The organism is Streptomyces uncialis (genome assembly GCF_001905345.1).
GTDB lineage: Bacteria > Actinomycetota > Actinomycetes > Streptomycetales > Streptomycetaceae > Streptomyces > Streptomyces uncialis.
The window spans coordinates 572209-629879 of record NZ_LFBV01000004.1 but is presented as its reverse complement, the minus strand read 5'-3'; the positions used below and the strand labels follow the sequence as shown (position 1 = coordinate 629879).

At 73.0% G+C, this 57671-nt stretch carries 46 protein-coding genes (2 of these 46 only partly in view); 16 read left to right on the top strand and 30 right to left on the bottom strand.

Going from position 1 to position 57671, the window contains the following annotated elements:
• The 6 genes from AB852_RS19890 to AB852_RS19865 all read right to left on the bottom strand — a co-directional run.
• Positions 1–851, bottom strand: the 5' portion of a protein-coding gene (locus AB852_RS19890) for a TIGR03842 family LLM class F420-dependent oxidoreductase (RefSeq protein ID WP_073790209.1). The gene continues 148 nt to the left of window position 1, outside the view; 851 of the gene's 999 nt are visible here — the first part of the coding sequence; the start codon lies at positions 849–851; its stop codon lies off the left edge, out of view.
• 127 nt (positions 852–978) lie between these two features.
• The gene (hydA, locus tag AB852_RS19885; RefSeq protein WP_073790207.1) at positions 979–2382 is read right to left on the bottom strand and encodes a dihydropyrimidinase; all 1404 of its coding nucleotides are present in this window, start codon (positions 2380–2382) and stop codon (positions 979–981) included.
• Between the two features lie 171 nt (positions 2383–2553).
• Entirely contained in the window at positions 2554–3837 is a 1284-nt protein-coding gene (locus tag AB852_RS19880; RefSeq protein WP_073790205.1) for an aspartate aminotransferase family protein, read from the bottom strand.
• A complete protein-coding gene (locus tag AB852_RS19875; RefSeq protein ID WP_073790203.1) occupies positions 3834–4676 on the bottom strand; it encodes a nitrilase-related carbon-nitrogen hydrolase in 843 nt (280 codons plus the stop codon). Before AB852_RS19875 ends, AB852_RS19880 begins: the two co-directional genes overlap by 4 nt.
• Positions 4677–5096: 420 nt before the next feature.
• Entirely contained in the window at positions 5097–7313 is a 2217-nt protein-coding gene (locus tag AB852_RS19870) for a hypothetical protein (protein ID WP_073790201.1), read from the bottom strand.
• A 343-nt stretch (positions 7314–7656) separates the two neighbouring features.
• Positions 7657–7908 carry a helix-turn-helix domain-containing protein gene (locus AB852_RS19865; RefSeq protein WP_073790198.1) on the bottom strand — a complete coding sequence of 84 codons (252 nt, stop codon included), beginning with the start codon at positions 7906–7908 and terminating at the stop codon, positions 7657–7659.
• 51 nt (positions 7909–7959) lie between these two features.
• Between AB852_RS19865 and map the strand changes: the two genes are divergently transcribed.
• Complete coding sequence (gene map, locus AB852_RS19860; RefSeq protein ID WP_073790196.1) at positions 7960–8727, top strand: type I methionyl aminopeptidase; 768 nt, start codon at positions 7960–7962, stop codon at positions 8725–8727.
• Between the two features lie 728 nt (positions 8728–9455).
• Here map and ggt read toward each other — a convergent pair.
• Entirely contained in the window at positions 9456–11282 is a 1827-nt protein-coding gene (ggt, locus tag AB852_RS19855; RefSeq protein WP_073790194.1) for a gamma-glutamyltransferase, read from the bottom strand.
• Positions 11283–11449: 167 nt separating this feature from the next.
• Here ggt and AB852_RS19850 point away from each other — a divergent pair, with 167 nt between their 5' ends.
• The 3 genes from AB852_RS19850 (at position 11450) to AB852_RS19840 (ending at position 16445) form a co-directional block, all read left to right on the top strand.
• Positions 11450–12205: a hypothetical protein gene (locus AB852_RS19850; RefSeq protein ID WP_073790192.1), complete on the top strand. Its 756-nt coding sequence runs from the start codon at positions 11450–11452 to the stop codon at positions 12203–12205.
• A gap of 149 nt (positions 12206–12354) precedes the next feature.
• Entirely contained in the window at positions 12355–13593 is a 1239-nt protein-coding gene (locus tag AB852_RS19845) for a L,D-transpeptidase (protein ID WP_079184800.1), read from the top strand.
• Between the two features lie 224 nt (positions 13594–13817).
• Entirely contained in the window at positions 13818–16445 is a 2628-nt protein-coding gene (locus AB852_RS19840) for an ATP-dependent Clp protease ATP-binding subunit (RefSeq protein WP_073790190.1), read from the top strand.
• Positions 16446–16739: 294 nt separating this feature from the next.
• Here AB852_RS19840 and AB852_RS19835 read toward each other — a convergent pair whose 3' ends face one another.
• The 5 genes from AB852_RS19835 to AB852_RS19815 all read right to left on the bottom strand — a co-directional run bounded on the left by AB852_RS19835 (position 16740) and on the right by AB852_RS19815 (position 20664).
• Complete coding sequence (locus tag AB852_RS19835) at positions 16740–17666, bottom strand: amino acid ABC transporter permease (RefSeq protein ID WP_385917845.1); 927 nt, start codon at positions 17664–17666, stop codon at positions 16740–16742.
• Positions 17663–18307: an amino acid ABC transporter permease gene (locus AB852_RS19830; protein WP_073790188.1), complete on the bottom strand. Its 645-nt coding sequence runs from the start codon at positions 18305–18307 to the stop codon at positions 17663–17665. The genes AB852_RS19835 and AB852_RS19830 overlap by 4 nt, the downstream gene beginning before the upstream one ends.
• Positions 18308–18320: 13 nt before the next feature.
• Positions 18321–19265 carry a glutamate ABC transporter substrate-binding protein gene (locus tag AB852_RS19825; protein WP_073790186.1) on the bottom strand — a complete coding sequence of 315 codons (945 nt, stop codon included), beginning with the start codon at positions 19263–19265 and terminating at the stop codon, positions 18321–18323.
• 12 nt (positions 19266–19277) lie between these two features.
• Positions 19278–20021 (bottom strand): amino acid ABC transporter ATP-binding protein, encoded by a 744-nt coding sequence (locus AB852_RS19820; RefSeq protein ID WP_073790184.1) that lies wholly within the window; start codon positions 20019–20021, stop codon positions 19278–19280.
• A gap of 202 nt (positions 20022–20223) precedes the next feature.
• Positions 20224–20664, bottom strand: a complete 441-nt coding sequence (locus AB852_RS19815) for a DUF6278 family protein (protein WP_073790182.1) — start codon at positions 20662–20664, stop codon at positions 20224–20226.
• A 281-nt stretch (positions 20665–20945) separates the two neighbouring features.
• On the opposite strand from AB852_RS19815, the gene AB852_RS19810 reads away from it, so the two are divergent.
• Positions 20946–22790 (top strand): GDSL-type esterase/lipase family protein, encoded by a 1845-nt coding sequence (locus AB852_RS19810; protein ID WP_073790180.1) that lies wholly within the window; start codon positions 20946–20948, stop codon positions 22788–22790.
• A 64-nt stretch (positions 22791–22854) separates the two neighbouring features.
• On the opposite strand, the gene AB852_RS19805 is transcribed toward AB852_RS19810, so the two are convergent.
• The 4 genes from AB852_RS19805 to AB852_RS19790 all read right to left on the bottom strand — a co-directional run bounded on the left by AB852_RS19805 (position 22855) and on the right by AB852_RS19790 (position 26897).
• Complete coding sequence (locus AB852_RS19805; protein ID WP_073790178.1) at positions 22855–23634, bottom strand: exodeoxyribonuclease III; 780 nt, start codon at positions 23632–23634, stop codon at positions 22855–22857.
• Between the two features lie 58 nt (positions 23635–23692).
• Positions 23693–24325, bottom strand: a complete 633-nt coding sequence (locus AB852_RS19800) for an MBL fold metallo-hydrolase (RefSeq protein WP_073790176.1) — start codon at positions 24323–24325, stop codon at positions 23693–23695.
• A 151-nt stretch (positions 24326–24476) separates the two neighbouring features.
• Positions 24477–25769 carry a bifunctional 3-oxoadipate enol-lactonase/4-carboxymuconolactone decarboxylase PcaDC gene (gene pcaDC, locus AB852_RS19795; RefSeq protein WP_073790174.1) on the bottom strand — a complete coding sequence of 431 codons (1293 nt, stop codon included), beginning with the start codon at positions 25767–25769 and terminating at the stop codon, positions 24477–24479.
• 336 nt (positions 25770–26105) lie between these two features.
• Positions 26106–26897, bottom strand: a complete 792-nt coding sequence (locus AB852_RS19790; RefSeq protein WP_079184774.1) for a TetR/AcrR family transcriptional regulator — start codon at positions 26895–26897, stop codon at positions 26106–26108.
• A 98-nt stretch (positions 26898–26995) separates the two neighbouring features.
• On the opposite strand from AB852_RS19790, the gene AB852_RS19785 reads away from it, so the two are divergent.
• From AB852_RS19785 to AB852_RS19765, 5 genes are all read left to right on the top strand, one after another.
• Positions 26996–27952 (top strand): ATP-binding cassette domain-containing protein, encoded by a 957-nt coding sequence (locus tag AB852_RS19785; protein WP_073790172.1) that lies wholly within the window; start codon positions 26996–26998, stop codon positions 27950–27952.
• Entirely contained in the window at positions 27945–28688 is a 744-nt protein-coding gene (locus AB852_RS19780) for an ABC transporter permease (protein ID WP_073790170.1), read from the top strand. Before AB852_RS19785 ends, AB852_RS19780 begins: the two co-directional genes overlap by 8 nt.
• A gap of 244 nt (positions 28689–28932) precedes the next feature.
• The gene (locus AB852_RS19775) at positions 28933–30117 is read left to right on the top strand and encodes a zinc-dependent alcohol dehydrogenase (protein WP_073790168.1); all 1185 of its coding nucleotides are present in this window, start codon (positions 28933–28935) and stop codon (positions 30115–30117) included.
• Positions 30118–30158: 41 nt separating this feature from the next.
• Positions 30159–30761 (top strand): flavodoxin family protein, encoded by a 603-nt coding sequence (locus AB852_RS19770; protein ID WP_073790166.1) that lies wholly within the window; start codon positions 30159–30161, stop codon positions 30759–30761.
• Between the two features lie 72 nt (positions 30762–30833).
• Entirely contained in the window at positions 30834–31721 is an 888-nt protein-coding gene (locus AB852_RS19765) for an SDR family oxidoreductase (protein WP_073790164.1), read from the top strand.
• A gap of 205 nt (positions 31722–31926) precedes the next feature.
• Here the strand turns inward: AB852_RS19765 and AB852_RS19760 are convergent, their stop codons facing one another.
• Positions 31927–32253, bottom strand: a complete 327-nt coding sequence (locus AB852_RS19760; protein ID WP_073790162.1) for a plasmid stabilization protein — start codon at positions 32251–32253, stop codon at positions 31927–31929.
• 270 nt (positions 32254–32523) lie between these two features.
• Between AB852_RS19760 and AB852_RS19755 the strand changes: the two genes are divergently transcribed.
• Positions 32524–33540: an ATP-binding cassette domain-containing protein gene (locus AB852_RS19755; RefSeq protein WP_073790160.1), complete on the top strand. Its 1017-nt coding sequence runs from the start codon at positions 32524–32526 to the stop codon at positions 33538–33540.
• Positions 33537–34328 carry an ABC transporter permease gene (locus AB852_RS19750; RefSeq protein WP_073790158.1) on the top strand — a complete coding sequence of 264 codons (792 nt, stop codon included), beginning with the start codon at positions 33537–33539 and terminating at the stop codon, positions 34326–34328. The genes AB852_RS19755 and AB852_RS19750 overlap by 4 nt, the downstream gene beginning before the upstream one ends.
• Here the strand turns inward: AB852_RS19750 and AB852_RS19745 are convergent.
• Positions 34246–37455: an ATP-binding protein gene (locus AB852_RS19745; RefSeq protein WP_073790156.1), complete on the bottom strand. Its 3210-nt coding sequence runs from the start codon at positions 37453–37455 to the stop codon at positions 34246–34248. The two genes, AB852_RS19750 and AB852_RS19745, sit on opposite strands and share 83 nt — an antisense overlap.
• Positions 37456–37672: 217 nt before the next feature.
• Here AB852_RS19745 and AB852_RS19740 point away from each other — a divergent pair, with 217 nt between their 5' ends.
• The 3 genes from AB852_RS19740 to AB852_RS19730 all read left to right on the top strand — a co-directional run bounded on the left by AB852_RS19740 (position 37673) and on the right by AB852_RS19730 (position 39790).
• Positions 37673–38128, top strand: a complete 456-nt coding sequence (locus AB852_RS19740; protein WP_073790154.1) for a nuclear transport factor 2 family protein — start codon at positions 37673–37675, stop codon at positions 38126–38128.
• Between the two features lie 127 nt (positions 38129–38255).
• The gene (locus tag AB852_RS19735; RefSeq protein ID WP_143201259.1) at positions 38256–38624 is read left to right on the top strand and encodes a hypothetical protein; all 369 of its coding nucleotides are present in this window, start codon (positions 38256–38258) and stop codon (positions 38622–38624) included.
• Positions 38625–38629: 5 nt separating this feature from the next.
• A complete protein-coding gene (locus AB852_RS19730; RefSeq protein WP_073790530.1) occupies positions 38630–39790 on the top strand; it encodes a type III polyketide synthase in 1161 nt (386 codons plus the stop codon).
• 114 nt (positions 39791–39904) lie between these two features.
• On the opposite strand, the gene AB852_RS19725 is transcribed toward AB852_RS19730, so the two are convergent.
• The 9 genes from AB852_RS19725 to AB852_RS19680 all read right to left on the bottom strand — a co-directional run bounded on the left by AB852_RS19725 (position 39905) and on the right by AB852_RS19680 (position 53825).
• Complete coding sequence (locus tag AB852_RS19725) at positions 39905–41179, bottom strand: sulfite oxidase (protein ID WP_079184773.1); 1275 nt, start codon at positions 41177–41179, stop codon at positions 39905–39907.
• Between the two features lie 665 nt (positions 41180–41844).
• Positions 41845–44169, bottom strand: a complete 2325-nt coding sequence (locus AB852_RS19720; protein WP_245876840.1) for an SWIM zinc finger family protein — start codon at positions 44167–44169, stop codon at positions 41845–41847.
• A complete protein-coding gene (locus AB852_RS19715) occupies positions 44166–47105 on the bottom strand; it encodes a DEAD/DEAH box helicase (RefSeq protein ID WP_073790147.1) in 2940 nt (979 codons plus the stop codon). The genes AB852_RS19720 and AB852_RS19715 overlap by 4 nt, the downstream gene beginning before the upstream one ends.
• Before the next feature lie 94 nt (positions 47106–47199).
• Positions 47200–47775: a sugar kinase gene (locus tag AB852_RS19710; RefSeq protein ID WP_073790145.1), complete on the bottom strand. Its 576-nt coding sequence runs from the start codon at positions 47773–47775 to the stop codon at positions 47200–47202.
• Positions 47776–47780: 5 nt separating this feature from the next.
• On the bottom strand, positions 47781–48923 hold the full coding sequence (locus AB852_RS19705) for an ROK family glucokinase (protein ID WP_073790143.1): 1143 nt from the start codon (positions 48921–48923) through the stop codon (positions 47781–47783).
• Between the two features lie 874 nt (positions 48924–49797).
• Positions 49798–50607: an ATP-binding cassette domain-containing protein gene (locus AB852_RS19695; protein WP_073790139.1), complete on the bottom strand. Its 810-nt coding sequence runs from the start codon at positions 50605–50607 to the stop codon at positions 49798–49800.
• Positions 50604–51665, bottom strand: coding sequence for an ABC transporter permease (locus AB852_RS19690; RefSeq protein WP_073790137.1), 1062 nt, complete (start codon positions 51663–51665; stop codon positions 50604–50606). Before AB852_RS19690 ends, AB852_RS19695 begins: the two co-directional genes overlap by 4 nt.
• Positions 51662–52615: a sugar ABC transporter substrate-binding protein gene (locus tag AB852_RS19685; protein WP_107499295.1), complete on the bottom strand. Its 954-nt coding sequence runs from the start codon at positions 52613–52615 to the stop codon at positions 51662–51664. The genes AB852_RS19690 and AB852_RS19685 overlap by 4 nt, the downstream gene beginning before the upstream one ends.
• A 445-nt stretch (positions 52616–53060) precedes the next feature.
• Complete coding sequence (locus tag AB852_RS19680) at positions 53061–53825, bottom strand: GntR family transcriptional regulator (RefSeq protein ID WP_073790133.1); 765 nt, start codon at positions 53823–53825, stop codon at positions 53061–53063.
• Between the two features lie 101 nt (positions 53826–53926).
• Between AB852_RS19680 and AB852_RS19675 the strand changes: the two genes are divergently transcribed.
• The gene (locus AB852_RS19675) at positions 53927–54931 is read left to right on the top strand and encodes a Gfo/Idh/MocA family protein (protein WP_073790131.1); all 1005 of its coding nucleotides are present in this window, start codon (positions 53927–53929) and stop codon (positions 54929–54931) included.
• A gap of 530 nt (positions 54932–55461) precedes the next feature.
• On the opposite strand, the gene AB852_RS19670 is transcribed toward AB852_RS19675, so the two are convergent.
• From AB852_RS19670 to AB852_RS19660, 3 genes are all read right to left on the bottom strand, one after another.
• On the bottom strand, positions 55462–56649 hold the full coding sequence (locus AB852_RS19670) for a cytochrome P450 family protein (RefSeq protein ID WP_073790129.1): 1188 nt from the start codon (positions 56647–56649) through the stop codon (positions 55462–55464).
• Positions 56650–56747: 98 nt separating this feature from the next.
• Positions 56748–57419 carry a response regulator transcription factor gene (locus AB852_RS19665; RefSeq protein ID WP_073790526.1) on the bottom strand — a complete coding sequence of 224 codons (672 nt, stop codon included), beginning with the start codon at positions 57417–57419 and terminating at the stop codon, positions 56748–56750.
• Positions 57416–57671, bottom strand: partial view of a sensor histidine kinase gene (locus AB852_RS19660; protein WP_073790126.1) — the end only. The gene runs 1001 nt beyond the window's last position; only the last 256 of its 1257 coding nucleotides appear in the window; its start codon lies beyond the right edge, outside the window; its stop codon occupies positions 57416–57418. Before AB852_RS19660 ends, AB852_RS19665 begins: the two co-directional genes overlap by 4 nt.

Here is a 57671-nt window from a genome sequence, read left to right as displayed (position 1 = left end):
CAGAAGCGGTCGACGATCTCGTCGGGCACGAACGCGGTGTCGGGGTTCCCGGCCCGGCCGTGGTGGCTGTAGTCGTAGCCCGCGCGGGACTTGATGTACGCGGTGAGGGCCTCGGGGACGAGACCGGAGTGCTCGCCGTAGCGGGACACCAGGTCCGCGACATGGTTGCCGACCATGCCGCCGAACCAGCGGCACTGGTCGCGCGCGTGGGCGAGGTCGTCGCCCACATAGGCGGGCGCGGCGACACAGATGGTGATGTCGGCGGGGTCGCGGCCCGCCTCGGCGGCGGCGTCCCGGACCGAGCGGACCATCCACTCGGTGAGGTACGGGTCCGCGAGCTGGAGGATGAAGCCGTCGGCCTTGCGGCCCGCGAGGGCGAGCGCCTTGGGCCCGTAGGCGGCCATCCAGACCGGCAGCCGCCCGTCCCTGACCCAGGGCAGCCGCACGGGCGAGCCGTCGACCAGTGCCTCCCGGCCCTCCGCGAGGTCGCGGATGACGTCGATGGCCTCACCGAGCCGCGCCAGGGTGCTGGGTCCCCGTCCGGCGACCCGCATCGCGGAGTCGCCCCGGCCGATACCGCACACCGTGCGGTTGCCGTACATGTCGTTGAGGGTGGCGAAGGTGGAGGCCGTGACCTCCCAGGTGCGGGTGCCGGGGTTGGTGACCATCGGTCCGACGATCAGCTGCTCAGTGTGCTCCAGCACCCGGCTGTGGATGACGTACGGCTCCTGCCACAGGACCGCCGAGTCGAAGGTCCAGCCGTAGCGGAAGCCGTTGCGTTCGGCGCGGCGCATCAGCCCGACGACGGCCGAGGCGGGCGGATCGGTCTGGAGGACGAGTCCGAAGTCCATGGGTGGGCCTCCTGCTTCGTACGGGGTCTTCGTGCGGGGTCTGCGTACCGGGTGCGGGGTCGTGGTCGGGGTCTACGTACCGGTCTGCGTACGCAGACCGTGTACGGGGTCGCGGCCGGGGCCGGGCTCAGCCGAGGTACTGGCAGGTCCCCCGGGGGGTGTAGCGCCCGTGTCCGGCGCGGCCGGTGTACGCGCGCCCGTCGATGACGACCGTCCCGCGCGAGAGCACGGTCTCGACCTGTCCGGTGATCCGCTTGCCCTCGTACGCGGAGTAGTCGACGTTCATGTGGTGGGTGTCCGCGGACAGCACCTGTTCGGCGTGCGGGTCGTACACCACGATGTCGGCGTCCGCGCCGGGCGCGAGGGTGCCCTTCTTCGGGTAGAGCCCGAACATCCGGGCCGGGGCGGCGCAGGCGATGTCGATCCAGCGGCGGCGGCTGATGCGCCCTTCCACGACGGCCTGGTGGAGCAGGTCCATTCGGTTCTCCACCCCGGGCAGTCCGTTGGGGATCTTGGAGAAGTCGCCGCGGCCGAGTTCCTTCTGGCCGCTGAAGCAGAACGGACAGTGGTCCGTGGACACGACCTGGAGGTCGTCGGTGCGCAGTCCGCGCCACAGCGCCCGCTGGTGCTCCTTGGGGCGCAGCGGGGTGGAGCACACGTACTTGGCGCCCTCGAAGCCGGGCGCGGCGAGGTCGTCCGTGGACAGGAACAGGTACTGGGGGCAGGTCTCGCCGAAGACGGGCAGTCCCTTGTCACGGGCGGCGACGAGTTCGGCGACGGCCTCCTCGGCGGACACATGGACGATGTACAGGGGCGCGTCCGCGACCCGGGCGAGCTGGATGGCCCGGTGGGTCGCCTCGGCCTCCAGCAGGGCCCTGCGGACCTCTCCGTGGTGGCGCGGGGAGGTCTCCCCGCGCGCGAGGGCCTGTTCCACGAGGACGTCGATGGCGATGCCGTTCTCGGCGTGCATCATGATCAGCCCGCCGTTGCCGGAGGCGCGTTGCATCGCGCGCAGGATGCGTCCGTCGTCGCTGTAGAAGACCCCGGGGTAGGCCATGAAGAGCTTGAAGGAGGTGACGCCCTCCGAGACGAGCAGGTCCATCTCCTTCAGGGAGTGCTCGTTCACGTCGGAGAGGATCATATGGAAGCCGTAGTCGACGGCGCAGCGGCCGTCGGCCTTGGCGTGCCAGGCGTCCAGTCCGTCGCGCAGGGAGGTGCCGACGCTCTGGACGGCGAAGTCCACGATGGTGGTGGTGCCGCCCCAGGCGGCGGCCCGGGTGCCCGTCTCGAAGGTGTCGGACGCGGCGGTGCCGCCGAACGGCAGTTCCATATGGGTGTGGGCGTCGACGCCGCCCGGGATGACGTACTTGCCGGTCGCGTCGATGATCCGGTCGGCGGTCCACGCGCGCGCGGCGTCCGTCCCGTGCGCGGCGAGCGCGGCGATCCGGCCGTCCTCGACGAGCACGTCGGCGTGGGTCTCCTCGGCGGCGGTGACGACGAGTCCGCCGCGGATCAGGGTGCGGGTGCTCATGGGGGCGCTCCCTCTCGTACGGGTGCGGCACCGCCCCGCGCCGGGGCGGTGTCGGGATGCTCGGGTTACCGGGACCGGTCGTCCCGGAAGGGCGTGCGGGCCGCCCGGACGGCCGGACGGCCCGGGGTGACACCGGAGGCCACCCGGCCACGGGGTGCGGCGACAGGGGCCCTACAGGGCCCGCAGGGCGTCTTCCAGGATCACGGCGCCCTGTTCCGCCTCGGCGACGGTCAGGGACAGCGGGGGCGCGATCCGCAGCACGCTGGTGTTGTACGCGCCGCCCTTGCCGATCAGCAGTCCGCCCGCGCGGGCCGCTTCGAGGACGGCGGTCGCGGCGTCGGGGTCGGCCTCGTCGGTGCCGGGCCTCACGAGTTCGATCCCGATCATCAGGCCCCGCCCGCGTACCTCCCGGACGGCCGGGACGCGCGCGGCGGCGGCGCGCAGCCGTTCGATCAGCAGTCCGCCGACCCGGCGGGCGTTGCCCTGGAGGTCGCGTTCGAGGAGGTAGGTGAGGTTGGCGAGTCCGGCGGCCATGGTGACCGGGGAACCGCCGAACGTGGAGATGGAGTTGGCGTCCAGGCAGTTCATGATCTCGGCGCGGGCGACGACCCCGCCGATGGACATGCCGTTGCCGATGCCCTTGGCGAAGGTGATCAGGTCCGGCGGGCCGTTGCGGTCATGGGCCTGCCAGCCCCAGAAGTGGTCGCCGGTGCGGCCCCAGCCGGTCTGCACCTCGTCGCTGATCCACAGGATGCCGTGCCGCTTCAGCACCTCGCGGAACGCCGCGAACAGCCCGTCCGGCGGGGAGGTGAACCCGCCGACGCCCTGCACGGGTTCGGCGATGAGGGCCGCCGCTCCCCCGCGCGTCTGGCCCAGCAGATCCTCCAGATCGGCGGTGCAGGCGTCGATGAACGCGGCGTCGGACAGCTCCGCGTACGGGCCCCGGGTGCGCACGCCCCCGTGCACGTAGAGGGTCTGGAGCGGTGACAGGCTCGTCGGGGACCAGCCCCGGTTGCCGGTGATGCCGACGGCGCTGAAGGAGCGGCCGTGGTAGCTGTTGCGCAGCGCGAGGATCTGGTTGGAGCGGCGGTACGCGGTCGCCAGCAGGAGGGCCGCGTCGTTCGCCTCGGTGCCGGAGGTCGTGAAGAAGACCCGGGCGTCAGGGATTCCGGAGAGCGCGGCGATCCGTTCCGCGAGTTCGACCATCGGCCGGTCGAGGTACAGCGTCGAGGAGTGGATGATCCGTCCGGCCTGCTCGGCGACGGCCTTGGTGACCTCGGGCAGGGCGTGCGCGGTCATCGTGGTGAGGATGCCGCCGAAGAAGTCGAGGTACTTGGTGCCGTCGGCGGCCCAGACATGACGTCCCTCGCCGTGCGTGAGTTCGAGGGGTTCGCGGTAGTACAGGGCCAGCCACTGCGGCAGCACGGCCCGGTGCCGCTCGTACAGCTCGCTCACGGCTGGACCAGCCCTTCGTAGGCGTCGGGGCGGCGGTCGCGGTAGAACGCCCACTGGGTGCGGACCTCGTCGATCAGTCCGAGGTCGAGGTCCCGGACCAGGAGTTCCTCCGCCTGGTCCCCGGCCGGTTCACCGACGAACTGCCCGCGCGGGTCCACGAAGTAGCTGGTGCCGTAGAAGTCGTTGTCGCCGTACTCCTCCCGTCCGACGCGGTTGATCGCGGCGATGAAGTACTCGTTGGCGACGGCCGCCGCGGGCTGTTCGAGCTGCCACAGATGCGCGGAGAGTCCGCGTGACGTGGCGGACGGGTTGTAGACCAGCTGGGCGCCGTTCAGGCCGAGTTGCCGCCAGCCTTCGGGGAAGTGCCGGTCGTAGCAGATGTACACGCCGACGCGTCCCACTGCCGTGTCGAAGACGGGCCAGCCCAGGTTGCCGGGTTTGAAGTAGTACTTCTCCCAGAACCCCTTGACCTGGGGGATGTGGTGCTTGCGGTACTTGCCGAGGTAGCTGCCGTCGGCGTCGATCACGGCCGCGGTGTTGTAGTAGAAGCCCGCCTGTTCGACCTCGAAGACGGGGACGACCATGACCAGGCGCAGCTCGGCGGCGAGCGCCTTCATCCGGGTGACCGTGGGCCCGTCCGGCACCGGTTCCGCCCACCGGTAGTGCTCGGGCTCCTGCACCTGGCAGAAGTACGGGGCGTTGAACACCTCCTGGAACCCGATGACCTCCGCCCCCTGCCGGGCGGCCTCCCGGGCGTGCTCCTCGTGTTTGGCGATCATGGATTCGCTGTCGCCGGTCCAGGTTGCCTGGACCAGTGCGGCGCGGACGACGGGTGCCAAGAGCTGCTCCTTCGACGGGACGCCAGAGAGCTTCTACGCCCGTAGAAGCGGGCCGTAGGGGGACGAACGTAAGCCTGTCCGACGAGTGGGGCAAGACCATCGTCATGAACCGGGTGAGTCGATCTCGATTCCTACCCGGCTGGACGACGACGGCGCACCGCCCGGGCCGGCAGCCCCCGGCCCGGGAGGGCCCGGGGCACCGCGAGGGGTTCGGGCAGGGGTACACGGGCGGGTACGGGCTGAGGGGTACGTAGCCGGCGGGGCTTCGGCCGGGCGCCGAGCGGGTACGGGCCCGGGTTCGGGTCGTCCCTGTCCGGCGGGCCGGACAGGGACGGAGCGCGCCGCCGACCCCGCCGCGGTCGGCGGATCGCATGCGGCCGGTGGGCGAACCACGGCCGGACCGCGAGCGGATCGGCCCGCTCAGGTGTCGATCCCCGCCACCCGCAGGGCGTGGACGAGGTCCCAGCGCCGCTGGTCGGAGACCTTCTCCGCGGCCGCCAGGAGCAGCGGGACCAGCCGTGCCGGATCGGTACCGGCGCAGCGCGCGATCTCCTCCGGGGTCCGCACCCTGACATACGCCTCGACCAGTGCGCGGACCTCGCGGCGGCGGCCCTCGGCGGTGAGTTCGGTGATCACCTCACCGATCTCGGACGGCGGGCGGCCCACCCCCTGGCGCAGCAGCAGCGCGGCGTCCTGGACGCGCCCTGCGGAGGCGAGCACGTCGGCGATCGCGACGAGCCGTTCCACGGGCAGGGACGCCGCCTCCCACAGCAGGGTGGCCCAGTCGGCGGCGAGCCCGGCGCGGTGGAGTCCGGCGGCGAGCAGCGGGAACCGGTCGGCGGGGCCGTACGCGGCCTCCACCAGCACCCCGTGCGCCTCCCCGCCACGGCCCTCGGACCGCAGCCGCACCAACCGGTCGACGGCCTCGGCGGTGGCCCGCAGGGCGGCGCCGTCCGGCGCCGGTTCGGGCGGGGGCGTGCGCTCGCGGCGGCCGAGGGCCCCCGCGAACCGGGCACCGCGCGGTGCCTTGGTCCCGCTCGGTGGCGTGGGCGCAGCGGCCGGACCCGGGTCGGCGCTGTCGTCCGCCCCGGCGAACCGGGCACCGCGCAGCCGACGCCCCGGGCGCTGGCGCGGGGCGGGACGGGAGCCGCCGGGCGGGGCGGGGTCACCGGGGCCGGGCGCGGGGGCCGGGCCGGTCCACGGGGCGGGGTCGGCCGTCGGACCGGGGGCGCCCGGGAAGGCGGGATCCGGGTACGGGGAGCGGGTACCGCGCCCCGGCCCGGGACCGGACACGGGACCGGCACCGGGGGCCGGGGTCCACGCGGCAGGCCCACCCGCCCCCTGCTGGGCCTGCTGGGGGAAGCGTGGTGGACGGGGGTCCGGGGTGCGGGTACCGGGGGCCGGTGCGCCGGGGACCCGGGGCGGGCGTATCACCGGGGTGCCGGGGCCGGGGGGCGTATGGCGGGGATGCCCGCCGGGAGTGCCCCGGTCCGGTGCCGGTCGGCCGCCTCCGGTCCCGTCAGGGGCGGGAAGACCGTCGTACCCGGGCGCGGCACCCGGTGCCCCCGGGGCGCCGGAGCCCTGGGGGGTGTACGGCCCGCCCGTGGCGTACCCCGGGGAGGACGGCTCCCGGCCGGGCACGGGCTCGGCGGAGGTGCGCTCGCCGTCGGGGCCCGAACGGTACGCGCGGGCCGGGCCCGGCCCGTACGGGTGTTCCGGGGCACCTGCGGCGGGGCCGGACGGGACGGGAGCCGGGTCGGCGGTGCCGGACGCGGGGGTCGGGGTGTGCGGGAAGCGGCGCGGGGAACCGGGGCGGTCCGGTCGGCCGTCCGGTGCGGTGCGGTCGGCGGGCCCAGGCGATCCGGGCGCCCGGGGTGCGGTTCGTTCGGCGGTCCGTTCGGCCGGTCTTCCGGCGGGGTGGTCGTCGTCCGGGCGACCCACCGGGCCTTGGGCGCCGGTCGGGTACGCGGCACGTTCCGCGGGGCGCGGAAGGGGGCCGGTCAACGGGTCGTCGTCCCCGGCGGACCGGCGCTGAACGGGTACGACATGCTCGGACCCGGTGCCGTCCGCACCCGCACCCGTACCCGTACCCGCTCCGGCACCGGCGGACGGCGTGCCCATGGCGCCCGCGCGCCGTTCCAGCTCCGCCAGCCGGGCCCGCAGTTCACCGCAGCGCGCGGTGGCGCGTTCATGGTCGTCCTGGGCCCAGGCCAGATCGCGGCGGTACTCGTCGGCCTCCTCGGGGGAGGCGGCGGTGCCGATCAGCCGTCCGAGCTCCAGTCGGCGCTCCGCCGCGTACCGCTGCTCCCCGAGCATCACGCCGAGCCGTTCGCCGAGCACGTCACGGCCGCCGGGGCGGGTGTCGAAGACACTCAGTGACGCGGCGTGCAACGCACGGGCGCGGGCCGTCTCGATCCGGGCCACACGGGCGCCCTGATCCGCCGCGAGATCCTGGAGCAGGGCCTCGACGACATCCCAGGGCGGCACTTCGCGCCCGTCGAGACAGGCCCGCATGCCGTCGGGGTCCCGTTGCCAGAACACACCGCACCAGCCGGCCGCCTGATCCACGCGCGCCAGCAGGTTGTTGAAATAGACCGCGAACTCCCCGATTTGTTCAGGGAGTTGATGCACACTCATCGAAGCTCGCCCCCGTGCGACTGGAGCCCGGCAGTCCGGTAGCCAACACCCACGGTGTTACAGGATGGCTACGCGCCGTTTCCAAAGCACGTCCACGATTCCCGGGCGAAACCGGCCACTCGCGACAGTTCAGGCAGACCAATGTTGCGTCGACCTCGCCCGCGTACCGTCGGCGGCGCAGCCCGAACACGGCGGCGGCAGGAGAACTCCCGGCCCATCATGCGCAGCACGTCTACGACTTGATCACTAGACGCGACTACGGAAAGAGAGCGGGACACCACGGAAGGTGGCCAGGATCACGGCCACCGCTCCCCGGTTCACCCGACCCGCCACCCGCGCCCGCTCACGCCACGACGAGCGCGCAGCGCACGACCAGCTCGTCCAGCGAGAGCCCCAGTACACGGGCCAGCGCGGCGACCGTGAAGAGCGCCGGGGTCGGCGCCCGGCCCGTCTCGATCTTGCGGAGCGTCTCCGGCGAGAGATCCGCCTCGGCGGCGACCTCCGCCATGCTGCGCGCGCCGCGCGCCTCGCGCAGCAGCCGGCCGAGCCGTTCGCCGCGCTCGCGCTCTTCCTGGGTCAGGGGTGTTCGCACCATGGAAGGCATTCTAGCGCCGAACCCCATTCTTATACCGGTATAGTAATTGGCATGGTGGAACTCAAGACGGATGTATCGATCGACGCGATGCGTGTGCCCGGCCGCGTCGTCGCCCAAGCGCTCACGGCCGTACGGCAGGCGGCCCGGGTGGGGGTCTCCCCCCGGCAGCTCGACGTGGTGGCCCGCGAGGTGCTGCACGAGGCGGGGGCGACCTCGCCGTTCCTCGGCTATCACCCGGCGTTCGCGCCGATGCCCTTCCCCGCGGTGCTCTGTGTCTCCGTGAACGACGCGATCGTGCACGGCATCCCCACGGACGAGCCGCTGCGGGACGGTGACCTGGTCTCCGCGGACTTCGGGGCGGCGCTGGGGGGCTGGGTGGGCGACTCGGCCGTCAGCTTCACGGTGGGTACGCCCCGGGCCGCCGACCTCCGGCTGATCGCGACGGCCGAGCGGGCGCTGGCGGCGGGGATCGAGGCGGCCGTGGTCGGCAATCGCATCGGGGACATCGCGCACGCCGTCGGCACGGTGTGCCGGGACGCCGGATACGGCATCCCGGAGGGGTTCGGGGGGCACGGGATCGGGCGCCGGATGCATGAGGACCCGGCGGTGCCCAACGAAGGCCGTCCGGGGCGGGGGATGCGGCTGCGGCACGGGATGGTGCTCGCGATCGAGCCCATGCTGATCGGTGGTGGGCGGGACGGGTATCGCGAGGCGGCGGACGGGTGGACGCTGGTCACCGGGGACGGGAGCAGGGCGGCGCACGTCGAGCACACTGTCGCGATCACCGACACGGGACCTCGCGTCCTGACCTCCCTCTGACGGTCCGCCTTCGCTTGCGCCTCCAGGTGTGTGCCCCTGAACGCACTTGTCCCTGTGCAGGCCGCCCGTGGGTGCGCAGTTCCCCGCGGGCCGCCTTCGCTTGCGCTTCCAGGTGTGTGCCCCTGAACGCACTTGTCCCTGGTGCAGGCCGCCCGTGGTTGCGCAGTTCCTCGCGCCCCTGGGTTTCCTGCGCTGGGCGTACTTGTCCCTGTGCGGGTCGGACGGGGGTGCGCAGTTCCCCGCGCCCCTTAGGTCGCGCCCCTTGCGGTCCCGTTCGGCTGCGGATGGTTCTTGGTTGCTCGCGCAGTTCCCCGCGCCCCTGAGGGGCGCCCGCCTGAGGCCGTCCCTCGGCTGCGGGCACTTCGCTCGCGGAACCCCCCTCCTCGCGCAGTCGCGCTGCTGCGGGAGGGGGTGGGCGGGAATCTCTGCCCGCAGACTCCGACGCCACCAGTACGGCCACTGAACGTCCGTACCGAGCGCGTTGGAGCGAGGACGGAGAATCCCGACCGGCACCGACCCGAAGAACAAACAGGGTGCGCCCCAAAGGGGCGCGGGGAACTGCGCAAAAGACGAGAACCGGCCCGCACCCGAAGAGCGACGAACAGGGGCAGCATCCAGGGGCGCGGGGAACTGCGCGAAGACGAGGGCCAACCCGCAGCCGCAAGACAACAGCCAGAGGCAGCACCCTGAGGCGCACCCGACGAGCGACCCGGGCGAACGGGGACCGCTCAGCCGAGGGGCCCCGGAGAGGCGGGGGAAGGCGACACGACCATCGCCGACCCGCCGCCCCTGCGGCTCCGCTCCGCCGCGGCGACCCACCGCCCGTCCGCCAACCGCTGGACCCCCGTCGCCGCCCCGATCTCCGGATTCTGCCGGAACCCGTGCCCGATGGCCTCAAGCTCGGCCCGCAGCGCGCTGTCCCACAGCGCGGGTTCGAGCTCCGTGGTCGCCTGGTTGCGCTGACTGGCCCGCGGCGCCGCGATCGCGTCGACCAGCGGCAGCCCCCGGTCGACCACCCCGGTCAGCGTCTGGAGCACGGTGGTGACGATCGTCGCACCGCCGGGCGAACCGAGCGCGAGGACGGGCCGCGCGTTCCGGTCGAGGACGATGGTCGGGGCGATCGAGGAGCGCGGACGCTTGCCGGGCCCCGGCAGGTTGGGGTCGTGGACCGCCGGATCGGCGGGCGCGAAGGAGAAGTCGGTCAGCTCGTTGTTGAGCAGGAAGCCCCGGTCCGGGACGGTGATCCCGCTGCCGCCGGTCTGCTCGATGGTGAGGGTGTACGCGACGACGTTGCCCCACTTGTCGGCGGTCGTCAGATGCGTCGTGCTGTCACCCTCGTACGTCGTGGGCGCGGCCTTGCCGCCCGCCGCGCACGGTACCGGCCGGCGGGGGTCGCCGGGGGCGAGGGGGCTGCTCAGGACCGCGTCGTCCTTGATCAGGCAGGCGCGGGAGTCGGCGTACCGCTGGGAGAGGAGTTCCTTCTGCGGTACGTCCTCGAAGGCGGGGTCGCCGACCCAGCGGCCCCGGTCGGCGAAGGCGATCCGGCTGGCCTCGATGAGGCGGTGGAAGTAGGCGGTCCGGCTCGCCTTCGACAGATCCTCGCTCTCCAGGATGTTCAGGGCCTCACCGACCGTCGTCCCGCCGGAGGAGGAGGGCGCGATGGAGTGGATGCCGAGGCCCCGGTACGAGGTCACGGTGGGCTTCTGGAACAGGGCCCGGTAGGAGCGCAGGTCCCGTTCGGTGAGGTCGCCGGGCCGGGCGGTCCGCCCGGACGCGGGGTCGACCGGCGGCCGGGCGACCGTACGGACGATGTCCTCGGCGAGCTTCCCCCGGTACAGGGCGCCGATGCCTTTGCGGGACAGCTCGGCGTAGGTGCGGGCGAGGTCGGGGTTCTTGAAGGTCGAGCCGACCACCGGGAGCCCGCCGCCGGGCAGGAAGAGTTCCGCCGAGGCGGGGAAGTCCTTGAACCGCGCCTGATTGGCCTCGGTCTGGGCGCGGAACGTGGCGTCGACGGTGAATCCGTCGCGGGCCAGCCGCTCGGCGGGCTTCAGCAGGGTGGAGAGCCGTTCGCTGCCCCAGGCGTCGAGCGCGGAGCGCCAGGTGGCGGGTGTCCCGGGGGTGCCGACGGCGAGTCCGCTGGTGACCGCCTGGTCGAAGGGTATGGGCCGGCCGTTCTCCAGGAAGAGCCCGGTGTCCGCCGAGCGGGGCGCGGTCTCCCGGCCGTCCAGGGTGCGCACCGTGCGGGACTTCGCGTCGTAGTGGACGAAGTAGCCGCCGCCGCCGATGCCCGCCGAGTAGGGCTCGGTGACCCCGAGGGCGGCGGCCGTCGCGACGGCCGCGTCGACGGCGTTGCCGCCTTTGCGCAGGATCTCGATCCCGGCGGCGGTCGCGTCCGGGTCGACGCTGGAGACGGCGCCGCCGTGGCCGACGGCGACGGGCACCTTGTCGGGGGTGCGCGGCGGGGCGGCGGCCGTCGGTGGCGCGGTCACCCCGAGGGAGGCGACAGCGGTGGTGACAGCCAGCACGGACAGGTTCCGTGCACGGGAACGACGCATGCGTACCTCCGGTCAACGGGCGTCCGCGCACTGTAACTTCAGCCCTTGCCGGTCGCCAGGACGCCTCGCCCCGGCAGGGCCGGACGGCCGACGGCCGGGTGGCGGGCCGTCCCGCCACCCGGTCCCCCCTCGAACCTCCGTACGGAGGGGCGCTAACATGCGCGCCCATGACCGACGACGTGCTCCTCATCGCCGCCTGGCCGGCCGCCGCGGCTGTCGGCGCCCTGCTCGGGTGGGCCGCGCGGACGCAGCTCTGGCGGCGCAAGCTGCGCCGCAAGCAGGCGTTCCTCGGGCTGCCGGACCACGCCGAGTCGCTGCTCGTCGTCAGCCGGGGGCCGGGCGGGCCCGAGCTCTCGGTGCCGCAGCCCGACATGTTCGCCCTGATCGAGCTGTCGGCCCTGGTCAAGGACTGCGGGGCGCACGCGCAGATCGTCCCGCACGACGCGGTGCAGCAGGGATTCGGGGAGCGGACGGAGTTCTGCCTCGGCAACCCGACGGTGAACCGGCGGATGGCGGCCCATATGGCCGGGCTGCTGCCCGGGGTGCGGGTCAACGCCGATCCGGAGCCCGGGCCGGACCGGGGCGCCTTCCAGATCGGCTCCGAGCGGTACCGGCTGGAGCCCGGGCGGACCGAGTACGTGCTGCTGGCCCGGCTCACCGCCGGTCAGGGGGACACGGCGCGGCCGGTGTTCCTGTTCTGCGGCCAGCGCGCGATCACCAACCAGGCGGCGACCCGGTATCTGGCCCGTCATCACGAGCGGCTGGCCCGTAAGCACCGGGGCGGTTCGTTCGTACTGCTGCTGAAGGTCGTGAACTCGCAGGCGTACGGGCCCGATGTGGTCGAGCTGGTGGCGGACGTGACGGGCGCGGCCCAGGAACCGGTCCCGGCCGTCGTGCCCCGTACGTCGCACCGGGCTCCCTGAGGCTGCCCACCGCGGTGGGAATCCGCTGATGAGGCGCTGGAATGTCCCGGTTCTGTGACAGCTGGACGACCAACGCGCACGGGCGGAACCTCACGGCCCGGCCCGCACTCTCTCCGGACGATTCCGAATCGCACGGAGGTACGACACTGATGTCCAGCGCACCGCTGCCCACCGCACCGCACCCGGCCACGGGCGCCGCTGCGAAGCGTTCCCCCGGCCGACGCGGGCGCCTGCTCACCGTGGGGGCCGGGGCCGCCGGTCTCGCCGTCCTGCTGAGCGCCTGCTCCGGCGGCGGTTCCGACGACGGCAAGGGCGGATCGGGCACCCAGGCGGCCGCTCCCGCCCGGGCCGAGATATCCGTGAACCTGAAGGGCCGGCAGGCCGCCGCGGGCAAGCCCGTGACGGTCACCCTCGCCAAGGGCGGTCTGAAGGAGGTGTCCGTCACCGCGGCCAAGGGGGCGGCGCTGACCGGGAAGGTCTCGTCCGACGGCCGTACCTGGACCTCGAAGCGGGTGGCGGCGCCCGGTACCGCGTACCAGGTGAAGGCCACCACGAAGGAGGGCGGTTCGGCCACCGCCGCGTTCACCACCGCCGCCGCGGCCAAGGTCAACAAGCTGACCCTCGCGCCCGGCAAGGGGACGACCGTGGGCGTCGGCCAGCCCCTGTCGATCGTCTTCGACAACCCGGTCACCGACAAGGCCGACGTGGAGCGCGCGCTGAAGGTCAGCACGTCGAACGACACCGTCGGTTCCTGGGGCTGGATCAAGGACTACAGCGGCCGGGACCGGATCGACTGGCGGCCCAAGGACTACTGGCGCTCGGGCACCCAGGTGCGGCTCAAGGCCGATCTGAACGGCATCGACTCCGGCGGCGGCTTCTTCGTCCGTGACTACGACACGAACTTCACCATCGGCGCCGCCCAGATCGTCAAGGTCGACCTCGCGACGAAGAAGCTCCGGCTGGAGCGCGACGGCAAGGTGGTCAACACCGTGCCGATGTCCGCGGGGACGCCCGGCGGCGACAAGCGGTCCTGGGGCGGGACGACCGTGCTGATGGCCAAGGAGGGCACCATCCGGATGAACTCCGAGACGGTCGGCCTGGGCGACGCGTACGACAAGATGGTCGACCACTCGATGCGGCTGACCTGGTCCGGGATGTACGCGCACGCCGCGCCGTGGAACGCCGCGTACTTCGGCAACGCCAACCGCAGCTCCGGCTGCATCGGGATGAGCGACTCGAACGCCTCCTGGCTGTACGGCCAGGTGCGGGCCGGTGACCCCTTCGAGGTGACGGGCCCCGGGCACAAGGGCGTCCCCGACGCGGGCAACGGCTACGGCGCGTGGAACCTGTCCTGGGCGAAGTGGCAGGACCTGAGCGCACTGGACTGACCGGTTCGCCGACCCCGTCCGAGGAGCCCCCGTACACCGGGGGCTCCTTCGCGTTCGAGGCCGTCCGGAGCCGTCCGGGGTCGACTCCAGGCCCGCTCCCGGGCCGCTCCCGGACCCGTTCCCCGCCCGCCCCCGGGCCCGGCGGGCCCCGGCGCCCCGATTGCAGGGCGCATCACGCGGTGTTTGTGTGGACATGTCCCTCACGAACTTCCGCGGAGCGTGCCATGTCGCTGTCCTCCTTCGGGTCTCCCGGCGGCCCGGACCCCTTCTCCGACCTGCTCAACCGCTTCTTCGGGATGTCGCCGGGCTCCGCCCCGCCCGCGGTGCAGCGGGTCCCGATCGGGCGGCTGCTGAGCGACTCGGCCCGGGAGCTGCTGGCCACCGCCTCCGCCAGGGCGGAGCAGGACGGCAGTCCGGATCTGGACACCGAACATCTGCTGTGGGCGGCCACCCGGACCGAGCCCACCCGTTCCCTGATCGAGGAGGCGGGCGCCGACCCGGAGGAGCTGGGCCGACAGATCGCGCGGGCGCTGCCGGGCGAGTCGTCGTCCCCCTCGGCCGAGCCGGGGCTCACCCCCGCCGCCAAACGGGTGCTGATCGGCGCCCACGCCCGGTCCCGGGCGGCCGGGTCGTCGTACATCGGTCCGGAGCACATCCTGGGCGCCCTGCTGGACGACCGGAACTCCGGTGCCGCGCGGGCGATCGCCCACCATGTGCCGGACGCCGCCTCGCTGCGGCGGGCCGCCGACACCCCGCCCCGGCGCGGTGAGGCACCGGAGCGGCAGAGCGACACCCCGACCCTCGACCAGTACGGCCTCGATCTGACCGAGGAGGCCAGGGCCGGGCGGCTGGACCCGGTGGTGGGCCGCGCCGAGGAGATCGAGCAGACCGTGGAGGTGCTGTCCCGGCGCACCAAGAACAACCCGGTGCTCATCGGTGAGCCGGGGGTCGGCAAGACCGCGATCGTGGAGGGCCTCGCGCAGCGCGTCGTCGCCGGGGAGGTACCGGCGAGCCTCAAGGACCGGCGGGTGGTGGCCCTCGATCTGCCGGGGCTGGTCGCGGGGTCGAAGTACCGGGGCGAGTTCGAGGAGCGGCTGAAGAATGTGATCGACGAGGTCAGGGCGGCCTCGGAGTCGACTGTCCTGTTCATCGACGAGCTGCACACGGTGGTGGGCGCGGGGTCCGGGGGCGAGGGCGCGATGGACGCGGGCAACATCCTCAAACCGGCGCTGGCCCGCGGTGAGCTCCATGTGGTCGGGGCGACCACGATCGACGAGTACCGCAAGCACATCGAGAAGGACGCGGCCCTGGAGCGCCGTTTCCAGCCGGTCACCGTCCCCGAGCCGACGGTGGCGGAGACGGTCCAGATCCTGGAGGGGCTGCGGGACACCTACGAGGCACACCACCAGGTGCGGTTCAGCGACGAGGCGCTGGTGGCCGCCGCCGAGCTGTCGGACCGCTACATCGCGGACCGGTTCCTGCCGGACAAGGCGATCGACCTGATGGACACGGCGGGCGCCCGGGTCCGGCTGCGGTCGCTGGGCCGGTCCACGGAGGTCGTCGAGCGGGAGGACCGGGTCGCCCGGCTCCAGCGGGAGAAGGACCAGGCGGTGGCCAACGAGGACTTCGAGCGGGCGTCGGAACTCAAACGGCGGATCGCCACGGTCGAGGACGAGGTCGCGGGGGTCGCGGAACGCCGTGAGGGCGTCATGCGGGTCACCACCGACGACATCGCGGACGTGCTGTCCCGGCGGACCGGTATCCCCGTCTCGCAGCTCACGCGGAGCGAGAAGGAGAAATTGCTGAAGCTGGAGGACGCGCTGCACTCCCGGGTGGTGGGCCAGGACGAGGCGGTGGTCGCGGTGTCCGAGGCGGTGCGCCGCAGCCGCGCGGGGATGGGCGACCCGGACCGGCCGGTGGGCTCGTTCCTGTTCCTGGGGCCGACCGGGGTCGGCAAGACGGAGCTGGCGAAGGCCCTCGCGGAGCTGCTGTTCGGGGACGAGAACCGGATGGTCCGGTTCGACATGAGCGAGTTCCAGGAGAAGCACACGGTGTCCCGGCTGGTCGGGGCGCCGCCCGGGTACGTGGGCCACGAGGACGCGGGCCAGCTGACCGAGAAGGTGCGCAGACAGCCGTACAGCGTGCTGCTGTTCGACGAGATCGAGAAGGCGCACCGCGATGTCTTCAACGCGCTGCTCCAGGTGCTGGACGACGGGCGGCTGACGGACGCGCGGGGCAGGACCGTCGACTTCCGGCACACGGTCGTGATCATGACGAGCAACATCGGCGCGCAGCGCATCCTGGCCCGGCGGGGCGAGGTGGACGACGGCAGCGGGGTGCTGAGCGGGCGGCTCAAGGACGAGCTGATGGAGGATCTGCGGGACCGGTTCCTGCCGGAGTTCCTGAACCGCGTGGACGAGATCATCGTGTTCCACGGGCTGGGTCCGGAGGATCTGGCCCGCATCCTGGAGCTGCTGCTGGACCGCAGCGAGCGCCGGGTACGGGCCCAGGGCCTGCGCCTTGAGGTGACCGACGCGGCGAAGAAGCTGCTGGTGGCCCATGGCACCCAGCCCGAGTTCGGGGCCCGGCCGCTGCGCCGGACGATCCAGACGGAGCTGGACAACCGGCTGGCGTCGCTGCTGCTGAGCGGCGAGGCGGACCCGGGCGACACGGTGGTGGCGGATGTCCGGCAGGACTCGCTGGTGTGCACGGTGCGCAAGCCGGAGAAGAACGCCGGCGCGGGGGCGGGAGCGGGATCCGACGAGACCGGGGCCGGGTCGGGAGCGTCGGGAGCCGGTTCCCCGGACGCTCCGGACGTTCCGGGCGCGTCGGCACCGCCGGACGCGGGGTAGCCCACCGCTCCGCGCCACGGCGGCGGACACCTGAGGTGCGAGTCACGGTGACAGGCACACGAGGTGCGCGTCATGGTGACCGGCCGATGAGGTGCCCGTACGGCGGCGGACACCTGAGGTGTGCCAAGGCCCCGCTCCGCAGGGAGCCCGGAGCGCAACCCGTCCGGCGCGCGACTGACCTTCCCCTCGCCCGCGGCCGACCGCCCTGCTCTGTCGGTACCGCCGCGCGAGCGGTGATCTCCGGCCGCCGCCGGGCGGGCCCGGCCCCGCGAACCGCCGCTTCCCTCCCCGGGTTCAGCCCCGGGGAGCGGCGGGGGGATTCCCGCCCGGCAGCAGCGTCCCTGGCTCGGGCGGTGCGATGTCGACGGCCTCCGTCCTGGGATTGCGGCGCTGCCGGCGGGCCACCCAGTGGGCGAACCAGGACAGCAGCATGCACATCCCGATGTAGATCGGTGAGATCACCATCACGACCGGGATGAAGGGCAGATCGTAGTCGAGGTTCGACGCGATCAGCTTCCCGGCGTGGAGGAACTCCTCATAGGTGATCAGATATCCCAGCGAGGTGTCCTTGAGGGCCACCACGAGCTGGCTGATGATCGCGGGCAGCATCGCCCGCGCGGCCTGCGGCACCAGGACGTACGACATGACCTGCGTCTTGCGCATCCCGAGCGCGAACGCCGCCTCCCCCTGGCCGCGTTCGACCGCGTTGACGCCGGAGCGGAAGACCTCCGCGAGCACACTGCCGTTGTACAGGGTGAGCCCGGCGACCAGCGCGGGCAGCGGCTGCACCTTCAGCGCCACGAAGATGAAGAAGATCATCACCAGGACGGGCATCGCGCGGAAGAACTCCACGATCAGCGTGGACAGCCAGCGCACGGGCGCGTGGTCGGAGAGCCGGCCGGTGGCGAGCAGCGCGCCGAGCACCAGGGACAGCACGGCGGCGATCCCGAACGCCTTCAGGGTGTTGCCGAGGCCCCGCAGCAGCAGTTCCTGGATGCCCTTGTACTCGAACGGCGTCCACTTGGTGGCGGTGAACTGTCCGGTGTCGAAGAGGAGGTAGAGGATCCAGCCGATCAGGGCGAGCAGGACGGCCGTCGAGATCAGGCCGTAGATCCGGTGCCGGTGGCGGGTCCGGGGGCCGGGGATGTCGTAGAGGGCGTTCGACTCCCGGGGCGCGTGGTGCGGGGAGCCGCTGTCGGCGGTGGGCAGAGCGACGGTCACCGGACGACCCCCCAGTGGCGTTCCATCAGGTTGAACAGGGCGCTGATGGTGAGTGTGATGATCAGATAGCCGACGGCGATCCAGATGAATGTCCAGACGATGTTGTAGCCGAGTTCGCTGAGCGTCTTGTAGGTGCCGAGGAGTTCGGTGACGCTGAACGCGCCCGCGATCGCGGAGTTCTTGGCGAGGGCGATCAGGGTGGAGCCGACCGGCGGGATCACCGACCGGAACGCCTGCGGCAGCACCACGAGGGTCAGGGTCTGCGCGAAGGTCATCCCCAGGCTGCGGGCGGCCTCGCCCTGCCCCTTGGGCACGGTGTTGATGCCGGAGCGCAGCGCCTCGCAGATGAACGCGGAGGTGTAGCAGCCGAGCGCGAGGACCGCGAACACCTGGAAGGGCAGGACGAGCCCGAAGCGCGGCAGTCCGAGGAGGACCGCGAAGAACAGCAGGGTGAGCGGGGTGTTGCGCAGTACGGCCACCCATACGGTGCCGAAGGCGCGCAGCGATCCGACGGGGGCCACCCGGAACGACGCCATCACGAAGCCGAGCAGCAGGGCGAGCGCGGAGGAGTAGACGGTGAGTTCGACGGTGCCGAGGAATCCCTTGGCGTAGGTGTCGAAATTGCTTGTCAGTACGTTCAAGAGGGGGCCTCGTTCAGCTCGCCGGATAGCGGTCGATGGCGGGCGGCTCGGGCGCGGGGACCCCGGACAGACCGAGGGTCGCCTGGTACGCCTTCTTCCAGTCGCCGTTCTTCTCCCGGGCGGCGAGTGCGTCGTCGAGGGCGAAGCGCAGCGCGTTGTCGTTCTTGGGGACGCCGATGCCGTACGGCTCCTGGGAGAAGGGCTTGCCGACGACCTTGAGTTCCTCGGGGACCTTGGCGGCGTAGCCGATGAGGATCGCGTCGTCGGTGGTGACCGCGTCGACCTGGTAGGTCAGCAGGTTGTCGACGCACACCGAGTAGGTGTCGTACGCGACGAGGTCGGCCTTCGGGTAGTCCTTCTGGATGCGCTGGTACGGGGTGGAGCCGGCCGCCGAGCAGACGCGCTTGCCCGCGAGGTCCTGGGGGCCCTTGATGTCGTTCTCGTCGGCGCGGACCAGCAGGCCCTGTCCGGCGAGGTAGTAGGGGCCCGCGAAGCCGACGAGCTTCTTGCGGTTGTCGTTGATGGTGTAGGTGCCGACGTAGAAGTCGATCTGGCCGTTCTGGAGCGCCGTCTCGCGGTTGGCGGAGGCGATGGTGCGAAAGCGGAGGGTGGCGGGGGCGAAGCCGAGGGAGGCGGACATCATCCGTGCGATCTCGATGTCGAAGCCGGAGTACGCGCCGCTCGCCGGGTCCTTCTCGCCGAGGTAGGGCTGGTCCTCCTTGGCGCCGACGGTGAGATAACCGCGTCTCTTGGCGCGTTCCCAGGTCGGTGAGCCGGGCAGGGTGAAGTCCTTGTCGACCTCGTACGTGGGCAGGGCTCCCGCCTCGGGGCCCTTCACGGGCGGGCTGCCGTCCTTGCCGCAGGCGGCGGTGAGGACGGCCAGGGCGGCCAGGGCGGCCAGCAGCAGGAGGAGGACGGCGGGCGGGCGGGGTGCGCGGGGGGTCCCCCGGGGTGTCATGAGGTGTCCCCCTCAGTGCTTCAGGATCTTGGAGAGGAAGTCCTTGGCGCGGTCGCTCTCCGGGTGGGTGAAGAAGTCCTCCGGAGTGCGGTCCTCGACGATCCGGCCGTCGGCCATGAACACGACGCGGTTGGCGGCGGAGCGGGCGAAGCCCATCTCATGGGTGACGACGACCATGGTCATGCCGTCATGGGCGAGCTGGCGCATGACCTCCAGCACTTCGTTGATCATCTCCGGGTCGAGCGCCGAGGTCGGCTCGTCGAACAGGAGCGCCTTGGGGTCCATGGCGAGGGCGCGGGCGATGGCCACGCGCTGCTGCTGGCCGCCGGAGAGCTGGGCGGGGAACTTGTCGGCCTGGTCGGCGAGACCGACCCGGTCCAGCAATTCCCTGGCCCGCTGCTCGGCCTGTTCCCGGCGGCGTCCGCGCACCTTGATCTGGGCCAGGGCGATGTTCTGGAGGACGGTCTTGTGGGCGAAGAGGTTGAACGACTGGAAGACCATGCCGACCTCGGTCCGGAGCCGCGCGAGGGACTTGCCCTCCTCGGGCAGCGGGCGGCCGTCGAGCCGGATCGAGCCGGACTCGATCGTCTCCAGCCGGTTGATGGTTCTGCACAGCGTGGATTTGCCGGACCCTGACGGGCCGATGACGACGACCACCTCCCCCTTGCCGACGGTCAGGTCGATGTCCTTGAGGACATGCGCCGTCCCGTAGTACTTGTTCACGTCACGCAGTTCGATCAACGGATCGACGGCCATGCCCTGCCCTGCCCACTCTCAGCGGTGTCGGTCCGCGCAAACTATCCACCGCAATATGGGACTTAAGCGACGACACGCACGTATCGTCATTAACCGTATTTGAGGTCAGCGGGCCGGACCACGCGTCTTCCCGTGCGGCACGGCGGCCGCGCGGGCGCGCGGCCCGGTCACGGCGCCCGCCCGCGGCGGGGCGCGGGGCGGATCAGAACTCGGCCGCCTCCGCGTAGACCTGCGACAGACCGGGCGCGCCGTGCACCGCCCACTCAAGACCCGCCTCGACGACCGGGATCTCCCGTCCCGACGCCAGCCGCACCACGGGCCGCCCGCCGGGCCACACCCACCAGGAGGCGCCGGGGACCGTACGGATGATGACCGTGCCGAGATACAGACCCGCGTCGTTGCCGAGCCACGGCAGCGCCTCCGGGTCGTCGCGCCAGCGCGGCAGCAACTGGTCGAGGTCGGTCAACGACGCCGCCGTGTCGTCCAGTTCGAGTCCGGCGCCGCTCGCCTGCGAGCGCAGCAGCTCGCACTCGGCGAACAGTTCCGCCACCGCCCCGGGATCGTCCTCGAACACCCTCGCGAGCCCCTGGCCGTGTGAGCCGGGCCGCCGATTGCGCCACTTGTCCACGAAAGGGATCTTCATACCTCCAGCCTGGCACTCGTGCCGCCCACCGCACCACAGGCGCGCGGCCGTACGCGCGGCCGTTCGACGGGTGTACGCGCGTCGTGCGTTGACGTAAGGGGGCGCGCTGCCTAGCGTCGGCGGACGGACGGCGTGCGCGCGGACCGGCCTCCGGTGCGTGGACCTGCGGCTTCCGGACCCCGGCCGGGACACGGAAGCCCGGTGGGTACAGGGCCCGGCAAGCCCGTCGTCCCCGTACGACCTGCGCGTGGCCTCCCGCCACCCGAGCGGAAGGAACGGCCATGAGCCCAGTGGAAGGGCCCGGCAGACGGTGGCGGAACCGTACGGCGGCGGTCCTGCTCACCGTGGTGACGGCTGTGACTCCGCTCACCCCGGGTACGATCCCCGGCCCGCCGGGCACCGCCGCCGCGGCCGGCCGGACTCCGGTCCCCGAGGCGTCCCGGACCCCGCTGCCCCTGGAGCACCTGTTCGACAACCGGGGCATCAGCGACGACGACCGGCCCCAGTACGCGGACCTCGACGGCTCCGGCGCGTCCCTGTCGGCGGGCGATCTCGCGGCGGCGGGCTGGACCCCGGGCCGGACGATGACGGTCGCCGGAGCGCCGCTGACCTGGCCCCGGCCCGTGGACGGCGGATTCGACAACGTCCGGGCGGACGGACAGGCCGTCCGGGTCACCGGGCAGGGCGACGCGCTGGTCCTCCTCGTCACCGGCACCCGGGGCACCGCCACCGGCGACGGCACCGTCCGCTACCGCGACGGGCTGCGCACCCCGTACCGGCTGACCGCCCCCGACTGGCGCGGCGGCCCGCTCGCCACCAAGGCCGTGGCGCTGCCCCATGTGAACAAGCCCTCCGGACGGCTCACCGAACGCGCCAAGCTGTACGCCGTGACCGTCCCGCTGGTCCCCGGCCGGGAGATCGCCTCGGTCACCCTGCCCCGGGACGGGTCCGGCGCGGACCTCCATGTGTTCGCGATCGAGGTACGGCCCTCGACGACCGGCTGGACCGGCAGCTGGGCGACCTCCACCGGCACCTACGCCAAGGTCGGCCCGTGGACGGACCGCACCCTGCGGCTCGTGGTGCGCACCTCGGCGGGCGGCCCCCGGCTGCGGGTCCGCCTCGACAACACGTTCGCCCCGGAGCCGGTACGGATCGGGGCGGCCAGCGTCGCCGTCCGCGACGCCGGGGCGACACCGCGGGACACGCCCGTCCCGCTGGCCTTCGGCGGCGCGGACGGGACGGAGATCCCGGCGGGCGCCCAGGTCTTCAGCGACCCGCTCCCCTTCGACGTGCCCCCCGGCACGGATCTGCTGGTGAGCTTCCATCTGCCCGGGACGGTCCGGGCCGCTCCCCTGCACCGCGAGTCGGCCCGCACCTCGTACCTCGGCGGGGCGGGCGACCGCACCGGCACGACCGACCCGGCGGCCTTCCCCGAGGAGATCACGACCTGGCCGCTGCTCACCGGGGTCGACGTCGGCGGCGGCCCCGGGTCGGTGGTCGTGATCGGGGACTCCATCACGGACGCGTCGGAGGCGAACCGGGACACCGATCTGCGCTGGACGGACCATCTGACGGCCCGGCTGCACAACCGCCCGCGCGCACCCCGCCACGGCGTCCTCAACCAGGGGATCTCCGCCAACCGCGTCCTCACCGACCGCTACCCCGGCGACGGGGTGTCGAAGGACTCGTCGGGTGTGAGCGTGCTGTCCCGGCTGGACCGCGACGCGCTCGCCCAGACCTCCGCCCGGACCCTGGTGGTCTTCCAGGGCGTCAACGATCTGCGCTGGGGCGCCACGGCCGGGGAGGTGCTGGCGGGGCTGCGGGAGGTCGCCGGCCGGGCACGGGCCCGGGGACTGCGGGTGGTGGTGGCGACGCTCACGCCCTGCGGCGGCGAGAAACGCTGCACGGCCGCCGTCGACACCGAGCGGCGGGCCGTCAACGACGCGCTGCGCGCCGAGCCGGGGCCGCCCTTCGACGCGGTCCTCGACTTCGACCGGGTGCTGCGCGATCCGGAGCAGCCGTCCCGGATGGCGCCCCGCTACGACAGCGGGGACCATCTGCACCCCGGTGACGCCGGGATGGCCGCGCTGGCGGACTCGGTGGACCTGAGGGAACTGCGCCACTGAGGCCCCACCGCCGGGCGGTACCTCTCAGGACCGCCCGGCGCCGGGCCACCAGGCCGTCCGGCGCTCAGACGTCCAGGTCGACCACGACAGGAGCGTGGTCGGACGCGCCCTTGCCCTTGCGCTCCTCACGGTCCACGTACGCGTCGGTGACGGCCTTGGTGAAGGGCTCGTTCCCGTACACGAGGTCGATCCGCATGCCCTTGTTCTTCGGGAAGCTGAGCTGGCGGTAGTCCCAGTACGTGTACGGGTGGTCGTACTTCAGGGGGCGCGGGACGACATCGCCGAGGCCCGTGGCGCGCAGGTCGGCGAGCGCGGCCCGCTCCGCGGGGGTGACATGGGTGGCGCCGTCGAAGACGGAGATGTCCCAGACGTCCTCGTCGGCCGGGGCGACGTTGTAGTCACCGAGGACGGCGAACGGGCGGCCGCCCGCCGCGTCGTCCGCGACGGCCGCCCTCAGCGCCTCGAACCAGCGGAGCTTGTACGCGTAGTGCGCGTGCCCGACCTCCCGGCCGTTCGGCACGTACACCGACCAGACCCGGACCGGACCGCAGGTGGCCGCGACGGCGCGGGGCTCCTGGACGTCCTCGTAGCCCGGGTCGCCCGGCAGGCCCTTGACCACGTCCTCCAGACCGACCCGGGAGATCACCGCGACGCCGTTCCACCGGCCGGTCGCGTGGACCGCCGACTCGTACCCCAGCTCGCGCAGCTCGGCGACCGGGAACTGCGCCTCGGTCGTCTTCGCCTCCTGGAGACACAGCACATCGGTGCCGGTGCTCTCCAGCCAGGCCAGCAGACGGGGGGTCCGCGCGGTGATCGAGTTCACGTTCCAGGTGGCGATACGCATGTCCCCCAACCTACCCGGCGGGTGTGACAACCCGGGGCCCCGGACCGCCCGGGGGCGGCTACAGGTCGGCGGTGCCGCCGGGGGCCAGCCGCAGGTGCTCGGCTCCGCCGAGGGACCCGATCTGGCGGTCGTAGAGGGGCCGGGCCAGGTCGGTGAGCAGCGCGTCATGGATGTCGTAGGCGCGGCGCGGCCCGACCTCGCGGACGTAGTCGATCACCTCGGAGATCTTGTTCCAGGGCGCGTGCACCGGCAGCATCAGGGTGTCCACCGGGCGGCCCGGGACGGTGAGCGCGTCGCCCGGGTGGAAGACCGAACCGTCGACCAGGAAACCCACATTGGTGATCCGGGGGATGTCCGGGTGGATCACGGCGTGCAGTTCGCCGTGGACCTCGATGTCGAAGCCCGCGACCGAGAAGGTGTCGCCGTGCCCGACCGTGCGGATCCGTCCCGGGTACGCGGCGGACAGCTGCGCGGCGACCGACCGGAGCGTCCACACGGTGGTGGCCGGGTCGGCGTCCAGCGCGGCCCGCAGACGTTCCTCGCTGAAGTGGTCGGGGTGCTCATGCGTGACGAGGATCGCCGCGGCCCCCCGGGTGGCGTCCTCCTCCGTGTACCCGCCGGGGTCGACCACCAGGGAGCGGCCGTCCTTCTCCAGCCGTACGCACGCGTGTGTCTTCTTGGTGAGCTTCATGGGCCCCATCCTCCATCGCGCGGTGCCCGGCGCCCGCGCACGCGCCACAGCGGGTCGCCCCCGCGGCCCGGAAGGGCTGGTCCCGCGCGATCCGGGCCCGGGACGGCTCCGGGGCGGGCCCGGGATGCCCCCGATCCGGTCCCGGGGCGGGTCACTCCTGCGGGGTCGTCTCCTCCCGGATGACCTGCTGGGCGGCACGGAAGGCGCGGTTGGCAGCGGGCACACCGCAGTAGACGGCGGCCTGCAGCAGGATCTCCTTGATCTCCGCGGGGGTGAGCCCGTTGCGCAGCGCGGCCCGGGTGTGGGTGGCCAGTTCCTCGGTGTGGCCGCCCGCCACCAGCGCGCTGAGGGCGGCCGTGCTGCGCAGCCGCCGGTCGAGTCCGGGCCGGTCCCACACCTCGCCCCAGGCGTAGCGGGTCACGAACCGCTGGAAGTCCTCCGAGAAGTCGTCGGCGGCGTCGAGCGTACGGTCCACGTGCGCGTCGCCGAGCACTTCGCGGCGTACCTTCAGCCCCGCCTCGTAGGCGTCGCCCGTGGGCCTGCCGCCGGACTGTTCCGCGGCGGGCGCGATGGCGGCGACGGCGACCGCCGCGGGCGGTGCGGCCGGGGCGGGGACGGTCGCCGTGGTGACGAGCCGGTGCTGTCCGGTCGCGTCGGACTGCGCGGCCCAGGACGTGGAGAAGTGCCGTACGAGCAGATCGGTGACCGCGACGGGCTGTTCCACGGCGGCCAGATGGGAGGCGCCGGGGACGACGGCGAGCCGGGCGTCGGGGATGCCGGCGACAAGGGTCCGTGCCTCGGCGGGCCCGGTGACCTTGTCCTCGGAGCCGACGAGGACCAGCGTCGGCACTCCTATCCGGGCGAGCGCGGCCCGCGCGTCGAAGGTGGCGAGCGCCTCGCAGGCGGCGATGTAGCAGCCCGGGTCGGTGGTGCGCACCATCTGCACGGCCCACTCGGTGATCGCGGGCTGGGCCGCGGCGAACCCGGGGGTGAACCAGCGCTCGGGCGACGACCGCGCGATCGGGTCGAGCCCGTTGGTCCGTACGACGACCCCGCGCTGGCGGAACTCGTCGGGGGTGCCGAACCGGGGCGAGGAGGCGATCAGGGCCAGCGAGGCGACCCGGTGGGGGTGGCGCAGCGCGAGGTCGATCCCTATGGCGCCCGCGAAGGCACAGCCCGCGTAGCCGAAGCGCTGGACACCCAGCTCGTCGAGCAGTGCCACCAGCCGGTCGGACAGTTCCCCGACGGAGGACACCGGGCGGGCGGGGGCGCCTCCGTGGCCGGGAAGATCGAACCGCAGGACGCGCCACTGACCGGCGAGCTCCGGGACCTGGCGGTCCCACATGTGCCATGTGGTACCCAACGAGGGCCCGATGACCAGGACCGGGGCGTCCTCCGGCCCGTCAAAGCGGTATTGCAGGGTTTTCATCGGTGTCTCGCTCACTCGTCCGACCCTCTCATCCGTCACCAGATGTCACATCGCCGGGGTTGACCCGGCGGACCTCGGCTCTCCCACGACGGCAGGTCCGGCGCCGTGGGAACCCTCAGGAGTGGGGGTACGCGCTCTCCGGCGTCTCGTCATGTCCGTCCGGACAGCGGGCTGTCCGGACACGCGCCCCTCTGTCCGTACGGGCAAGGCCTCCCCCTTCGTCGCGGCTCCCAGGTGACCCTAGCCGGACGAGCCCTCCCGGTTGCCGCCACCGGTCCGCGGCCGGCGGCCGGACTCCGGGGCCGCCTTGAGGACGAGCCGGCCGGCGGGAGCCGGCCAGGGGGTGCGACCTCAGCGTCGCGACACGACCAGGGCCTCGATCCCGTCGAGTACCCGGTCGAGCCCGAAGTCGAAGTCGACGTCGGCCTCGTCCCCGTGATCCCCGTGCTCGAACACGCCCGAGCCGAGGAGCCGGGTGAGGGCGGGATGCCGCCCGGCGTCGGTGAGGGCTCCGAGCGCCGCCGCGTAGCGCCGCAGCGACTCGTCGGGCCCGACCCCGCTCGCCCGCATCCCTGCCTCCAGGTCGGACACCAGCACGGACGCGTTCCGTACGTAGCCTCCTACCAGCATCAGCACGGAGAGTTTCTCCTCCTCCCGCAGCCCGGTGCCGTCCAGCCCCGCGAGCGCCGCCTCCATCCAGGCCAGGGAGTTGGGGCCGACGGGCGGTCCCGAGGTCGGGATGCGCAGCAGCCACAGGTTCCGCCGGAAGACCGCCCGCTGCGCCCGCGCCCACCACGCGAGGCACGCGCGCCACCCGGTACCGGCGGGCGGCGCCTCGGGGGGCGCACCGACGGCCGCCTCCTGCATGAGGACATAGAGCTCGTCCCTGGCTCCGACATAGCGGTAGAGCGACATGGTCGAGACGCCGAGTTCCTTGGCGACCCGCCCCATGGACACCGCGCCGAGCCCTTCGGCGGCTGCGATCCGGACGGCGGTGTCCACGATCCGGTCGAGGCTCAGTCCGGGCCGCGGCCCCTTCGCGGGACGTTCGCGCAGACCCCAGGCCACTTCGAGGCTCGCGGGCAGTCCCGTACCGCTCTCCATGTCCGCCACGTACGCCTCTCCCGTCACCCTGGCCGCCATCCGGTCCCCAGCCGCTTGACCCACATCCTAGTTCTGCGTAACCCTTACGCACTAATGCGTAAGGGTTACGCAGTTAAGCGGAACGGAGATGAGGGGCGATGCCAGAGCACCCGTCCGACGTACCCCCGGCCATCGAGGCCACCGGCCTCACCAAGTCCTACGGCGACCAACAGGTCCTGCGCGGTGTGGATCTCACCGTCCCGCGTGGTGCCGTGCACGCGCTGCTCGGCCCCAACGGCGCGGGCAAGACCACCGCCGTACGGATCCTGGCCACGCTCTCGACCGCCGACGCGGGCACGGCCCGGGTGGCCGGCCACGACATCCGCACCGCGCGATCCCAGGTCCGCCGGGCGATCAGCCTGACCGGCCAGTTCGCGGCGGTCGACGAGATGCAGACGGGCACCGAGAACCTGCGGATGATGACCCGGCTGGCCCGTCACAGCCGCGCGACCGCGCGCACCAGGGCGGCGGAGCTCCTCGACCGGTTCGGCCTCACCGACGCGGCCGACCGGCTGGTGAAGACGTACTCAGGCGGTATGCGCCGCCGCCTGGACCTGGCCGCGTCCCTGGTCGGCGACCCCGAGGTGATCTTCCTCGACGAGCCGACCACGGGCCTGGACCCACGCAGCCGCGCCGCCCTCTGGGACGTCGTACGCGAACTGTCGGCCCGAGGCACCACGGTCTTCCTGACCACTCAGTACCTGGAAGAGGCGGACCGGCTGGCGGACCGCGTCGCGGTACTCGACAAGGGCGCCCTGGTCGCCGAAGGCACCCCGGCGGAACTGAAGCGACGCGTCGCGGGCCACCGCCTCGACCTGGTCCTCGCCGACCCGGCGAGCTATCTGCGCCTGGCCTCCCGGGCGACCTTCTCCGACCCCGGCACCCGCACCCTGGGCATCCCCACCGACGGCTCGGCCGCCCACATCCGCGCCCTGCTGGACGAGCTGGATCCCACCCGCACCGCCATTTCGAGCTTCTCCGTCCACACGGCGACCCTCGACGACGTCTTCCTCGAACTCACCCGATCCCCCGCCGCGGAGCAGGCCCATGTCTGACGCCCTCATCATGACCGGCCGCTCGCTGCGCCTGAGCCGCCGCAACATCGACGCCCTCATCACCTCGATGGCCCTTCCGGTGATGATCCTGCTGATCTTCGTCTACTTCTTCGGCGGTGCGATCAACACCGGTACCCAGTACGTCACCTACGTCGTCCCCGGCGTCCTCCTCCTCTGCGCGGGCTTCGGCTCGGCCACCACCGCGATGGCGGTGACGGAGGACCTCAAGGGCGGCATCATCGACCGCTTCCGCTCCCTGGACATCGGCGGGGCCCCGATCCTGACCGGTCACGTCCTGGCCTCGGCGGCCCGCAACCTGCTGGCCACCGCCCTGGTCCTCTGCCTCGCCTTCGCCATCGGCTTCCGCCCCTCGGCCACCCTCTCGGGCTGGCTGGCGGCGACCGCCGTCCTCCTCGCCTACATCCTCGCCCTGTCCTGGTTCTCGGCCGCGATCGGACTCTTCGTCAGGTCTCCCGAAGCGGCGGGCGGCTACACCTTCTTCGTCAGCTTCCTCCCCTACCCCAGCAGCGCCTTCGTCCCGACCGACACGATGCCCGGCTGGCTCCAGGGCTTCGCGGCCCATCAGCCGGTGACCAAGGTGATCGAGGCACTTCGGGGGCTGCTGCTCGGGCAGCCGGTGGGAGCCACCGCGTGGGTGGCGCTGGCCTGGTGTGCGGGGATCCTGGCGGTTTCGGCAGGGGCTTCGGGGTTCTTGTTCAGGAGGCGAACCTCGTGAGGTAGCGCGGTACGGGGTCGGGCAGGTGTCGGCGGGGAGCCGTCGGGTAGCCGGTGTCCTGTCGCCGGTCGGCACACCCGTCGGCTCGGTTCCACGCCACGGACGGACGGGGCCGACAGGACGGAACGATGCGACGGCGCCACTGGTTTTCTGCGCGGGTTCGCCATCATTTGTACCCTCGGAATGAGAGCGGTCGGCGTCACCACGGTGACAGAAAGTCACACATCCGGACGGAGGAGGCATCATGAGGGCCTTGACCTGGCACGGAAAACGCGACGTACGCGTCGACACGGTCCCGGACCCGGGGATCCAGGACCCGACCGACATCATCGTGAAAGTCACCTCGTCCGGGATCTGCGGTTCCGATCTGCATCTGTACGAGGTCCTCGGCCCCTATCTCGACCCGGGCGACATCCTGGGCCATGAGCCGATGGGCGTGGTCGAGGAGGTCGGCCGGGAGGTCACGGCCCTGTCGGCCGGGGACCGGGTGGTGGTCCCCTTCAACGTCTCCTGCGGAACGTGCTGGATGTGCGAACGGGGCCTGCACTCGCAGTGCGAGACCACCCAGGTCACCGAACGCGGTACCGGTGCCTCGCTCTTCGGTTTCTCCAAGCTCTACGGACAGGTCCCCGGCGGCCAGGCCGAGTTCCTGCGCGTCCCCTTCGGGAACACCCTGCCGGTGAAGGTGCCCCACGGGCCCCCGGACGACCGCTTCGTCTACCTCTCCGACGTCCTGCCGACGGCCTGGCAGGCCGTGCGGTACGCGGACATCCCGCCCGGGGGCAGTGTCACCGTGCTGGGGCTGGGCCCGATCGGTGACATGGCCACCCGTATCGCCCTCCACCAGGGCGCCGGTCTGGTCATCGGGGTCGACCGGGTGCCCGAGCGGCTCGCCCGCGCCCGCGCGAACGGTGTCCACACCCTCGACCTCGACGAGCACGGCAAGGACGTCGGCGACGAGATCCGGCGGCTCACCCAGGGGCGCGGCACGGACGCCGTCGTCGAGGCGGTCGGCATGGAGGCGCACGGGGCGCCGGTCACCAAGGCGGTACAGCAGTTCGCCGGGCTGCTTCCCGACGCGATCGGCGAGAAGGTGATGGCCCGCGCCGGGGTGGACAGCATGGCCGCCTTCGACACCGCCGTGGACGTGGTCCGCCGGGGCGGCACCATCTCCGTCGTCGGCGTGTACGGCGGCGCCATCGACCCCGTGCCCATGCTCACGCTCTTCGACAAACAGATCCAACTGCGCCTGGGCCAGGCCAACGTCAAGCACTGGGTGGACGACATCCTCCCCCTCCTCGACGACTCCGACCCGCTGGGTGTCGACGGCTTCGCCACCCACCGGCTGCCCCTCGAAGAGGGTCCCGCCGCCTACAAGACCTTCCAGGCAAGACAGGACGGCATGGTCAAGACCCTGCTCACCCCCTGACACCGGACACCAGTCCGCCCCCACCCCGACCGGGAGTTCCCATGACCCGCGCGCTCGCGCTCGTCTGCACCCTCAGCCCGTCCTCCGACCGCTCCAGCAGCCATCTCCTCGCCGGGCAGGTGATGACGGAACTCGCCGCCCTCGGTGTCCAGGGCGAGACCGTCCGGGTCGCCGACCACGACATCCGGCCGGGGATCGCCCGTGACCTGGGCGAGGGCGACGACTGGCCCGCGCTGTGGGAGAAGGTGATGGCCGCCGACATCCTCCTGCTGGCCACCCCGATCTGGCTCGGCCATCCGTCCAGCCTTTGCCAGCGCGTACTGGAACGGCTGAACGCCGATATCTCCGAGACCGACGACCAGGGACGGCAGTTGTTCACCGGGAAGGTCGGGGCGGTCGCCGTCGTCGGCAACGAGGACGGCGCCCACAAGGTGAGCGCGGATCTGTTCCAGGGCCTCAACGACCTCGGTTTCTCCCTCGCGCCCGGGGCGGTCACCTACTGGGTCGGCGAGGCGCAGCAGGGCACCGACTACCAGGACCTCGACAAGACCCCCGAAGCCGTCGCCGGCACGACCAAGACCCTCGCCGCCAACGCCGCCCACCTCGCCGGACTCCTCCGGCACACGCCGTACCCGCCCGCCTGAACGCGGGTACCCGCCCGCCTGAACCAGCACAGGAACCGAGCCGCCGCCGGCGGACGGAAGGAGAGGCGCCCCATGCCCGAGAACGGACCCGACGCCAACCCGGTGGACAAGCACCCGCGGCCCGAATTCGACCAGCAGGAGCAGCGGCATCCGGGCTGGACGGGGCCCATGGACCCGCCGCCGGACCACGGGGAGGACACCTACGTGGGCTCCGGGGTCCTGACAGGCCGCAAGACCGTGATCACCGGAGGCGACTCCGGGATCGGCAGGGCGGTCGCCCTCGCCTACGCCCGTGAAGGCGCCGATGTCCTGCTCACCCATCTGCCCGAGGAACGGGACGAGGCCCGGGAGACCGTAAGTCTGGTCGAGGAGGCGGGGCGGACCGGGATCGCGGTCGAGTGCGACATCCGGTACGAGGAGGCATGCCGGGGTCTCGTGGAACGTGCGGTCGGGGAGTTCGGCGGGATCGACGTCCTCGTCAACAACGCCGCCTACCAGATGTCACAGCCCGACGGCATCGCAGCGATCACCACCGAGCAGTTCGACCGTGTGGTGCGCACCAACCTCTACGGCATGTTCTGGCTGTCCAAGCTGGCCCTCCCCCATATGCGGGCCGGTGCCAGCATCATCAACACCACCTCCGTACAGGGCTACAAACCCAGCCCCCATCTGCTGGACTACGCGATGACCAAGGGCGCGATCACCACCTTCACCCAGGGACTGGCGCAGATGCTCGCGGGCGACGGCATCCGCGTCAACGCGGTCGCCCCCGGCCCCGTCTGGACCCCGCTCATCCCCGCCACGATGCCCGACACCACCGAGTTCGGGAAGCAGTCCCCCCTCGGCCGCCCCGCCCAGCCCGCCGAGATGGCACCCGCCTACGTCTTCCTCGCCTCACCACAGGCGAGCTACATCACCGGCGAGATCGTCAACGCCACCGGCGGCACCCCGCTCCCCTGACAGTCGGCCACTGACAGTCGGCCACACCGGCGACGGCTGGGGCACCGGGACGGCCCGGGCCCGCGTCCGGGACGGGCCCGGGCGTTCACGCGCTCGCCGGGCTCCCGGTCGCGCCGCCCCGGGCACCCGTGCCCAGGACGCCTGGGGCGGCACTTCGTACGGAGCCGGGCGACGCGGCCGGGCCGGTCGGCCCTCCGTGTGCCTGTCAGCGGCCGAGGGCGCGTTTGAGCTGCTGCTTGTTCATCGTGGAGCGGCCTTCGACGTTCTTCTTCCTCGCCTCTTGGTACAGCTGGTCCCTGGTGGGGCCTTCCGCGCCGCTGTGGGAACGCTGACCGCCGCGCTGGGACGCGGACTTCGGGTCCCGCAGGGAGGTCCTGCTCGCTGTCTCCGACTCACCGGCACGGGCGCGTTCCTTGTTGACGGTGCGGGCGGCGATCTCCTTCGCCCGGCCGGTGGACGCACCGCGTTTCTCGGCGGAGTCCTTGATGTGCTCGTACTGGCGTTCCCGCTTGGGACTGGAACCTCGGGGCATGACGTTTCCTTCCGGATCGGTGTCGCGGCGGGGCCTTCCCTCCATGGAGTGGGGCGCCGTGGCGGGCCACAACCCGGGTGCGCCGGACGGCGGCACGACCCTTCTCCGACGGGCGACCCCGGCCTCGCCGTCCAGGGGTTCGGCACCCGGCGCCCTGTCCACCGCGTGCCCGGACCAGGCCGCGCCACACCCAGGGCGGCCGGCCGTCACCAGGGTGGCTGAAACCGTGCTGAAGCCGTACTGAACCGCCTCGGGCCCAGGCTCTGCCCCATGACGACAACGACCGACGAACTCGCGATCTCGGCCACCGGGTTGCGCAAGTCCTACGGCGGGACGACCGTCCTCGACGGTGTCGACCTCCGGGTCCCCCCGGGTACGGTCTTCTCGCTCCTCGGGCCGAACGGCGCCGGGAAGACCACCGCGGTGCAGATCCTCTCCACCCTCGTCACCGCAGACGCGGGCACCCTGCGGGTGGCCGGGCACGACCTCGCCACCGACCCCCACGCGGTACGTGCCGCGATCGGCGTCACCGGGCAGTTCTCCGCGGTGGACCACATGATCACCGGTGAGGAGAACATGCTCCTGATGGCGGATCTGCATCATCTGCCACGCGATGAGGGCCGCCGGTTCACCGCCGAGTTGCTGGCACGCTTCGAGCTGACCGGGGCGGCGGGGAAGCCCGCCGTCACCTACTCCGGCGGGATGCGCCGCCGTCTCGATCTCGCCATGACCCTCGTCGGCAGCCCGCGGATCATCTTCCTCGACGAGCCGACCACCGGCCTCGACCCCCGCAGCCGCCACAACATGTGGGACATCATCCGCGAACTCGTCGCCGGGGGCGTCACCGTCTTCCTCACCACCCAGTACCTGGAGGAGGCCGACCGGCTCGCCGACCGTATCGCGGTGCTCAACGGCGGCAGGATCGTCGCCCAGGGGACCGCCGAGGAGCTCAAACGGCTCGTCCCGGGCGGGCACATCCGCCTCCGGTTCGACGGGGCCGCGGCGTACGAACGGGCGGCCGGAGCCTTGCGTGACGGTACCCGGGACGACGAGTCGCTCTCCTTGACCGTCCCCAGCGGCGGCAGCCAGCGCGAGCTCCGGGCCGTCCTCGACCGGCTCGACACGGCCGGTGTCGAGGCCGACGGTCTGACCGTGCACACCCCCGACCTCGACGACGTGTTCCTCGCCCTGACCGGCCACCCGGCCGGACCCACCGGAACCACCACGTCCGCATCCGCATCCGCATCCGTGGCCGTGTCTGCCGCCGCCGAGGAGACCGTCCGATGAGCACCCTGTCCCGTACCGTGCGTGACTCGTCCACGATGCTGCGCCGCAATCTCCTGCACGCGCGGCGCTACCCCTCCCTCACCCTCAACGTCCTGCTGACGCCGATCATCCTGCTGCTGCTCTTCGTCTATGTCTTCGGCGATGTGATGAGCGCGGGCATCATGGGCGGCGGCGCCGACCGCGCGGACTACGTCGCCTATCTGGTGCCCGGCATCCTGCTGATGACCATCGGCGGGCACTCGGTCGGGACCGCGGTGTCGATCTCCGTCGACATGACCCAGGGCATCATCGCCCGCTTCCGGACCATGGCGATCTCCCGTTCCGCCGTACTGATCGGCCATGTCGTCGGCAGTGTGGCGCAGACGCTGGCCGCCCTGGCCCTGGTCCTCGGCATCGGGATCGCGATCGGGTTCCGGCCGCAGGCCACCGTGGTGGAGTGGTGCGCGGCGGCCGGTCTGCTGACACTTGTGGCCCTGGCGCTGACCTGGGTCGCCGTCGGTCTCGGCCTCGCCGCGCCGACGCCCGAGGGGGCGAGCAACAACGGGCTGCCGCTGATGATGCTGCCGTTGCTGTCCAGCGCGTTCGTGCCGGTGGAGGCGATGCCGGGGTGGTTCCGCTGGTTCGCCGAGTACCAGCCCTTCACCCCCGCCATCGAGACCCTGCGCGGGCTGCTCCTCGGCAGCCCGATCGGCCACAACGGATGGCTCACCGTGGTGTGGTGCCTGGCCCTGACCGTGCTGGGCCACCGCTGGTCGAAGGCGCGGTTCGGTCGTGACCCGGTGCGCTGATCGCGCGCAGCGCCGCCGCGCGCAGTTCCGCGTTCGTCAGGGCGGCGTACTCCTCCGCCGCGTCGGCGTACCCGGCCGCGGCGGCGGGTCCGGCGGCGTCGACGGCCTGCCGGGCGCGGGCGGCGGACAGGGTGGGGAAGACCCGCAGCACCCGCGTCCGTTCGGCCAGCGCCATCAGCCGTACGGCGCGGGCGGCGCCCTGGCGCAGTCCGGCCAGGCCGAGCGCCAGCAGGACCGTGCCGTACACCGGAAGACCCACCGAGGGACCGGCTCCCGGCCCGTCGGGCGGCAACGACCGCAGCCGCTCACGGAGTTGCCCGGCCATACCGTCGAGCAGCTCCGGGCGGCCGTGCAGGGCGTGCGCGGCCAGTGCCGCCGACCGCACCTCCAGCGACCACAGGTCCACGAACCGGTCGGTGGACCGCGGCGGGCGCTCCCGCAGCGTCCGTTCCACGGCCTGCCGCCACAGTCCCAGCCCGTCCTCGGTCCGGCCGCGGGCCAGCGCGATCTCCGCCCGCGCCGCCAGGTCCGGGGTGAAGAAGTCCAGGCCGGCCTCCGGCTGCCGCTCCAGGGCCGCCAGCTCCAGCCAGTGCTCCGCCTCCGTCACGTCCCCGCGCTGCAAGCACGCGGACACCAGTCCCCAGCGGACGCCGACTGCGTCGGACGTGCCCTCGAACCGGTCGAACGCGCGCAGCGCGGCCCGCAGATGGTGGTACGCCTCCGTGCCGCGCTCGGTCCGCAGACACAGCTCGCTGATCCGGCCGTGGGTGAGCATCTGCGTCGCCGGATTCCGCAGCCGCCCCAGCGCGGCGAGCGTCCGGCGGGCGGATTCCAGCGCCCGGTCCACGTCGTTCTCGTACTCCCACACGTACCCGGCGACGCACTCGGCGAGACCCGCCACCAGCGGCTCGTCCGCGGCGCACAGCTCCCGCAGCCGCGTGTAGTGCGGTGGGCGCACCTCGGGCGCGGCGGACAGCACGACGGCGAGCGCCCGCAGCAGGGTGTCCGGCCGGGCGGGCGGAAGGCGGCGCAGGGTGACGAGCTGCCGCGTGGCGCGCGGTCCGTAGCTCATGAAGAGGGCCGCCGCGCACAGGGCCGCGGCGCTCCGGGCCGTCTCGACGTCCTCGGCGGCGGGGCGGAAGCGGGAGAGCGGTTCACCGGTCTCGGTCGCGAGTGCGGCGAGCCGGGTGTGACTGGAGTCGGTGACCCACAGCGCGGCGAGCACCGCCGTGAGGGCCGCGGTGGCGGGGCCGTCGGCGCGTGCCAGGGCGTGCCGCAGGGCCAGGGCGAGGTTGTCCTGCTCGGCCCGGATACGCACCCAGGCGGGATGGGGATCGTCGCTGAACAGCGCGTCGTGGTGGGCGCGGCCGAAGTCCCGTGCCCAGAAAAGGAATCCGGCGGTGACGGCTTCCTCGTCACCTGCCCGCGCCCGCTGCGCGGCGCTGAACTCCCGTACGGTCTCCAGGATGTGGAAGCGCGTCCCGGAGGCGGTGTCGCCCGCCTTGAGCAGGGACTGACCGGTGAGCTGCTCCAGCAGGAGAAGCGTGTCCGCGCCCGCGTCGAGCACCCGTTCCGCGGCCTCCTCCGTGAAGCCGCCGGGGAACACCGACAGCGCGCGCAGCGCGGCACGTCCCCCGGGCTCCAGCAGGTTCCAGCTCCATTCGACAACGGCGTGCAGGGTGCGATGCCGCTCGGGGGTGTCGCGCGCCCCGCCGCGCAGCACGGCGAAGCGGTCCCGCAGCCTGCGGCCGATCTCCGCCACGGACAGCACCCGTACCCGGGCGGCGGCCAGCTCCACCGCGAGCGGCAGACCGTCCAGCTGACGGCAGAGCCCGGCCACGTCGGCGGGCGGCAGCTCCACGTCGGGGCGGGCGGACCGGGCGCGCTGCCCGAAGAGTTCGACGGAGGTGGCGAGGGTGAGCTGGGGCAGCGCGTACAGGGATTCCGAGGTCAGTCCGAGCGGGGCCCGGCTGGTGACGAGCACCCGCAGTTCCGCTGTCCGCGACACCAGTTCCCGTACCAGGTCGGCGGCGCCGCGGACGACGTGCTCGCAGTTGTCGAGCACCAGCAGTGCGGGGCCCGGTCCCAGTGCCTTGGCGATGACGCCGACGAGATCCCCGGCGCCGGCGAAGTGGCGGCTCTCCCCGACCCCGATCGCCGATGCCACCTCTCCCGCCACATCGTCGTCGGCGGTGACACCGGCGAGCGGTACGCAGTGCACCACCCGCTGTTCGGCGGCCCGGCCGACGGCGTACGCGAGCCGGGTCTTGCCCAGTCCGCCGGGGCCGCCCACGGTGACGACCCGTGCGGTGCGCAGCAGTCCGGTCACGGCGGCGATGTCGCTCTCCCGGCCGAGCAGCGGGTTCGGCTCGTGCGGTACGCCGTGCCGGACCACCGGCGCCCCGGCGCGCAGCAGTTCCCGGTGCACGGCACGGAGCCCGGCCCCGGGGTCGGTGCCGAGCTCGTCCCGCAGCAGTCGCCGGTAGCTGTCGTAGCGGCTGAGCGCGGCGGCGGGTCCGGATCCGGCCGCCTCGCAGCGCAGTAGTTCCGCCAGCACCTCCTCGTCGCGCGGCAGTTCCCCGGCCAGCGCGGCCAGGGCTCCCGCCGCCTCCTCCCGCCGCCCGAGCCGGGACAGGGCGAGCGCCCGGGTGCGCACCAGCGTGCGGTGGGTCCCGGCCCGCGCGGCGCGCAGCGCGGCGACCGGGTCGTGCGGCTCCTCCCCGGCGCCCTCGGCCACGGTCCCGTCCCAGAGGGCCAGGCCCGCCTCCGCCTGTTCCAGCGCGCCCGGGTGGTCGCCCTCGCGGGCCCGTGCCAGGCCGGCCGCCGCGCGCAGCAGCAGCGCGGAGCTGTCGACCTGCGTCCCGTCCAGCGCCAGCCGGTATCCCGTCGGCGTGCTCACGATCAGCTCGGCGCCCCAGCGCGACCGCACCCGGGACACCAGCACCTGGACCGCCTTGCCCGGCCGCTGCGGCCTGGCGTCCGGCCACAGCCCCTCCACGAGCCGCCCGGTGCCGCACCCGGCCCGCAGATCGGCGGCGAGCAGCGCCAGCAGCCCGCGCAGCCGCGGCGCGGATATCTCCTGCCCACGGCAGGAGACACGGGACAGCAGGGTCAGCTCGGGGGTCACTTGTGCAGAGTAGCCAGCGGTACGGTGCGGGCGGTGTCGTCCGGTACGACCGACGCGGCCGGGGGCGGTCCGGCGAACGGTGGGACGCCCGCGGGTCAGCGGGCAGGGGCGAGCCGGGGGCGGGGCCGAAATACTTGATCGTCCCGGGCGGTACCCGCTGGCAGGATGGGTGGTCCTCCCGCGCCGACCGGCGCGGGTCAGGTCGGAGGGGTCAGCCATGTCCATAGCCGCAACCGCAGCCGCAGCCGAGAACACCCGTACCGTGATCGTGGAGCTGCTGAACAGGATCGGTGCGGGGGACCCCGAGCGCATCGCCGAGTTGTACGCCGAGCACGGCGACTGGAAGCTGTCCTGGCCGGAGGACGAACACGGCCGTGCCGCCACTCCATGGATCCGTCACCGGTCCACCCGGGCCGACGCGGCCGCCCACTACCGGGAGCTCGCCGAGCACCATGTGCCGGAGCAGGTGGCGACCGAGATCGAACGCATCCTCGTCGACGGGGACAACGCGGTGGTCCTCGGCGAGATCCGGCAGACCGCCCGGTCCACCGGACGCGCGTACCGCGCGCGGTTCGCCCTGCACCTCACCGTCGAGAACGGGCTCGTGACCCGGCACCATGTCTACGAGGACAGCCTCGCCGTCGCCCGGGCCTTCGAGGCGGAGAGCCGCTGAACGGACCACAGGTCGGCGGGGGCGGGCGGACCCGGGGTCGCGCCGGACCCGCTTCCCGTCGTCCGTCCGTCGAACACGTGGTGCCCGACGCCGTGACCAGGCAGATCACCGGTCGTTTGATCAGTCTGTGAGTCAGACCTATTTGTTCCGCCACGACATGGCACCGGAGACTGGACCGTTCACGAGCTCCCGGCGGCGGGACGCGCCCGCCGCACGGGCCGGGGTGCCCCGCGACACCGGCCCGCGCCGACCGGTGCCCCGTCGCGCCGATGTCCGACCGGTCGCCGCCAGGGGCCGGTTCGGCCGGGCCGCACTGATCGGCAGCGGCTTCCCCCGCGTCACCCCGGTGCCGACCGCCCGGGGCGAGGCCGTCGATCCGCTCCGGCGGCGGACGTGGGCGAGGGGAGCCGTGCCGCGCGGGACCGGGGCCGGGGCGACGCTCCGGAACACCGGCCCGGCCCCGCGCGGTCCGCTGACGCCGCCGGTCGGGCGGTGACCGCGATGGCGACCCTGTGCCGTCCCGAGGTGGCCGTCCCCGAGCATGTCGTCACCGCCGAGGAGACCCTCGACCTCGCCCGTACGCTGCACGCCGGACATCCCCAACTGGAACTCGCCCTGCGGCTGATCGCCAACACCGGTGTCCGCACCCGGCACCTGGTGCGACCGCTGGAGGAGACCCTGCGCCACCCCGGCTTCGAGGAACGCAACCTCCGCTACGAGAAGGAGGCCAAGCGCAGACTGCCGGAGGTCATCGACCGGGCCCTCGCCCACGCCCGACTCGGCACGGCGGACATCGACATGATCGTGTACGTCTCGTGCACCGGGTTCATGATGCCGTCGATGACCGCCCATCTGATCAACGGCATGGGGTTCCGCTCCGACACCCGGCAGCTGCCCGTCTCCCAGCTGGGCTGCGCGGGAGGCGGCGCCGCGGTCAACCGGGCGCACGACTTCGTGACCGCCTACCCGGACCGCAATGTGCTCATCGTCGCCTGCGAGTTCTGCTCGCTGCTCTATCAGCCGACCGACCTCGGCGTGGGCAGTCTGCTGTCCAACGGGCTGTTCGGCGACGCGATGGCCGCCGTCGTCGTACGGGGCCAGGGCGGTCACGGTATCCGGCTGGAGCACAACGGCTCCCATCTGGTGCCGGGCACCGAGGACTGGATCTCCTACGCGGTACGCGACACCGGCTTCCACTTCCAGCTCGACAAACGGGTCCCGGGCACGATGGCCGTGCTGGCCCCGGCGATGCGGCGGATGGCCGCGCCGTTCGCCTGGGACATCACCGGCCTCGATTTCTATCTGGTCCATGCCGGGGGCCCGCGCATCCTCGACGATCTCGGCCGGCAGCTCGGACTGCCCCCGGAGACGTTCCGGCACAGCCGGGCCACGCTGACCGAACGCGGCAACATCGCCAGTGCCGTCGTCTTCGACGCCTTGGACCGGCTCTTCACCGAGGGCGGCCCGCCGCCCGGCGCGCGCGGCCTGCTGGCCGGGTTCGGACCGGGCATCACCGCCGAGATCGCCCTCGGCCACTGGTCGGTGCCCGCGCCCGTGACCGGCGCGGTGAGCGCCGAGGCCGGCGCGCTGACCGGGGCGGCGGCCGGGTTCCCGGCACCCCGGGAGCAGGAGCCCCCGAGGGGTGCGGCGGTCGTCGTATAGGGACGGGCCGGGGCCGGGGGTCTGCCCCGGGGTGGGCTCCGGGGCGATGCCCCCGGCCCCAGCGCATCGTCGGCCGCCGTGGCGGCCGGTCGCGGCGCGGCTCCCAGCACTCGGTCAGCGCACGGTGACGGGGTGCCGGACGATCGCGTCGAACAGATACCCCTGGATGTTGTGCGGTGTCGTGGGCGGCTGGGTGCGGCCCGTGGTGTCGGTGGCGCGGGACATCAGGGTCGCCGGGCCCGGGGCGGTGGGCCGCCAGTCGGTGTGCCAGCGGACCCATCCGGCGCTGCGGGGCGGGTCGAGCAGCCGGGCGGCTCGCCAGCGCTCACCGCCGTCGGTGCTGGTCTCGACCCGGACGACACCGCCCGCGCCGGACCACGAACGTCCGGTGAGCCGGTGCCGGAGCCCCGCGTCCAGCGTGGCGTTCCAGGGGAGTTCGAACACCGACTTCAGGGTCTGCCGGGTGAGCGGGGCGCTGCCCTCCGGTGGATAGGAGTCGCCCCAGAGCCGGTAGAAGGACGTATTCCACGGTGAGTAGAGGGGGGTGGCGGACACCTCGATGTCACCGACCCATTTGATGGACGCGATGCCGACCCAGTTCGGCACCACGACCCGTACCGGGTGCCCGTGGTCGGGCGGCAGCGGTTCCCCGTTCATCTCGTACGCGAGAATGACGTCGTCCAGGGCCTTGCCGAGCGGCAGCGGACGGCGTACGCGGCCCAGTTCGGCGCCCTCGGGGGTGGTGTACGCCGCGTCGAGGCCGCGGGGCATCACGTCCACCGCGGTCCGGCGGACCCCGGCGGCGCGCAGGACGTCGGACAGCCGGGCGCCCCGCCAGCGGGCGGCGCCGATCGCGCCCATGGTCCAGGCCGTCCCGGAACCGGTGCGGCCCTGCTGGGTGCCGAAGAGACTGCGGCCGTTGCCCGCGCACTCGACGACGGCGCTGCGCGTCACGGCGGGCAGTTCACGCAGATCGTCCAGACCGAGGACCAGGGGCTCGCCGCGCAGCCCGTCGCCCCACACGGTCAGCGTCCAGGTCGCCGCGTCCAGGAGCGGTGTGGTGGTGTGGTTGCGGACGAAGAACCGTTCGGCGGGGGTGTGGTAGCCGGTGTCGCCCAGCGCGTCGAACCGGGCCTCGGCGTTGGTGCCCCGGACGGTGAACCACTCGGGAGGCAGCGGTTTGACGATACCGGCCGCCGCGTGCGCGACGGCGGCAGCGCCGGGCAGCACGCTCTGCGCCACGGTGGGGAGCGCGCCGAGGGCCGCGGAGGCACCGGCGAGGCGCAGCAGTTCACGCCGGTCGACACCGTCGGCACGGGCCTCCCCGGCGAACCACTGCCGCATCCGGCGGCGGTCGTACTCGTACTCGGACTCGGACGTTCGGGGCATGGGCATCCCTCGGGTGTGGGTCGGACAGCGGGGACAACTGGTGGCCCCGGGCGGCCGGAAACCGTGCACGGGGCCGAAGACCATGTACGGGGCGAGCGCCTGAGACGGGGTGGAGCCGTGGTGCACGCGGATGGAGCCGTGGTGCGAGCGGGTGACGGTCCGGGCCCGTGGCTCAGCGGCGGGGACGCGGCCAGGGCGGGGTGACGGGCGGGTGCCCCGGGTGGTGGACGAGCGCCGCGGAGGTCAACAACAGGCGCGCGTGGGGCGGGTGTGGCGGGCCGGGGCGGCGAAGGAACCGTGGGCGAGGGCCATGGCGCTCATGCTACGTCGGAGGCGGTCGGCTCCGGGGCCCGATTCCGTTTCCTGGCAGGGGTGTTGAGGTGCGACCGGGGCGGACCCTTCCGCTGCTCAGGCCCCGCCCGACAGCCGGGTGACGCAAGACGCGACGGGGAGTCGCAGGGCAGGGGCACGCGCGGGCGAGGGGCACGGCCGTGTGTGTGAGGGAGCGGGACCGTGAACTCAGGGCCAGGAAGGCGGGCCGGGGCGGGGCGGGCCGGGGCGCGGCGGGCCGGGGCGCGGCGCGGCGGGGCGCGGCGCGGCGGGGCGCGGCGCGGCGGGGCGCGGCGCGGCGGGCAGGAGCCGACCGGCCTACGGGCCTACCCGGCCTACGGGACCGAGGGGTTCAGGGCGAGGCCGGTGAGGGCGCCGACCGGGTCCAGGTCCGGGGTGCCGCGCGGCCACCAGTCGTCCTCGCCGGGCTCGGACTCGTACGCGTACCACAGGCCATCGCGGCCGAGCCGCAGTTGCGCGTGGCCACCGGGGTGCGTGAGCTGGTTGCGCCAGGGGCGGAAGACGGGGAGGGCCGCCGCGAGGAGGGCGGGGCGTGCCAGGTCGAAGCGGCCCGCGGGCGGGTCCCAGGGGGTTTCGAGCACGGCGAGCCCTTCGGAGCCGCCCTGGCGCCATGCGGCGACCGCCCGCCCGAGGTCGGGGACCGTGCGTCCGGTGGCCTCCGCCAGTGAGGCGTAGAGCGCGCGGGACGCGGCGGTGAGACCGGAGCCGGGGCGGGCGGCGGCGATCCGTACGGCGTCCTGCCACAGCGTCAGTCCGGCGAGCGGGTCCCGTCCGGTGGTGAGCAGGGCGTACGCGCGGGCCGCCGCGTCGGTCGCCAACTGGTCGAGGGCGAAGGGGTCGGGGCCACCCGGGGCCGACGGATACGCCGGTGGCTGCTCGGGGTGCCGGGGCGCGGGCATGGGTGACGGGAGCGCGGGCGGCGGCTCCGCGGCGAACGCGGCGCGGGCGCGGACACCGGGGAAGGGCGCGGCGGTGTCCTTCTCGCGCGCGGTACGGGCGGCGTTGCGCCGGGACAGCTCCGTCAGCAGGTCGTCCTCCGTACGGCCGCGCAGGAGCAGCAGGACGAACGGGTTCTCGTCGAGCAGCCTGGCGGTGCGGTAGGCGAGGGCGGCGGCGTGCTTGCAGGGGCGGCCCTGGTCGGGGCATCCGCAGGACGGGTCGAGGTCCTGGGCGCCGGGAAGCAGCGGTACTTCGCCGTCCGCGAGCGAGTGCGGCATGTCCCGGTCGAGCAGCGCGGCGATCCGGCCGGGCTCGTCGGCCGCCGTGTCCAGGAACGCGTCCCACTCGTCGTCGGTCAGGGTGCGCAGCCGGATCTGGGTGCGGTACGGGCGGGGACGACTGCCCTGGACGTACGCGAGGACGCGGCCGGGCATCACCTTGACCGAGCCGACGTTGCCCTTCTCCGCGTACTCCCGGCCCCTGCCGAGCCGCCCCGCGTCCAAGGCGCCGTCCTCCAGGGCCCGTACCCAGGCGTTGCCCCACCAGGTGGCGGCGAACGGCTCGGCGGCGGAAGCCGGGTCGGCGGACGGCCCGGCGCCGCTGGACGGCTCGGCTGGCGCGGAGTCCGGGCGAGGGGTGACCGGGGTGGGCGTACCCGGGCCGGGAGTGTCCAGGTCCCGGGACAGGGTGGGTGGGATGACGTGGGCGGTCAGGTCACCCAGGGGGCTCGGGCCGCTCCCGGCGGATACCGGACGGAGCGGTTTCGGACCTGGCGGTGCCGGACGGGGGGACGGGGGGAGCTGCGGCAGCGGACCCCGCTCGGCATCCAAGTGGGCCAAGGCCAGGTCGGCCAGGTCGGGCACCGCTTCGAACAGCCGGGCCGGGAGGGTGAGGGGGCGTGCCGCGCGCGGGTCCACGCGGGTGAGGGATTCGGTGGTGGGCGCGGGCGGTGCGGGGAGCCGTGGGTGGCGTGGTGCTTTGCGCGCGGGCGCGGTGGGGTGGACCCGGGTCTCGTCGGCGGCGGTACGGGCCCGCGCCGCGCGCAGGGCCTCCCGGGCGATGTCCCCGGGGCGCGCGGGGGCGGTAGCGGGGCGAGGAGCCGGATCGTCACCGCTGCCGGAGCGGAGCGCGTCACCGGTCGGGGGCGCGTCCTTGGTAGAGGGCGCGTCACCGGTACGGGGCGGCCGGGCGATGTTGTCGCCCTCGGGACGACCGGACCCGGCCGGACCCGTGGTCGCACCGGTGTCCTCCGTCGGACTGGTGTCCGTGGACGCACCGGTGTCCGTGGTCGGGTCCGTACCCACGGGCGCACTCCGTACCTCGGTGGACGCGTCCGCGCCCGCCGTGGTGACAGCCGCCCCTCCCCCGCCGTCCCCGGGCGAACCGGGCCCGGCGGCCGAGGCCGACGACGCGGGGCCCGCGCCCACCGCGGCGGAGGTGTCCGATACGGGCACTGCCAGGCGGTCCGACGCGGTCGAAGTGTCCGCCATGGCCGGGGTACCGGGCGAGGGCGCGGTACTGGGCGGGGTGCCCGGCGAGCGGGGGTCGCCCGCCTGGGCGGCCAGCCGTGCGCGGCGGGCCGCGTACAGCGCCTGCCTGGCTGCTTCGGACGGCCGGGCCGAGGGGCCGTCGGACGCGGGGCGGGGCGGCGGCTGCCCGGCGTCGGCGTGTGCGGTACGGGAACTCTTCGCCGCGCTCATCGTGGCCTCCGCAGTGACACCAGGTCAGCCAGATCCCGGTTGCTCAGTTCCGTCAGGGATGCCTCGCCGGAGCCCAGGACGGCGTCCGCCAGGGCGCGTTTGGAGGCGAGGAGGTCGGCGATGCGGTCCTCGACGGTGCCTTCCGTGATCAGACGGTGCACCTGGACCGGCTGGGTCTGGCCGATGCGGTACGCCCGGTCCGTGGCCTGCTCCTCCACAGCGGGGTTCCACCAGCGGTCGAAGTGGATCACATGGCCCGCGCGGGTCAGGTTCAGCCCGGTGCCCGCCGCCTTGAGGGAGAGGACCAGGACCGGGTTCGCCCCGTCCTGGAAACGGTCGACCAGACGCTCCCGCTCGGGTACCGGGGTGCCGCCGTGCAGCAGTTCGGCGGGGACCGCGCGGGCCGCGAGATGGGCGCCGATCAGCCGGGCCATCCGCGCGTACTGGGTGAAGACCAGCGCCGAGCCCTCCTCCGCGAGCAGGGTGTCCAGCAGCTCGTCCAGCAGGATGAGCTTGCCGGACCGCCCGGCGAGGCGCAGACCGGCCGGGAGGGCCTCGCGGGCCGTGCCGCGCGCGGCGCCCGGACCGGGCGCGCCCTCCTTGAGGTACAGCGCGGGGTGGTCGCAGATCTGCTTGAGGGCGGTGAGCAGCTTGAGGACCAGGCCCCGGCGGGCGATGCCCTCCGACGTCCCGATGGCGAGCAGCGACTCACGGACGACCGCCTCGTACAGCGCGGCCTGCTCGCGGGTGAGCGGGACGGGGTGGTCGGTCTCCGTCTTGGGCGGCAGTTCGGGGACGATCCCGGGGTCGGACTTGCGGCGGCGCAGCAGGAACGGGCGGATCAGCCGGGCCAGCCGCTCCACCGCCTCGGTGTCGGCGTCGGCCGGGGCGGGTGGCGCGGCGGCCGGGTCGCCGTCCTCGGGGGTGCGGGTGGCGCGCAGGGCGACCGTCCCGCTGGTGGCGTTCTCCACGGCGCGGGCGTGCCGGGCGCGGAAGGACTTGAGGGGGCCGAGCAGGCCGGGGGTGGTCCAGTCGAGGAGGGCCCACAGCTCGGAGAGATTGTTCTCGACGGGGGTGCCCGTGAGCGCGACGCGCGCGGGCGCGGGGATGGTGCGCAGTGCCTTGGCGGTCGCCGACCAGGGGTTCTTCACGTGCTGCGCCTCGTCGGCGACGACCATGCCCCAGGGCTGCTCCGCGAGGAGGGGCGCGGCGGAGCGCATGGTGCCGTAGGTGGTGAGGACGAAGCCGCCGGACAGCTCGCCCTCGGCGGTGAGGGTACGGGCGCTGCCGTGGAAGCGGTGGACGGGGACCCCGGGGGCGAACCGGGTGATCTCGCGCTGCCAGTTGCCCAGCAGGGAGGCGGGGCAGACGACGAGTGTCGGTTCGGGGCGGGCGCGCCGCAGATGGAGGGCGATCAGGGTGACCGTCTTGCCGAGGCCCATGTCGTCGGCGAGGCAGCCGCCGAGGCCGAGCGAGGTCATCAGATCGAGCCAGGCGAGCCCGTGGAGCTGGTAGTCGCGCAGCCGGGCGCGCAGGGCGGGCGGCTGGTCGACGGGCGGCACGCCTGCGGTGAGGCGGTCCCGGAGGGTGGCGAGGGCGCCGACCGGTACGACGTCGACCTGCTCGCCGTCGACCTCGGCGGTGCCGGTGAGGGCCGTGGCGAGGGCGTCGACCGGGTCGAGGAGACCCAGCTCGCGTTTGCGGGCCTTGCGGACGAGCGCGGGGTCCACGAGGACCCACTGGTCCCGCAGCCGGACCAGGGGGCGGTGGGTCTCGGCGAGGAGGTCCATCTCGGCCTCCGAGAGCGGGTCGCCGCCGAGCGCGAGCCGCCAGCTGAACTTCAGGAGCCGCTCGCTCTCGAAGAACGGCGAGCCGTCGGTGGCGGAGCCGGGCGCGGAGTGGACCACGGCGGTGGCGGTGAGGTCCTGCGCGAGGTCACGGGGCCAGTGCACGGCGACCCCGGCCGCGGCGAGCCGGTCCGTGGCGGGGCCCAGCAGATCGGACAGCTCGTCCTCGGACAGGGCGAGGACATCGGGGACGTGCTGCTCCCCCAGCCTCTCCAGCGGGGGCCAGACCCGGGCCGCGCGGCGGACCGCGAGGGCGGCGTCGACCCGCGCGCGGGGGCCGAACGCCTCGGGCGCGTCACCCTCCCACAGGGCCGTCGCGTCCACGACCAGGCCGGGGTCGGCCAGGCTGTGGACCTGCACGATCGCGGCGCCCGCGCTGCGGGTGTCGGGGACGCCGTCGAACACCCGGAACGCGTCGAGGTCGAGCCGCAGGGAGATCCGCACCCCCGCGTCGGCGCCCGCCGCGACCTCGGCCGCCCAGTCCCGCGCGTGGGGCACGCGCTGCGGGGCCCGCGCGGCCCAGGGCGCGCCGAGGGCGTGCGGGGCGGCCGGGGTGCGCGGGAGGGTGTCCGCGACGGCGTCGAGGAACGCGCGGACGAGGGCCTGGGGCTGCGGCAGCTCCAGGGGGGTGCGGCCGGGCAGGGGTGTCGCGTATCCCTCGGGGGGCAGGGCGGCGGCGACGGCGCGCAGCTGCGCGAGGTCGGCGGCCTCCAGGGGGCCGGCCCGCCAGGCGTCGTCCCCGGCGGCGGTCAGCCCCGGGAGCATCCGGCCCCGGGCGATCAGGCGCAGCGCGAGGAGCGCGGCGGCGCCCCAGCAGGCGGTGGCCCTGGGCGCGTGCGCGTCGCCGCGGGCCGCCACCAGCAGGGGCAGCGCGTCCTCCAGGGAGACGTACAGCACCGGCACGGTGACGCTGCGGACGCCGGGGCCGTGCGGGCGCACCACCGTCAGCTCGCCGTGCTCCGCGGTCCCGGGTTCGGCGCCGGGGACGGCCGGGGGCAGCGGGTCACCCGCCGGGTCCCAGAAGGCGACACGGCCCTCGCGCGGGAGGTCGGCGGGCAGGAAGAGAGCACTCAGACGTGTGGCGCTCATACGGACGGTCACCTCCCCGGCCCCTGGTCGAATCGGACGTCTTCGACTCTACGGGCGGGGTCTGACAATCGGCTCCGGCGGCCGGGCGGCGCCGCTACGGCGTGGTCGCGGAAACCATGTACACCATCGGATGATCGGGGTTCGACCAGTTCACGACGACATCCTGGGAGGGCATGGGGTCCTTCTGCTCCCGGCTCAGGCCCCACCAGGGGCCGTCTCCGGTGAAGTCCCAGCCGACGACGCCCCGGTCGCGCACCCCGATGGTGAGGTCGTCCCTGCGCAGGGCGTCACTGCTGAAACCGAGCTCGCCGAGGAACCGGTCGAGGCCCTCGTTGCTCGTGAGGAACTGCACGTAGAGCCTGCTGGTCTTCCAGTTGTTCGTCTCGTAGTGCGCGACATCACTGGAGTACGGGGGGATCGACACGTCGTACACCCGCCGCTGGACCCGGGAGGGCCAGCCCTCGGTGAGTCCTGTCGCCGAGTACTTGGCGGCCTTGTCACGGCCGCTGTCGCGGCTCTGGTTGGCGGAGATCACCAGATACCCGGCGGGTACACCGATGAGCAGCCCGATGATGAGCAGCGTCAGGGCCCGCCGGCGGATCATCCGGCCCCGGGCCTCGGGGCGGGGTTCCTCGTCGGGTGGGGGGGCCTGGTGGGGGACGCTAGGCATGGGGCTCAGGTCCCCTGGGCCGTCCGCCGCGCCTCGGCGTACCGCTCGTAGCGTTCGTAGCGCTCGACCCTGCGGCGGTTCGCGCGGCGGAAGCGGCGGGCCACCAGCCGTGAGAGGTCGGCGGCGCCGACCATACCCGCCTCGGGGCCGAGCTGGGCGCGCGCGATACGGGCCTCGGGACGGTAGCCGCGGCCCGTCAGATGGCGGCGGAAGGCGTCCCGGGCCGGGCCGATGAGCAGGTCGTCGGCGGCGCTGACACCACCGCCGATGACGAAGCAGGACGGGTCGAGGGCGGCGGCCAGATTGGCGATACCGACGCCGAGCCACTGCCCGATGTCCTGGAGCAGCTCGACGCACATGGCGTCGCCCTCACGGGCCAGCTCGGTGATCAGCGGGCCGGTGATGTCGGAGACGTTGCCGTTGACGCGTTCGATGATGTTGTACGCGACCGGGGAGTCGGCGGTGGCCAGTTCGCGGGCCTCGCGCACCAGGGCGTTGCCGGAGCTGTACTGCTCCCAGCAGCCCCGGTTTCCGCACGCGCAGCGGTGTCCGCCGGGGACGACCTGCATATGGCCGAACTCGCCGGCCACACCGTACTTGCCGCGCTTGACCTGGCCGTCCTCCAGGATGGCGCCGCCGATGCCGGTACCGAGGGTGATCATGACGAGGTGGTCCTCGCCGCGGCCGGCGCCGAAGCGCCACTCGGCCCAGGCGGCGGTGTTCGCGTCGTTGTCGACCATCACAGGGACCGCGAGCCTGCTGGAGATCCGGTCCCGGAGGGGTTCGTTGCGCCAGGACAGGTGGGGGGCGAACAGGATGCGGTTGCGGTCGGCGTCGACCCAGCCCGCGGCGCCGATACCGACGGCGTGGACGTCGTGCCGGTCGGAGAGGTCCAGCACCAGTTCGACGATGGTGTCCTCGACGACCTTGGGGCTCTTGGACTTGTCCGGGGTCTCCGTGCGCAGCTTCTCCAGGATGTTGCCGTCCGCGTCCACGACGCCCGCCATCACCTTGGTGCCGCCGATGTCGATACCGACGGTCGGGACACGGGGTGCCGTCAGCAGGGAGCGGCGTTCGCGGGTGCCGACGGTGCGCAGGACGGTGGCCCGCGCGGTGCCGCGGTGCGCTAGGTCGCGGTAGGTGCTCATCAGGCCGATTCTGCCTCACGGAGGCGGGGGGCCGCACGTGACGCCTTCGCTTGCGCTTCTCAGGTCCGTCCGGCTGGACGCGCTTGTCCCTGCGCCGTTCCTCGCGCCCCTGGGGTTCCATACCTGGGCGTACCTGTTCCCGTGCGGGTACTTCGGGGGTGCGCAGTTCCCCGCGCCCCTTTGGGGCGCGTTCTGTTTGTTCTTCGGGTCGGGGCCGGTCGGGATTCTCCGTCCTCGATCCGACACGCTCGGTACGACGTACGTGTGGTCCTACTGAAGAGCATCGGAGTCTGCGAGCAGAGATTCCCGCCCACCCCCTCCCGCAGCCCTGCGACTGCACGAGGAGGAGGGTCCAACCCCGCCCCCCGGCCGACGCCGACCACGCGCAGACTGAGAACACCCCCAGGCGGGCACCCCCAAAGGGGCGCGGGGAACTGCGCATCCACGGACAACCCGCACGGGAACAGATACGCCCAGGGGTGGAACCTCAGGGGCGCGGGGAACTGCGCGAAAACGGCGGGCGACGGCACAGGAACAAATTCGCCCAGCACCGAGTACCCAGGGGCGCGAGGAACTGCGCACCCCCGGACAACCTGTACAGGGACAAGTGCGCCCAGCACCGAGTACCCAGGGGCGCGAGGAACTGCGCACCCCCGGACAACCTGTACAGGGACAAGTGCGCCCAGCACCGAGTACCCAGGGGCGCGGGGAACTGCGCACCCACCGAGCGACGGCGCAGGGACAAGCGCGTTCAGCCGGACGGACCTCGGAAGCGCAAGCGAAGGCGACCTGCGGGGAACTGCGCACCCGACGAACGACGGCACAGGAACGGAGTCCGTCCAGCCGGACAGACCCAGAAGCGCAAGCGAAGGCGTTACCGCTGGAGCTCGTGACGCAGATCGTCCAGTTCGCTGCCGCCCGCCATCTGGCGGGTGAGCTCGTCGAGGGTGATCCCGTCCCGCGTGTGGCTGCCCGACATCGCGCCCCGCTTCAGCAGCACGAACCGGTCCCCCACGAGATACGCGTGGTGCGGGTTGTGCGTGATGAGGACCACACCCAGCCCGGCGTCCCGCGCCGCGGCGACGTACTTGAGGACGACCCCGGACTGCTTCACGCCGAGCGCGGCGGTCGGCTCGTCCAGCACCAGTACCCTCGCCCCGAAGTGCACGGCCCGCGCGATGGCCACGCACTGCCGCTCACCGCCGGAGAGCGTGCCGATGGGCTGGTCGACGTCCCGCAGGTCGATGCCCATGCGCAGCAGCTCCGCGCGGGTGGTGGACCGCATCAGTTCGGTGTCGAGCCGCCGGAAGGGGCCGGCCCCCTTCGTCGGTTCGGAGCCGAGGAAGAAGTTGCGCCACACCGGCATCAGGGGCACCACCGCGAGGTCCTGGTAGACCGTGGCGATGCCCTTGTCGAGCGCTTCGCGCGGGGAGGCGAGACGGGTCTCCTCGCCCTCGATGCTCAGGGTGCCCGCGTCGTGCTGGTGCAGCCCCGCGATGATCTTGATCAGGGTGGACTTGCCCGCGCCGTTGTCCCCGAGCACACAGGTGATCTCACCGGCGTGCACCTCCAGGGAGACCCTTTCGAGGGCCCGGATGTTGCCGTAGTGCTTGCTGACGTCGTCCAGCCGGACCAGGGGGGCGCCGGGGGCCGGGCCGTCGGACGGGGCGGCTTCAGGGGTCATGTCGTGGCCTCCGCGCGCTTGCGGACCCAGGCGTTCAGCAGGGTCGCCAGGAGGAGCATCGCTCCCAGGAAGAACTTGAACCAGTCGGGGTTCCACTCGGCGAAGACGATGCCCTTGCTGGTCATGCCGAAGATGAGGGCGCCGACCGCCGAGCCGATGGCGGAGCCGTACCCGCCGGTGATCAGGCAGCCGCCGATGACGGCGGCGATGATGTAGATGAGTTCGTTGCCGACGCCCTCGCCGGACTGGACGACGTCGAACGAGAACAGCAGATGCTGTCCGGCGACCCACGCGCCGAACGCGACGCCCATGTAGAGGCCGATCTTCGTCCGGGCGACCGGTACGCCGACCGCGCGGGCCGCGTCCTTGCCGCCGCCGACCGCGAAGATCCAGTTCCCGGCGCGGGTGCGCAGCAGGAGCCAGGTGGCGACGCCGACCAGGGCGAACCACCAGAGGATCGTGATCTTGAAGTTGACGCCGCCGAGGGTGAGGGTCGAGGCGAAGACGCTCTTCGCGGAGGCGAAGCCCTCCATGTCGGCGATCGACTTGGTGGAGACCGTGCCGCTGATCAGCTTGGTGAAGCCGAGGTTCAGCCCGGTCAGCATCAGGAACGTGCCCAGCGTGATGATGAAGCTGGGCAGTCCGGTCCGGGTCAGCATGAAGCCGTTGAACACCCCGATCGCGAGGGTCACCAGCAGGGACACCCCGACCCCGACCCAGACGTTCGCGGTCATCTGGTAGCTGAACATCGAGGACACCAGTGCGGAGCTGGTGACCATGACCCCGGCGGACAGGTCGAACTCCCCGCCGATCATCAGCAGCGCGACGGGCACCGCCATGATGCCGATGGTGGAGGCCGCGTACAGCACGGTGCTCAGGCTCGCGGCGCGCAGGAAGCTGTCCGCGACGACCGCGAAGAACAGGAACACCGCGAGGGCGCCGACGACGGACCCCAGCTCGGGGCGGCCCATCAGCCTGCGCAGCGGTGAGGTCCGCCCGAGGCGTTCGTCGGGCCCGGCGCCGCCCGGGGCGGGCGCGGCGGGGGCGGTCGCGCTCATCGGGTCCCCCGCTTCGTGTAGTCCTCCAGCTCGGCGGCCTGGTCCTTGGTGACGATCTGCGGGCCGGTCAGGACGGGCTTGCCGCCGCCGAGCACATCGGCGTTGTACTTGAAGAGCCACAGCAGGTCGACGGCCTCGTACCCCTGGAGGTAGGGCTGCTGGTCGACGGCGAAGCCCAGATCACCGCTCTTCAGCCCGGCGGCGACCTTCTCGTTCAGGTCGAAGGTGTCGATCTCCGCCTTGCTGCCCGCGTCCTGCTTGGCCTTGACGGCGGTGTCCGCGAAGGGCGCGCCGAGGGTGACGACGGCGTCGATGTCCCGGTCGGCCTGGAGCTTGGAGACGATCGAGGCCTGGACGTCGGGCATGTTGGTGCCGTCCACATACAGATTGGTCATCCGGCCCTCGAACGTCTTCTTCGCCCCGGCGCAGCGCTGCTCGTGGCCGACGTTGCCCTGCTCGTGCAGGACGCAGACGGCGCTGCGGCGCCCGCGCTCGTTGAGCTCGGTGCCGACGGCCTCGCCCGCGACGGTCTCGTCCTGGCCGATATGGGTGAGGGCGCCGAACTCCTTGGACTCCGCGGAGCCCGAGTTCACGGTGATCACGGGGATACCGGCCTTGCGGGCGCGTTCCAGGGCGGACTTCATCGCGGCGGGCTTGGCGAGGGTGACGATGATCCCGTCGACCTCCTTGTCGATCGCCGCGTCGACCAGCTGGGCCTGCTGCTGGGCCTCGTCGTGATGCGAGTACACGAAGTTGATGTTGTCCTTGGCGGCGGCCTCCCGGGCGCCGTTCTGGACGATGTCCCAGAAGGTGTCGCCGTCACCGGAGTGCGTCACCATGGCGAACGTCCAGCGGGGGGTGCTGACCGTGGACTTCCCCTGGGAGGCGGCGGCCTTCCGGGCGTCCTCGGCGCGCTTGCCGCCCGTGCTGCTGCATCCGGCGAGGGTCATCCCGAGCGCCACCACCAGCACGGCTCCCACCGCGCGTACCCCTGTCCGTGCCTTTGCCACGACCCCGTGCCCTTCTTGCCGTACTCCCCGGTGCGCCGGGACCGGCCGACCGGCCCCGGGGGTCGACTTTGCGACCTCGAACGCTCCAGTATCGGCCACCGGCAGGGCGCGGGTGGTCATCGGGTGCCGCGCGGTGCGCTTCGCCGGGCGCGGCACGCCCGGCGGATTCGCCCCGGCGCCCTCGCCGCGGGAGCCGCCGCGTGCCGTCACGGCGCGGGGTTCCGCCGGACCTGCTGCCGTGCGGTCGGTACGCATGGTGGGTCCACCTCTTCTCCCCGGCCGCCCGGATGCGGCTGAGGGGAGTTCTAGTGGTGGGGCCGGACCCCGTCAATGGGTTTGTCAGAACATTCTTACGAGGTAGGCGTGATGCCGTGCCGACGCCGCCTCAGGGGCGTACGAGGAGCTGGAACTCGAAGGAGTAGCGGGACGCGCGGTACAGATGGGAGCCGTGTTCCACGGGGCGGCCGGTGTCGTCGAAGGTGGTGCGGCGCATGGTCAGCAGCGGCGCGCCCTCGGACTCGTCGAGCTGTTCGCCCTCCGGCCCGTCGGCGGCGCGGGCGCCCACGGACTGCCGGGCGCTGTGCAGCGTGATCCCCGCGGCCCGCATCAGCCGGTACAGCCCGGTGGCCTCCAGCCGGTCCTCCTCCAGGGCCAGCAGTCCGACCGGCAGATGGTTGCGGAGGTACGCCATGGGTTCGCCGTGCGCCAGCCGCAGCCGTTCCAGCCGCTGCACCTCGGCGCCCTCGGCGACCCCGAGGGCCGCGGCGACCTCGGCGGACGCGGGGACCAGATCCCGGGCGAGCACCCGGGTCGACGGACGCTGACCGGCCGTCTCCAGGTCGTCGTACAGGCTGCTCAGCTCCAGCGGGCGTTTGACCTGGCTGTGCACCACCTGGGTGCCGACCCCCCGGCGGCGCACCAGCAGTCCCTTGTCCACCAGCGACTGGATGGCCTGGCGGACGGTCGGCCGGGACAGGCCGAGGCGGCCCGCCAGGTCGATCTCGTTGCCGAGCAGGCTGCCCGGGGTGAGCGTCCCGTCCTCGATCGCCGCTTCGAGCTGCTGGGCGAGCTGGAAGTACAGCGGGACCGGGCTGCCCCGGTCGACGCCGAGCTGGAGCGGACGGACGGGATCGGCTTCTGGTGTGGGCACGGGGGCGAGCGTAGCCGTCACGTCCGGGCGCGTGAACCCATCAGGTTCGATTGTCCGGACAAACCATTGACAGGGGGCGTGCGCCCCGTCAGCTTGTACCCATGCGCATCGGACTCATCGGGACGGGCCGCATCGGTACGTTCCACGCGGCCTCCCTCTGCCGCAACCGCGAGGTCGGTTCCCTCGTCGTCACCGACGCCGACACCGCACGGGCGCACGCGCTCGCCGAACGGGTCGGGGCGACCGTCGCGCCCGGGGTGGACGAGATCTTCACCTGGGGAGTGGACGCGGTCGTGATCACCACCGCCACCTCCGCGCACGCCGAGCTGATCGGCCGGGCCGCGCGGTCCGGGCTGCCGGTGTTCTGCGAGAAGCCCATCGCCGTCGACCTGCCCGGCACGATGGCCGCGCTGCGGGAGGTGGAGCGCGCGGGGACCGTGCTCCAGATGGGCTTCCAGCGGCGCTTCGACGCGGGGTACACCGCGGCCCGGGAGGCCGTGCGCAGCGGGCGGCTCGGCCGCCTGCACACCGTACGGGCGATGACCTCGGACCCGGCGCCCCCGCCGGCCGGGTACCTGCCGCTGTCCGGGGGCCTCTTCCGGGACTGCCTGGTGCACGACTTCGACATCCTGCGCTGGGTCACCGGCCGGGAGATCGTCGACGTCCACGCGGTGGGGTCCGACGCCGGGCCCGCGATGTTCCGCGAGGCGGGCGACGTGGACACCGCGGCGGCGCTGCTCACCCTGGACGACGGGACCCTCGCGACCGCGACGGCGACCCGTCTGAACGGGGCGGGGTACGACGTACGGATGGAGCTGGCCGGGGAGACGGACCAGGTCGCGGTAGGACTCGACGACCGGACACCGATCGCGTCCACGGAACCGGCGGGGCCGCGGGCCGCGGACAAGCCGTGGACCGGGTTCCTGGAACGGTTCGCCCCCGCGTACGAGGCGGAGCTGGCGGCGTTCGTGGCGGTGGTGCGGGGGGAGCGGGAGAATCCGTGCGGGGGCAACGAGGCGTTGCAGGCCTTGCGGGTCGCGGAGGCGTGTGAGGTGTCGCGACGCGAACGGAGGGGGGTCCGGGTCGAGGAGATCGCCCCGGAGTGACCCTTCGCGGGCTGTCCGGCTGGGCGCACATGTCCCGGTACGGGTCGGACGGAGGTGCGCAGTTCCCCGCGCCCCTGGATGCTGCCCCGGTCTGTTGTTCTTCGGGTGCGGGTCCGCCCTCGTCTTTGCGCAGTTCCCCGCGCCCCTTTGGGGCGCCCCCTGAGGCTGTTCTTCACCCTCCTCCTCGCGCAGTCGCATGGCTGCCGAAGGGGGTGGGCGGGAATCTCTGCCCGCAGACTCCGATGCTCTTCAGCAGAGCAAGGGGGACGTCCGACCGAGCGTGTCGGATCGAGGACGGAGAATCCCGACCGGCCCCGACCCGAAGAACCGACAGATGGCGCCCCAAAGGGGCGCGGGGAACTGCGCGAAACCACCGAACGACGGCACAGGAACAAGCGCGCCCACCCGGACAGACCTACGAAGCGCAAGCGAAGGCGACCCGCGGGGAACTGCGCAAAACCCACGAACGACAGCACAGGAACAAGCGCGCCCACCCGGACAGACCTACGAAGCGCAAGCGAAGGCGACCCTCACCACCGGAGGGGCACACTGCGGGGGCCTCGGATGAGGATGCCGGGGGTCCAGGGGCCCGGGGGGCCGTCGAGGGCGAGGCGGGGACAGCGTTCCAGGAGGCCCCGGAGTGCGACCCGCGCCTCCACCCGGGCCAGCGGCGCCCCGAGACAGTGATGAATGCCGTGCCCGAACGCGAGATGCCCCCGCCCGGCCCGGCGGATGTCGAAGCGGTCGGGCCCCCCGAACCGCCCCGGGTCGCGCCCCGCCGCGCCGAGCCCGACGAGCACGGAGTCACCGGCCCGCACGGTCACCCCACCCACCTCGAAGTCCTCCGCGGCGAAGCGGTACGTGCTGGCCTCGACGGGCCCGTCGTAGCGCAGGGTCTCCTCGACCGCGCCGTCGAGCAGGCCCATGTCTGCACGGAGGGCGGCGAGCTGCCCGGGGTGGGAGAGCAGCGCGACGACCGCGTTGGCGATCAGATGGACCGTGGTCTCGTGTCCCGCGACGAGTAACAGGAAGGCCATGGCACGCAGTTCGTCACCGGAGAGCCGGTCGCCGTCCTCGGCCTCCGTACGGATGAGCGCGGACAGCAGATCCTCCGCGGCTCCGCCGGCGCGTTTGTCGGCGATCAGCTCGTCCAGATAGGTCCCGAGTTCGGCCACGCTCCGCTGCGCCTCGGCGCGGCCCGCCGGGGCGACGATCCCGTTGGACATCCGGCGGAAGGCGGCCCGGTCCATGGCCGGTACCCCGAGGAGTTCGCAGATGACGGTCATCGGCAGCGGGAACGCGAACGACTCGACCAGGTCGGCCCGGCCGAGCGGGACCATCGCGTCGAGGAGGTCACCGGTGATCCGCCGGACGCGCGGGACCAGGGCCTCGACCCGGCGGGCGGTGAACTCCCGGGTGACGAGCCGGCGCAGCCGGGTGTGGTCGGGCGGGTCGGCGACGAGCATGTGCCGCCCCATCAGATGGTTGTCGAAGGCGAAACCGTCCGCGCGGGTGTAGTCCTTGAACAGCCGGGGGTCCGCGAGCAGCGAGCGCGCCTCGTCGTACCCGACGACGAGCCACACCTCCTCGGAGTAGGCGGGCGGCGGCAGCCGCACCCGGTGCACGGGACCACGGGCCCGCAGTCGCGCGTAGACGGGGTACGGGTCGTCGCGGAACTCCGCGCCGTACGCCGCCAGATCGATCACCTCGGTCGTCATGTCCGCTCCCTCCGGCCCCGCGCGCCCGGCCGGACCCGTGCACGCGTCCTGGTGAGAATCTCACCCGGAGGTCAGCGGGCCGGGACCGGGCCGGAGGGTCACTCCTCGCCGTCGAGCCAGCCCGCGTCATGGGCCAGCAGCGCGATCTGGACACGGTTGTTGAGGTCGAGCTTGGCGAGGATGCGTGAGACATGGGTCTTGACCGTGGCGACGCTCATATAGAGCTGGGCGGCGATGTCGGCGTTGGAGCGGCCGTGGCCCACCGCGACCGCGACCTCCCGTTCGCGTTCGCCGAGCGCCGTGAGCCGGGCCCGGGCGCGGCGCAGCCGGTCCTGGCGCGGGTCGACGCCCGCGACCCGGCCGATGAGCTGCCGGGTGACCGTCGGGGACAGCACGGGCACCCCGGTGGCGACCCGGCGGACCGCGTCGACGATCTCGGCGGGCCGGGTGTCCTTGAGGACGAATCCGGCGGCGCCCGCGCGCAGCGCCCGCAGGACCTGTTCGTCGGCGTGGAAGGTGGTCAGGACGATGACCTCGGGCGCGTGGTCCCGGGCGCGCAGGAGTTCGGTGGCGGTGAGGCCGTCCATGACCGGCATCCGGAGGTCCATCAGGACGACGTCGGGGGCGAGCCGGTCGACGAGGTCCGCGACCTCGGAGCCGTCGCCCGCCTCACCGACGATCTCGATGTCCTCGGCGCCGCCGAGCATCAGGGAGAGCCCGGCGCGTACCAGCGGATCGTCGTCGACGAGGAGGACCTTGGTCACAGTCATGAGGGCCACGGTAGCCAGGCGGTGATCCGGAAGCCTCCGCCGGTGGCGGGGCCGTGCTCGATACGGCCGCCGGCGAGGGTGGCGCGTTCGGTGAGTCCGATGAGGCCCTGGCCGGAGCCGGGCACCGCGGGGACGTCCCCGGGGGGCGGTGAGTTGCGCAGGGTGAGGGTGAGTCCCCGGCCGGGGCGGCCGTGGACCTCGACGTGGACCTCGGCGCCGGGTGCGTGTTTGCGGGCGTTGGTGAGGCCCTCC

Excerpts from the sequence above, each read along its gene's own strand:
- hydA (WP_073790207.1), bottom strand. The coding sequence starts at position 2,382 with ATGAGCACCCGCACCCTGATCCGCGGCGGACTCGTCGTCACCGCCGCC.
- AB852_RS19870 (WP_073790201.1), bottom strand. The coding sequence starts at position 7,313 with ATGAGTGTGCATCAACTCCCTGAACAAATCGGGGAGTTCGCGGTCTAT.
- AB852_RS19865 (WP_073790198.1), bottom strand. The coding sequence starts at position 7,908 with ATGGTGCGAACACCCCTGACCCAGGAAGAGCGCGAGCGCGGCGAACGG.
- map (WP_073790196.1), top strand. The coding sequence starts at position 7,960 with ATGGTGGAACTCAAGACGGATGTATCGATCGACGCGATGCGTGTGCCC.
- ggt (WP_073790194.1), bottom strand. The coding sequence starts at position 11,282 with ATGCGTCGTTCCCGTGCACGGAACCTGTCCGTGCTGGCTGTCACCACC.
- AB852_RS19850 (WP_073790192.1), top strand. The coding sequence starts at position 11,450 with ATGACCGACGACGTGCTCCTCATCGCCGCCTGGCCGGCCGCCGCGGCT.
- AB852_RS19845 (WP_079184800.1), top strand. The coding sequence starts at position 12,355 with ATGTCCAGCGCACCGCTGCCCACCGCACCGCACCCGGCCACGGGCGCC.
- AB852_RS19840 (WP_073790190.1), top strand. The coding sequence starts at position 13,818 with ATGTCGCTGTCCTCCTTCGGGTCTCCCGGCGGCCCGGACCCCTTCTCC.
- AB852_RS19825 (WP_073790186.1), bottom strand. The coding sequence starts at position 19,265 with ATGACACCCCGGGGGACCCCCCGCGCACCCCGCCCGCCCGCCGTCCTC.
- AB852_RS19820 (WP_073790184.1), bottom strand. The coding sequence starts at position 20,021 with ATGGCCGTCGATCCGTTGATCGAACTGCGTGACGTGAACAAGTACTAC.
- AB852_RS19815 (WP_073790182.1), bottom strand. The coding sequence starts at position 20,664 with ATGAAGATCCCTTTCGTGGACAAGTGGCGCAATCGGCGGCCCGGCTCA.
- AB852_RS19810 (WP_073790180.1), top strand. The coding sequence starts at position 20,946 with ATGAGCCCAGTGGAAGGGCCCGGCAGACGGTGGCGGAACCGTACGGCG.
- AB852_RS19805 (WP_073790178.1), bottom strand. The coding sequence starts at position 23,634 with ATGCGTATCGCCACCTGGAACGTGAACTCGATCACCGCGCGGACCCCC.
- AB852_RS19800 (WP_073790176.1), bottom strand. The coding sequence starts at position 24,325 with ATGAAGCTCACCAAGAAGACACACGCGTGCGTACGGCTGGAGAAGGAC.
- AB852_RS19790 (WP_079184774.1), bottom strand. The coding sequence starts at position 26,897 with ATGGCGGCCAGGGTGACGGGAGAGGCGTACGTGGCGGACATGGAGAGC.
- AB852_RS19785 (WP_073790172.1), top strand. The coding sequence starts at position 26,996 with ATGCCAGAGCACCCGTCCGACGTACCCCCGGCCATCGAGGCCACCGGC.
- AB852_RS19780 (WP_073790170.1), top strand. The coding sequence starts at position 27,945 with ATGTCTGACGCCCTCATCATGACCGGCCGCTCGCTGCGCCTGAGCCGC.
- AB852_RS19775 (WP_073790168.1), top strand. The coding sequence starts at position 28,933 with ATGAGGGCCTTGACCTGGCACGGAAAACGCGACGTACGCGTCGACACG.
- AB852_RS19770 (WP_073790166.1), top strand. The coding sequence starts at position 30,159 with ATGACCCGCGCGCTCGCGCTCGTCTGCACCCTCAGCCCGTCCTCCGAC.
- AB852_RS19765 (WP_073790164.1), top strand. The coding sequence starts at position 30,834 with ATGCCCGAGAACGGACCCGACGCCAACCCGGTGGACAAGCACCCGCGG.
- AB852_RS19760 (WP_073790162.1), bottom strand. The coding sequence starts at position 32,253 with ATGCCCCGAGGTTCCAGTCCCAAGCGGGAACGCCAGTACGAGCACATC.
- AB852_RS19755 (WP_073790160.1), top strand. The coding sequence starts at position 32,524 with ATGACGACAACGACCGACGAACTCGCGATCTCGGCCACCGGGTTGCGC.
- AB852_RS19750 (WP_073790158.1), top strand. The coding sequence starts at position 33,537 with ATGAGCACCCTGTCCCGTACCGTGCGTGACTCGTCCACGATGCTGCGC.
- AB852_RS19740 (WP_073790154.1), top strand. The coding sequence starts at position 37,673 with ATGTCCATAGCCGCAACCGCAGCCGCAGCCGAGAACACCCGTACCGTG.
- AB852_RS19730 (WP_073790530.1), top strand. The coding sequence starts at position 38,630 with ATGGCGACCCTGTGCCGTCCCGAGGTGGCCGTCCCCGAGCATGTCGTC.
- AB852_RS19725 (WP_079184773.1), bottom strand. The coding sequence starts at position 41,179 with ATGCCCCGAACGTCCGAGTCCGAGTACGAGTACGACCGCCGCCGGATG.
- AB852_RS19720 (WP_245876840.1), bottom strand. The coding sequence starts at position 44,169 with ATGAGCGCGGCGAAGAGTTCCCGTACCGCACACGCCGACGCCGGGCAG.
- AB852_RS19715 (WP_073790147.1), bottom strand. The coding sequence starts at position 47,105 with ATGAGCGCCACACGTCTGAGTGCTCTCTTCCTGCCCGCCGACCTCCCG.
- AB852_RS19710 (WP_073790145.1), bottom strand. The coding sequence starts at position 47,775 with ATGCCTAGCGTCCCCCACCAGGCCCCCCCACCCGACGAGGAACCCCGC.
- AB852_RS19705 (WP_073790143.1), bottom strand. The coding sequence starts at position 48,923 with ATGAGCACCTACCGCGACCTAGCGCACCGCGGCACCGCGCGGGCCACC.
- AB852_RS19695 (WP_073790139.1), bottom strand. The coding sequence starts at position 50,607 with ATGACCCCTGAAGCCGCCCCGTCCGACGGCCCGGCCCCCGGCGCCCCC.
- AB852_RS19690 (WP_073790137.1), bottom strand. The coding sequence starts at position 51,665 with ATGAGCGCGACCGCCCCCGCCGCGCCCGCCCCGGGCGGCGCCGGGCCC.
- AB852_RS19685 (WP_107499295.1), bottom strand. The coding sequence starts at position 52,615 with ATGACCCTCGCCGGATGCAGCAGCACGGGCGGCAAGCGCGCCGAGGAC.
- AB852_RS19675 (WP_073790131.1), top strand. The coding sequence starts at position 53,927 with ATGCGCATCGGACTCATCGGGACGGGCCGCATCGGTACGTTCCACGCG.
- AB852_RS19670 (WP_073790129.1), bottom strand. The coding sequence starts at position 56,649 with ATGACGACCGAGGTGATCGATCTGGCGGCGTACGGCGCGGAGTTCCGC.
- AB852_RS19665 (WP_073790526.1), bottom strand. The coding sequence starts at position 57,419 with ATGACTGTGACCAAGGTCCTCCTCGTCGACGACGATCCGCTGGTACGC.